58 protein-coding genes and 1 riboswitch (1 of these 59 running past the window's edge) are annotated in these 56,666 nt (G+C 54.3%); of the genes, 23 read left to right on the top strand and 35 right to left on the bottom strand.

The features are described from left to right. Both dgcN and dgcA read left to right on the top strand, forming a co-directional pair. A protein-coding gene (gene dgcN, locus V6575_RS12030; RefSeq protein WP_340274585.1) for an N-acetyltransferase DgcN crosses the window boundary here: on the top strand, positions 1-718 show its 3' portion. Its footprint begins 299 nt before the window's first position; the window shows 718 of its 1,017 coding nt (coding positions 300-1,017); its start codon lies off the left edge, out of view; the stop codon is at positions 716-718. Continuing rightward, positions 715-1,701 (top strand): N-acetyl-D-Glu racemase DgcA, encoded by a 987-nt coding sequence (gene dgcA, locus V6575_RS12025; protein WP_340274584.1) that lies wholly within the window; start codon positions 715-717, stop codon positions 1,699-1,701. Before dgcN ends, dgcA begins: the two co-directional genes overlap by 4 nt. 24 nt (positions 1,702-1,725) lie before the next feature. Here dgcA and V6575_RS12020 read toward each other — a convergent pair whose 3' ends face one another. Continuing rightward, positions 1,726-2,913, bottom strand: a complete 1,188-nt coding sequence (locus V6575_RS12020; RefSeq protein WP_340274583.1) for an MFS transporter — start codon at positions 2,911-2,913, stop codon at positions 1,726-1,728. 119 nt (positions 2,914-3,032) lie between these two features. Between V6575_RS12020 and V6575_RS12015 the strand changes: the two genes are divergently transcribed. After that, positions 3,033-4,268 (top strand): protein phosphatase CheZ, encoded by a 1,236-nt coding sequence (locus V6575_RS12015; protein WP_340274582.1) that lies wholly within the window; start codon positions 3,033-3,035, stop codon positions 4,266-4,268. Between the two features lie 93 nt (positions 4,269-4,361). Here the strand turns inward: V6575_RS12015 and V6575_RS12010 are convergent, their stop codons facing one another. The 3 genes from V6575_RS12010 to V6575_RS12000 form a co-directional block, all read right to left on the bottom strand. Continuing rightward, positions 4,362-5,339: a threonine ammonia-lyase gene (locus V6575_RS12010; RefSeq protein WP_340274581.1), complete on the bottom strand. Its 978-nt coding sequence runs from the start codon at positions 5,337-5,339 to the stop codon at positions 4,362-4,364. 109 nt (positions 5,340-5,448) lie between these two features. Next, positions 5,449-6,486 carry a glycosyltransferase family 4 protein gene (locus tag V6575_RS12005; protein WP_340274616.1) on the bottom strand — a complete coding sequence of 346 codons (1,038 nt, stop codon included), beginning with the start codon at positions 6,484-6,486 and terminating at the stop codon, positions 5,449-5,451. Further along, positions 6,483-7,283, bottom strand: coding sequence for a UDP-2,3-diacylglucosamine diphosphatase (locus V6575_RS12000; RefSeq protein ID WP_340274580.1), 801 nt, complete (start codon positions 7,281-7,283; stop codon positions 6,483-6,485). Before V6575_RS12000 ends, V6575_RS12005 begins: the two co-directional genes overlap by 4 nt. Before the next feature lie 203 nt (positions 7,284-7,486). Between V6575_RS12000 and V6575_RS11995 the strand changes: the two genes are divergently transcribed. Beyond that, positions 7,487-8,266, top strand: coding sequence for an SDR family oxidoreductase (locus V6575_RS11995; RefSeq protein WP_340274579.1), 780 nt, complete (start codon positions 7,487-7,489; stop codon positions 8,264-8,266). 81 nt (positions 8,267-8,347) lie between these two features. Here V6575_RS11995 and V6575_RS11990 read toward each other — a convergent pair whose 3' ends face one another. From V6575_RS11990 to V6575_RS11975, 4 genes are all read right to left on the bottom strand, one after another. Continuing rightward, complete coding sequence (locus tag V6575_RS11990; protein WP_340274578.1) at positions 8,348-9,640, bottom strand: OmpP1/FadL family transporter; 1,293 nt, start codon at positions 9,638-9,640, stop codon at positions 8,348-8,350. A 375-nt stretch (positions 9,641-10,015) separates the two neighbouring features. Further along, the gene (locus tag V6575_RS11985) at positions 10,016-11,125 is read right to left on the bottom strand and encodes a TRAP transporter substrate-binding protein (protein WP_340274577.1); all 1,110 of its coding nucleotides are present in this window, start codon (positions 11,123-11,125) and stop codon (positions 10,016-10,018) included. A gap of 1 nt (position 11,126) precedes the next feature. Then, the gene (gene thiD, locus V6575_RS11980) at positions 11,127-11,930 is read right to left on the bottom strand and encodes a bifunctional hydroxymethylpyrimidine kinase/phosphomethylpyrimidine kinase (protein ID WP_340274576.1); all 804 of its coding nucleotides are present in this window, start codon (positions 11,928-11,930) and stop codon (positions 11,127-11,129) included. After that, a complete protein-coding gene (locus V6575_RS11975; RefSeq protein ID WP_340274575.1) occupies positions 11,927-12,712 on the bottom strand; it encodes a hydroxyethylthiazole kinase in 786 nt (261 codons plus the stop codon). Before V6575_RS11975 ends, thiD begins: the two co-directional genes overlap by 4 nt. Before the next feature lie 72 nt (positions 12,713-12,784). Then, a riboswitch (TPP riboswitch) is annotated at positions 12,785-12,895 on the bottom strand. A gap of 161 nt (positions 12,896-13,056) precedes the next feature. Between V6575_RS11975 and V6575_RS11970 the strand changes: the two genes are divergently transcribed. Further along, positions 13,057-13,293 (top strand): Lrp/AsnC ligand binding domain-containing protein, encoded by a 237-nt coding sequence (locus V6575_RS11970; RefSeq protein WP_340274574.1) that lies wholly within the window; start codon positions 13,057-13,059, stop codon positions 13,291-13,293. 8 nt (positions 13,294-13,301) lie between these two features. On the opposite strand, the gene V6575_RS11965 is transcribed toward V6575_RS11970, so the two are convergent. The 3 genes from V6575_RS11965 to V6575_RS11955 all read right to left on the bottom strand — a co-directional run bounded on the left by V6575_RS11965 (position 13,302) and on the right by V6575_RS11955 (position 18,223). Beyond that, complete coding sequence (locus V6575_RS11965; RefSeq protein ID WP_340274573.1) at positions 13,302-14,327, bottom strand: DMT family transporter; 1,026 nt, start codon at positions 14,325-14,327, stop codon at positions 13,302-13,304. 168 nt (positions 14,328-14,495) lie between these two features. Beyond that, a complete protein-coding gene (gene sbmA / locus V6575_RS11960) occupies positions 14,496-15,725 on the bottom strand; it encodes a peptide antibiotic transporter SbmA (RefSeq protein WP_340274572.1) in 1,230 nt (409 codons plus the stop codon). A gap of 194 nt (positions 15,726-15,919) precedes the next feature. Continuing rightward, a complete protein-coding gene (locus V6575_RS11955; protein WP_340274571.1) occupies positions 15,920-18,223 on the bottom strand; it encodes a xanthine dehydrogenase family protein molybdopterin-binding subunit in 2,304 nt (767 codons plus the stop codon). A gap of 183 nt (positions 18,224-18,406) precedes the next feature. On the opposite strand from V6575_RS11955, the gene V6575_RS11950 reads away from it, so the two are divergent. Further along, complete coding sequence (locus V6575_RS11950; protein WP_340274570.1) at positions 18,407-18,649, top strand: DUF6868 family protein; 243 nt, start codon at positions 18,407-18,409, stop codon at positions 18,647-18,649. A gap of 20 nt (positions 18,650-18,669) precedes the next feature. Here the strand turns inward: V6575_RS11950 and V6575_RS11945 are convergent, their stop codons facing one another. The 7 genes from V6575_RS11945 to V6575_RS11915 all read right to left on the bottom strand — a co-directional run bounded on the left by V6575_RS11945 (position 18,670) and on the right by V6575_RS11915 (position 24,287). Continuing rightward, positions 18,670-19,269: a c-type cytochrome gene (locus tag V6575_RS11945; RefSeq protein ID WP_340274569.1), complete on the bottom strand. Its 600-nt coding sequence runs from the start codon at positions 19,267-19,269 to the stop codon at positions 18,670-18,672. After that, the gene (locus V6575_RS11940) at positions 19,269-20,534 is read right to left on the bottom strand and encodes a PQQ-dependent sugar dehydrogenase (protein WP_340274568.1); all 1,266 of its coding nucleotides are present in this window, start codon (positions 20,532-20,534) and stop codon (positions 19,269-19,271) included. Before V6575_RS11940 ends, V6575_RS11945 begins: the two co-directional genes overlap by 1 nt. A 110-nt stretch (positions 20,535-20,644) precedes the next feature. After that, positions 20,645-22,216, bottom strand: coding sequence for a GMC family oxidoreductase (locus V6575_RS11935; RefSeq protein WP_340274567.1), 1,572 nt, complete (start codon positions 22,214-22,216; stop codon positions 20,645-20,647). A gap of 11 nt (positions 22,217-22,227) precedes the next feature. Beyond that, positions 22,228-22,752: a Twin-arginine translocation pathway signal gene (locus V6575_RS11930; RefSeq protein WP_340274566.1), complete on the bottom strand. Its 525-nt coding sequence runs from the start codon at positions 22,750-22,752 to the stop codon at positions 22,228-22,230. Between the two features lie 29 nt (positions 22,753-22,781). Further along, positions 22,782-23,177 carry a VOC family protein gene (locus V6575_RS11925; protein ID WP_340274565.1) on the bottom strand — a complete coding sequence of 132 codons (396 nt, stop codon included), beginning with the start codon at positions 23,175-23,177 and terminating at the stop codon, positions 22,782-22,784. Between the two features lie 106 nt (positions 23,178-23,283). Next, positions 23,284-23,574: a ribbon-helix-helix domain-containing protein gene (locus V6575_RS11920; RefSeq protein WP_340274564.1), complete on the bottom strand. Its 291-nt coding sequence runs from the start codon at positions 23,572-23,574 to the stop codon at positions 23,284-23,286. 128 nt (positions 23,575-23,702) lie between these two features. Further along, entirely contained in the window at positions 23,703-24,287 is a 585-nt protein-coding gene (locus V6575_RS11915) for a VOC family protein (RefSeq protein ID WP_340274562.1), read from the bottom strand. A 285-nt stretch (positions 24,288-24,572) separates the two neighbouring features. Between V6575_RS11915 and V6575_RS11910 the strand changes: the two genes are divergently transcribed. Beyond that, entirely contained in the window at positions 24,573-25,577 is a 1,005-nt protein-coding gene (locus tag V6575_RS11910; RefSeq protein WP_340274561.1) for a DMT family transporter, read from the top strand. 38 nt (positions 25,578-25,615) lie between these two features. Here the strand turns inward: V6575_RS11910 and V6575_RS11905 are convergent, their stop codons facing one another. The 4 genes from V6575_RS11905 to ade all read right to left on the bottom strand — a co-directional run bounded on the left by V6575_RS11905 (position 25,616) and on the right by ade (position 31,372). After that, complete coding sequence (locus V6575_RS11905; RefSeq protein WP_340274560.1) at positions 25,616-26,500, bottom strand: substrate-binding domain-containing protein; 885 nt, start codon at positions 26,498-26,500, stop codon at positions 25,616-25,618. Positions 26,501-26,599: 99 nt separating this feature from the next. Then, positions 26,600-28,264, bottom strand: a complete 1,665-nt coding sequence (locus V6575_RS11900) for a long-chain-fatty-acid--CoA ligase (RefSeq protein WP_340274559.1) — start codon at positions 28,262-28,264, stop codon at positions 26,600-26,602. Positions 28,265-28,478: 214 nt separating this feature from the next. Then, a complete protein-coding gene (locus tag V6575_RS11895) occupies positions 28,479-29,636 on the bottom strand; it encodes an AAA family ATPase (protein ID WP_340274558.1) in 1,158 nt (385 codons plus the stop codon). Positions 29,637-29,644: 8 nt separating this feature from the next. Beyond that, complete coding sequence (gene ade / locus V6575_RS11890) at positions 29,645-31,372, bottom strand: adenine deaminase (RefSeq protein WP_340274557.1); 1,728 nt, start codon at positions 31,370-31,372, stop codon at positions 29,645-29,647. Positions 31,373-31,929: 557 nt separating this feature from the next. On the opposite strand from ade, the gene V6575_RS11885 reads away from it, so the two are divergent. From V6575_RS11885 to eda, 7 genes are all read left to right on the top strand, one after another. Further along, entirely contained in the window at positions 31,930-33,177 is a 1,248-nt protein-coding gene (locus tag V6575_RS11885; protein ID WP_340274556.1) for an ROK family protein, read from the top strand. Between the two features lie 96 nt (positions 33,178-33,273). Next, on the top strand, positions 33,274-34,284 hold the full coding sequence (locus V6575_RS11880) for a substrate-binding domain-containing protein (protein WP_479692203.1): 1,011 nt from the start codon (positions 33,274-33,276) through the stop codon (positions 34,282-34,284). Positions 34,285-34,380: 96 nt separating this feature from the next. Further along, positions 34,381-35,463, top strand: coding sequence for an ABC transporter permease (locus tag V6575_RS11875; protein WP_340274554.1), 1,083 nt, complete (start codon positions 34,381-34,383; stop codon positions 35,461-35,463). Next, positions 35,463-36,236 (top strand): ATP-binding cassette domain-containing protein, encoded by a 774-nt coding sequence (locus V6575_RS11870; RefSeq protein ID WP_340274553.1) that lies wholly within the window; start codon positions 35,463-35,465, stop codon positions 36,234-36,236. The genes V6575_RS11875 and V6575_RS11870 overlap by 1 nt, the downstream gene beginning before the upstream one ends. Positions 36,237-36,517: 281 nt before the next feature. Then, positions 36,518-37,990, top strand: coding sequence for a glucose-6-phosphate dehydrogenase (gene zwf, locus V6575_RS11865; protein WP_340274552.1), 1,473 nt, complete (start codon positions 36,518-36,520; stop codon positions 37,988-37,990). Positions 37,991-38,228: 238 nt separating this feature from the next. Beyond that, positions 38,229-40,049, top strand: a complete 1,821-nt coding sequence (edd, locus tag V6575_RS11860) for a phosphogluconate dehydratase (protein ID WP_340274550.1) — start codon at positions 38,229-38,231, stop codon at positions 40,047-40,049. Between the two features lie 81 nt (positions 40,050-40,130). Then, complete coding sequence (gene eda / locus V6575_RS11855; RefSeq protein ID WP_340274549.1) at positions 40,131-40,769, top strand: bifunctional 4-hydroxy-2-oxoglutarate aldolase/2-dehydro-3-deoxy-phosphogluconate aldolase; 639 nt, start codon at positions 40,131-40,133, stop codon at positions 40,767-40,769. Between the two features lie 99 nt (positions 40,770-40,868). Here eda and V6575_RS11850 read toward each other — a convergent pair whose 3' ends face one another. Both V6575_RS11850 and V6575_RS11845 read right to left on the bottom strand, forming a co-directional pair. Beyond that, positions 40,869-41,405, bottom strand: a complete 537-nt coding sequence (locus V6575_RS11850) for a PilZ domain-containing protein (protein ID WP_340274548.1) — start codon at positions 41,403-41,405, stop codon at positions 40,869-40,871. A 414-nt stretch (positions 41,406-41,819) separates the two neighbouring features. Continuing rightward, the gene (locus V6575_RS11845; RefSeq protein WP_340274547.1) at positions 41,820-41,993 is read right to left on the bottom strand and encodes a hypothetical protein; all 174 of its coding nucleotides are present in this window, start codon (positions 41,991-41,993) and stop codon (positions 41,820-41,822) included. Positions 41,994-42,037: 44 nt separating this feature from the next. Between V6575_RS11845 and pgi the strand changes: the two genes are divergently transcribed. From pgi to V6575_RS11825, 4 genes are all read left to right on the top strand, one after another. After that, positions 42,038-43,660: a glucose-6-phosphate isomerase gene (pgi, locus tag V6575_RS11840; RefSeq protein WP_340274546.1), complete on the top strand. Its 1,623-nt coding sequence runs from the start codon at positions 42,038-42,040 to the stop codon at positions 43,658-43,660. Positions 43,661-43,955: 295 nt separating this feature from the next. Further along, a complete protein-coding gene (locus tag V6575_RS11835) occupies positions 43,956-44,225 on the top strand; it encodes a glycine zipper domain-containing protein (RefSeq protein WP_340274545.1) in 270 nt (89 codons plus the stop codon). A gap of 63 nt (positions 44,226-44,288) precedes the next feature. Next, positions 44,289-44,558, top strand: a complete 270-nt coding sequence (locus V6575_RS11830; RefSeq protein ID WP_340274544.1) for a glycine zipper domain-containing protein — start codon at positions 44,289-44,291, stop codon at positions 44,556-44,558. A 75-nt stretch (positions 44,559-44,633) separates the two neighbouring features. Next, entirely contained in the window at positions 44,634-44,909 is a 276-nt protein-coding gene (locus tag V6575_RS11825; RefSeq protein ID WP_340274543.1) for a hypothetical protein, read from the top strand. Positions 44,910-44,998: 89 nt separating this feature from the next. On the opposite strand, the gene ald is transcribed toward V6575_RS11825, so the two are convergent. Then, a complete protein-coding gene (gene ald / locus V6575_RS11820; RefSeq protein ID WP_340274542.1) occupies positions 44,999-46,135 on the bottom strand; it encodes an alanine dehydrogenase in 1,137 nt (378 codons plus the stop codon). A 153-nt stretch (positions 46,136-46,288) separates the two neighbouring features. Between ald and V6575_RS11815 the strand changes: the two genes are divergently transcribed. Together V6575_RS11815 and V6575_RS11810 are read left to right on the top strand one after the other, a co-directional pair. Then, complete coding sequence (locus tag V6575_RS11815; RefSeq protein ID WP_340274541.1) at positions 46,289-46,750, top strand: Lrp/AsnC family transcriptional regulator; 462 nt, start codon at positions 46,289-46,291, stop codon at positions 46,748-46,750. A gap of 108 nt (positions 46,751-46,858) precedes the next feature. After that, complete coding sequence (locus V6575_RS11810) at positions 46,859-47,734, top strand: SMP-30/gluconolactonase/LRE family protein (RefSeq protein WP_340274540.1); 876 nt, start codon at positions 46,859-46,861, stop codon at positions 47,732-47,734. Between the two features lie 49 nt (positions 47,735-47,783). Here V6575_RS11810 and V6575_RS11805 read toward each other — a convergent pair whose 3' ends face one another. The 10 genes from V6575_RS11805 to V6575_RS11760 form a co-directional block, all read right to left on the bottom strand. Continuing rightward, complete coding sequence (locus tag V6575_RS11805) at positions 47,784-48,386, bottom strand: hypothetical protein (RefSeq protein ID WP_340274539.1); 603 nt, start codon at positions 48,384-48,386, stop codon at positions 47,784-47,786. A gap of 86 nt (positions 48,387-48,472) precedes the next feature. Continuing rightward, positions 48,473-49,285, bottom strand: coding sequence for an oxygen-dependent tRNA uridine(34) hydroxylase TrhO (trhO, locus tag V6575_RS11800; RefSeq protein WP_340274538.1), 813 nt, complete (start codon positions 49,283-49,285; stop codon positions 48,473-48,475). Positions 49,286-49,448: 163 nt separating this feature from the next. Beyond that, the gene (locus V6575_RS11795; RefSeq protein WP_340274537.1) at positions 49,449-49,751 is read right to left on the bottom strand and encodes a RebB family R body protein; all 303 of its coding nucleotides are present in this window, start codon (positions 49,749-49,751) and stop codon (positions 49,449-49,451) included. Positions 49,752-49,949: 198 nt separating this feature from the next. Then, complete coding sequence (locus tag V6575_RS11790; RefSeq protein WP_340274536.1) at positions 49,950-50,276, bottom strand: RebB family R body protein; 327 nt, start codon at positions 50,274-50,276, stop codon at positions 49,950-49,952. A 215-nt stretch (positions 50,277-50,491) separates the two neighbouring features. After that, on the bottom strand, positions 50,492-51,100 hold the full coding sequence (locus V6575_RS11785) for a hypothetical protein (protein WP_340274535.1): 609 nt from the start codon (positions 51,098-51,100) through the stop codon (positions 50,492-50,494). Continuing rightward, positions 51,060-51,560: a hypothetical protein gene (locus V6575_RS11780; protein WP_340274534.1), complete on the bottom strand. Its 501-nt coding sequence runs from the start codon at positions 51,558-51,560 to the stop codon at positions 51,060-51,062. Before V6575_RS11780 ends, V6575_RS11785 begins: the two co-directional genes overlap by 41 nt. A gap of 3 nt (positions 51,561-51,563) precedes the next feature. Next, positions 51,564-51,851 carry a hypothetical protein gene (locus V6575_RS11775; protein ID WP_340274533.1) on the bottom strand — a complete coding sequence of 96 codons (288 nt, stop codon included), beginning with the start codon at positions 51,849-51,851 and terminating at the stop codon, positions 51,564-51,566. A 50-nt stretch (positions 51,852-51,901) separates the two neighbouring features. Then, complete coding sequence (locus tag V6575_RS11770; RefSeq protein WP_340274532.1) at positions 51,902-52,486, bottom strand: hypothetical protein; 585 nt, start codon at positions 52,484-52,486, stop codon at positions 51,902-51,904. A 54-nt stretch (positions 52,487-52,540) separates the two neighbouring features. Further along, entirely contained in the window at positions 52,541-52,831 is a 291-nt protein-coding gene (locus V6575_RS11765) for a RebB family R body protein (protein ID WP_340274531.1), read from the bottom strand. Between the two features lie 51 nt (positions 52,832-52,882). Then, a complete protein-coding gene (locus tag V6575_RS11760) occupies positions 52,883-53,494 on the bottom strand; it encodes an RNA polymerase sigma factor (protein WP_340274530.1) in 612 nt (203 codons plus the stop codon). Between the two features lie 754 nt (positions 53,495-54,248). On the opposite strand from V6575_RS11760, the gene V6575_RS11755 reads away from it, so the two are divergent. From V6575_RS11755 to V6575_RS11745, 3 genes are all read left to right on the top strand, one after another. Beyond that, the gene (locus V6575_RS11755) at positions 54,249-55,655 is read left to right on the top strand and encodes a methyl-accepting chemotaxis protein (protein ID WP_340274529.1); all 1,407 of its coding nucleotides are present in this window, start codon (positions 54,249-54,251) and stop codon (positions 55,653-55,655) included. A gap of 196 nt (positions 55,656-55,851) precedes the next feature. Beyond that, positions 55,852-56,319, top strand: coding sequence for a helix-turn-helix domain-containing protein (locus V6575_RS11750; protein ID WP_340274528.1), 468 nt, complete (start codon positions 55,852-55,854; stop codon positions 56,317-56,319). Between the two features lie 2 nt (positions 56,320-56,321). Next, the gene (locus V6575_RS11745) at positions 56,322-56,564 is read left to right on the top strand and encodes a hypothetical protein (protein WP_340274527.1); all 243 of its coding nucleotides are present in this window, start codon (positions 56,322-56,324) and stop codon (positions 56,562-56,564) included. The last annotated feature ends 102 nt before the right edge of the window (positions 56,565-56,666 follow it).

Genomic DNA, 56,666 nt, shown 5'->3' with positions numbered 1-56,666 from the left:
TCGTCTTGGCAGTATCCCTGATATTCAGGCCGCAGCAGAGCGAAATGGCCGACAGCTGTTCGACGTGCGCCTCAACACCGAGGTTTTCCCGACAGGCAAGGGCACCAAGCGCAAGGGCAAACGTATTCTTGCCGTTGGCACTGATTGTTCGGTTGGCAAAAAATACACAGCCCTTGCCATGGACAAGGCCATGAATGAACGCGGGTACACCAGTTCATTCTGCGCAACGGGTCAGACAGGTGTCTTCATCTCCGGCCGCGGCGTCGCGCTGGATGCTGTGATCGCCGATTTCATTTCAGGTGCCGCCGAGTGGATCTCGCCCGAAACAGATGAAAACCATTGGCAAATTGTCGAGGGACAGGGTTCTCTCTTCCATCCGTCCTTTGCCGGTGTCACCCTCGGGCTTCTGCACGGGTCTCAGCCAGACGGCTTCATTGTCTGCCATGAGCCGACACGCACGACCATGCGCGGCGTTTCAACGCCACTGCCAACCATTCAACAGGTTATCGACCTGACGATACAATGCGGCCAGCTAACCAACCCGGACATCCAATGCATCGGTATTGCGGTGAACACTGCAGCACTGGATGAAGAACACGCCAAGGCATACCTAGCAAAGGTATCTGCTGACCACAATGGCTTGCCAGCCAGTGATCCGGTGCGCTTTGGTATGGACAACATCGTTGACCGGGTTTCTGCCGAGTACGGCGCACCATGACCCGCACACTGACCATAGAAACAGAAAGCTTCGAGATCGCGGGAGGCGGCTTTGCCATCTCCCGGGGGCGGCGCACCCACGCAAATGTTCTGCTGGTAAGCTTGACTGACGGGACAACAACTGGCCGGGGCGAATGCGTTCCCTACGCCCGATATGACGAGAGCCTGGACAGCGTAGCCGATCAGGTCCGCGCCATCCAGGCTGGCCTTGAGGCCGGAATGGACCGTCACGCCTTGCAGGCAGCAATGCCTGCGGGAGCCGCTCGCAACGCAGTCGATTGTGCGCTGTGGGATCTGGAGGCCAAACAAACCGGACGAACCGCTGCCGATCTTGCCGGTCTGCCTGCGATGAAGCCGGTGACAACCGCCTTCACATTGAGTGTCGACACACCTGAGAAGATGGCGATAGCCGCAGCAAATGCAGCCACTCGTCCTTTGCTCAAGGTCAAATTATCAGGCGCAGGTGATGACGAGCGCATCGCAGCTGTGCGGGCCAATGCACCCACGTCGGACTTGATCGTGGACGCCAATGAAGCCTGGGATGAAAGCTGCTTCGAAATCAACATGGCCGCTTGTCAGGCCGCTGGTGTGTCCTTGATCGAACAGCCCCTGCCTGCGGGTAAAGATCAGATGTTGGCCGAAATCGACCGGCCAGTGACCGTCTGTGCAGATGAAAGCCTTCATACCAGCAAGGATCTTGAAGCCCTGCGCAATCGCTATGACGCAGTCAACATCAAGCTCGACAAGGCTGGCGGTGTCACAGAAGCGCTCGAGATGGCCAGGATTGCCAAGGATATTGAATTCAAGATCATGATGGGATGCATGGTCGGAACGTCTCTCTCCATGGCCCCAGCCGTTCTCATTGCGCAGACAGCCGACTTTGTTGATCTGGATGGACCGCTGCTGCTTGCGCGTGATCGCAGCCCGGCAATCCGCTTTGAAGGCAGTCTGATGTATCCGGCCAATCCGGAGCTCTGGGGCTAGGATCTGGAACCCCAAACCGAAAGTCTATGCTGCGGATGGCACTCTGTCCGCAGCAGCCAATTTTGAGGCCATAAGCGGGCGCAGTATCAAAAGCCCCAGCATTGCAACAACGGACATTACCACCATTGCCCAAAACGGGTAAGCCGGATCAAGCGCATAAAGTGGTCCGCAAACAGCGAGCCCAAGAGCTGTCAAAATCCCATTTGACGTTGCCAAGAAACCCTGCCCTGTCGCCGCCCATTTTGGCGGAACCAGACGGGACACATAGGCCACCGCTCCAAGATGCGCTGCGCCGAAGCTGATGCCATGCATCAATTGCAGTATGCTCATGGTCGCAAAAGTGTCCGCGAAGGGAAACAGCATCCAGCGGACAGCAGCGCCAATGGCACCGATCATCAAAAAGTTCAAAGCGCCAAATCTGAGAACAAGCGGTCCTGCTGCATAGAACAGCGCAATTTCGGCAACCACCCCAACAGACCACAAGATGCCAATGGAAAACTCGGACAATCCGGCCTGCATCCAAAACAAAGTGCCAAAACCATAAAAGGCTGCATGACTTCCCTGTAAAAGCCCGATCACAGCCAGAATAACCCAGAATGATGGCGACCAAAACAGGGCCGGACGGCTGTCTCGTTCATCTGACTCTTCTGTTTGGCGGCGGACCTGCGGGGGTAAGCTGAGCGCCACGAAACCGGTAGACAGCACACCGAGTGCGATACCGCCAATGAGAAGATCGGAACTTTCGATCCCGGCAAGCCATCCACCGATAACGTTGGCAACAACAAAGCCCACCGAGCCCCAAAGCCTCATCCGTCCATAGTCAGCTCCATGATTGCGGACGACATCAAGAGCGTAAGCATCACTCAGCGGGACGATCGGAGACCAGAAAGCCATCAGCCCGGCCACTGTGACAAATGCGAAGAAAACACCACTCGTCGATGCAAACACTCCGAGGAAAATTGCGCTCAAAACAGAGTAAACAAAAATCGAAAGACGTCGCCTTCCGCTGTGATCTGACAGGCCAGTCATAATCGGATTGGCAATAATACGGACAATTGTACCCACACTTAGGATGTAGCCAATATCAGCAACGTTTAAGCCTCGGCCTTCCAAAACAAGCGGAAAAAACGGCAGAAACAAGCCGAATCCAAGAAAATGACTGGCAAACAGGCCACCGACGCGAGTCGACAAGCTAGCGACGGATTGAAACATTTATTGAATCCGGACTGGCGGCATAAAGGGATGTTAACGATTAGCCCTCTAGGCTTTTTACAAACATTGTCCGAGTTACGGCAATTCGTAATCAAATGGCAAGCCGAGATAGTCGACACATGCAAGCAGCAGTAGAACTTGACGAGCCAGCCCCAATCGGGGAAGCAGAATATCACACGCTAGAGCAGACCCTTCTGGAATCTGATCGCGGAAGACGGTTTCTTGCTGAGTTTCTCAAACGCAAGAAAACGCCCGAGACAACAGAGATCCTGACGGCGATCCAGCGTCTGGAAAAAGCAATGACTCGGGAACGCAAGGTTCCCAATCTCGACAGCATCCGTCTCGACATTGCCGAGATGCATGATGCCATTGAGCAGACCAAGAACGAAATTGCTAACATCAAGACTGAGGGCGATGCCTCAAACCGCTTTGTCGATGCATCCCACGAACTTGACTTGATCGTCTCACAGACAGAAGGTGCGACCCAGACCATTCTGGAGTCTGCCGAGCAGATCCAGGAACAAGCTTGGAAGTTGCGCGAAGCTGGTGCAAGCGACGAAGCCTGTGACGAAATTGACGCCAAGGCTACAGAAATTTTCATGGCCTGTTCCTTCCAGGATCTCACCGGACAGCGGACCACAAAGGTTGTCCAGGTCCTTCGCTATCTTGAAAGCCGCATCAACTCAATGATCTCCATCTGGGGCATTGAAGGCAAGGAAGCTGATCCTGATGCCGGCCCAGTCGATAGTCGCCCCGATTCCCATCTTCTGAACGGCCCACAAGACGAAGGTAAGGGCGTTTCCCAAACCAACGTCGATGACATGTTCTCCAACAATGACGATGGCTTCGACGCAATTGACACCAGTGAGGACGACGGCAACAGCGCTGACGTTATGGATTTCGACAAGATCGAAACCGAAGCTCCCGTTGACGCGAGTGCCAGCGAGCCGGCCGGTGAAGCCGACATCGACGCCATCATGGCAGACGGAGACGATGCTGCTGCCTCGAACGAACCAATGGATGCCTCTGACATTGATGCCATGTTCGATGCTCCGGCAGAGGCCGAAGATGTTGCTGAAGCAGTATCCGTTGCAGACGATGTGCCACCTGTCGCCGCAGACGACGTCATGGAATCGGACGATGACATCGAATTCGACGCAATCGAGTCAGAAGAAGCTGCAAACGTAGAAGAAGACGATGAAGCGGCCTTTGATGAAGATGCCATCGACAAGCTTTTCGATGCAGAGATGGCTGAAGCCGATGCAGACGAAACCTGGGAAAAGACAGAGATGGACGAAGAAAACGACCCTCTGCAAGAGTTGAGTGAAGCCGAACGTCAGGCCCTCTTCAACTAAGAATTTCATCTTGGTACTTGATCAAAAAAGGCGCCCGTTGGGGCGCCTTTTTTATGCATTGACAACAGGCCCAAGGGCAGCCCTTTAAAAAGCCTAAGCGGCGAGCGCCCGTTGAAGCATCGCAGGATCAATATTGCCGCCACTCAGAACAATGCCGACCGGCTGACCCTTGCTATCCAGTTTCCCGGAAAGAACGGCGGCAAGAGCAACAGCCCCACCCGGCTCGACAACAAGCTTCAATTCACGAAACGCAAAGGCAACAGCTGCGAGCGCTTCCTCATCAGTCACCACAAGCCCGCGTCCGGCATGGTCTTTCAAGATCGAAAAACTTACTTGTCCGGGCATATTGGTCAAAATGGCATCGCAGAGAGACCCGCTGAGCGACGGGTTTTCAACCCGTTCGCCAGCTGCAAGCGATCTTGCGTAATCGTCAAAACCGGCTGGTTCCACCGTATGAAAATGGCAGTCTGGAAGATCACTTTTTAGCGCGAGCGCAATTCCGCTCGCCAAGCCGCCACCGCCCGTACAAGCCAGTACCGCAGACGGCAAAATACCCATGGCATGAGCCTGCTCCGCTAGTTCAACCCCGACGGTCCCCTGCCCTGCGATTACACCTGCATCATTATACGGGTGAACGAAGGTCGCGCCTGTCTTTGCGCAAATTTCAGCCGCAATGGCGTCCCTGTCATCCAGTTCGCGGTCAAAAGTCACCACCTCTGCGCCAAGGTCACGAGTTCGTTGCAATTTTATGGCCGGAGCATCCGCTGGCATGACGATGGTTGCCTCCATGCCCAAAATGCCCGCGGCGGCAGCCACACCCTGTGCATGATTGCCGGATGAACAGGCAACAACACCATATCGTCGCACTTCATCAGGGATAAGACTAAGCCTGTTAAAAGCGCCTCGGAATTTAAACGATCCGGTTCTCTGCAAGCTCTCCGGCTTCACCAAAACGGAACAACCTGCTGCCTCATCAAGAACCGGAAACCAGAGCAGCGGTGTTTTCACAGCATAGCCATGCAGACGCTTGCGGGCAGCTTCAATGTCATTGCGGGAAACCTGATTGATCATGCTGCACAACTCCGCGCGGATCGGGTGGGAAAAGATACGACGGCTGAATGCCAAGTGAGTCTGTCAGTCAGTCTCCGATCATAGATCCAGGTGAGCAGGAGCGCAAAACCTAAGCTGCTTCCAAACCGTCAGGCTGCCCCCGATGCGCTTCCTCGGCATTATTGAGAAACTGCATCGCACTGGCAGCCCAGGTGTAATTGAGCGCGACCTGTCGGCAATGATCGCGAGGAATATCGAGCGCCGCCAGCGCTGCTTCCTGCAGATTCTCGGACAGAACACCAGCCCCTGTTTCGCCAATCACATCCAATGGCCCCATGACAGGAAAGGCTGCAACGGGCACCCCGCATGCCAAAGCCTCCAGCAACACATTGCCGAAAGTGTCCGTCAGCGAGGGAAACACGAAAACATCCGCAGACGCATAATGACGCGCCAGCTCTTCATCCACCTTTGACCCGGTGAAATGAACATCTGGATACTTGCGCTTCAAGCTCTCAAGCTGCGGGCCATCGCCCACAACAACCTTGCTGCCCGGCAAATCAAGTTCGAGAAACGCTTCAATGTTTTTCTCGACCGCGACACGGCCAACGTTCATGAAAATCGGGCGCGGCAGGTCAGCTGGTAGAACAGAGCCTTCAAACGGCTGGAACGCATGTTCATCAACCCCGCGCGACCAACGCTGCAGATGCTTGAACCCGCGTGCGCGAAGATCATCTTCCAATGACCGCGTTGCCACCATGCAGCCCTGCCCGGAGTTGTGAAACCGCCTCAGCCAGCCGTAGGACCACGCAAGGGGGATCGGCAGCCGCGCTGACACATACTCCGGAAACCGAGTATGATAGCTGGTGGTGAACGGCATATTCCAATTGCGGGCAATGGATGCCGACATCAGGCCAAGCGGGCCTTCTGTGGCAATATGCAGATGCTCACAGCCATGCGCTTTGATCCGGCGCCTGACCATACCTTTATGCGCCAGGGACAGACGGATCTCGGGATAAGTCGGACACGGAAGTGTGCGAAAATCTGCAGGCGTGAGAAATTCAACCCGAACGCCAATCTTCTCCAGTTCACTGGCTGTACGTTCCAGGGACCGAACGACACCGTTGATCTGGGGGCGCCACGCATCTGTGACAATCAGAATGGAACTCATGCAGCGACCGACTGTTCTTTCGTCGAGCTCAGTTCCTCTGCCAAACTCGGCTTTATCCATGTGATCACCTCAAATGTTCCATCATGGTGTTCGGCAACAGCCGTGCAACTTTCCACCCAGTCGCCCGTGTTGATGTAGTGAATACCATTCATGTCCTGATCCGCTGCATGATGGATGTGCCCACAGATGACACCATCAACACCCTGGCGCCGCGCTTCGTCTGAAAGCGTTTCTTCAAACCGGCCAATGAAACTGACAGCGTTTTTCACTTTCAGTTTCGCCCAGGCAGACAGGGACCAGTAAGTCAGACCAAGCCGACGCCGAACGACATTCATCCATGTGTTCAAGCTCAAGGCGGTGCCGTAAGCCTTGTCTCCCAAAAATGCCAACCACTTGGCATGGCGGATCACGACATCGAACTGATCTCCATGAATGACAAGGTACTTCTTGCCCGTCGCGCTCTCATGGACGATACTGTCCGCCACTTCCACACCGCCAAAATGCGTTCCAAGGAAGTCACGCAGAAATTCATCGTGGTTGCCTGGAATGTAAACAACCCGCGCTCCCTTACGACCCTTGCGCAGGATTTTCTGAACAACATCATTATGCGCTTGCGGCCAGTACCATGCTTTTCTCAAGCGCCAGCCATCAACGATATCGCCGACCAGATAAACGGTCTCGGCATCGTTTTGTTTCAAAAAATCCAGGAGCAGGTCAGCTTGGCACCCTCTGGTACCGAGATGAATGTCCGAGATAAACAGGGCCCTGTAGTGCCGCGACACCGACGGCTCACCCATTGGCTTCACTCCAATCGATCCAATGGAGCGCTATAGACGCGATTCAGGTTGCATTATTATGACAATGCAAATCGCCAACGAAGTCCTCAAGAAAAGCAAATGAAACCAAAACATGTATTTTCAGCCATTCGGCCTTGTCTGATTGCATATTCTCTTTCTAAAACAAGATCAAAGCTCGAACCCCATATTAAGGACACCCAAAAATGGATCTTGGTATTTCCGGTCGCAAGGCAATTGTTTGCGCCTCCAGCAGAGGACTTGGCAAAGGCTGCGCCATGGCCCTGGCAGAAGCTGGTTGCGATATCGTTCTGAATGGACGCAACACAGATACGCTCGCTGCAACCGAGGCAGAAATCCGTGGGCGCTACAATGTCGGGATTACAAGCGTGGCCGCTGATGTCTCCACCATCGAAGGGCAAAAGGCGCTCCTGGCAGCCTGTCCCAAGCCGGATATTCTGGTGAACAACAATGGTGGCCCCCCTCGCAAAGACTATAGCCAGCTCGACCGCGAGGCGATGATTGACGGCGTGATCCAGAACATGGTCACCCCCATTGAGTTGCTGCAAGCTGTCATCGACAATATGTGCGAGCAGGGGTTCGGTAGGATCGTCAACATCACGTCGATGTCTGTCCGCATGCCCATAGAAGGTCTGGACCTGTCCTCTGGAGCCCGCGCAGGGTTGACGGCATTTCTGGCTGGCGTCAGCAAACAGGTCGCTGGCAAAGGTGTGACCATCAACAACATCCTGCCCGGCAAAATGGATACGGACCGGTTGCGCGGCGGGTTCAAATTCGCAGCGGAGCAAAGTGGCAAGTCCATTGACGAAGTTGAGGCTGCAATCACGAGCGACATTCCGGCCCAAAGGCTGGGCAACGCTGCAGAGTTTGGCCAGACCTGCGCGTTCCTGTGCTCCACTCACGCCGGTTATATCACCGGCCAGAATGTCCTGCTTGATGGTGGACTGTATCCAGCTGCCTTCTGATCTCGATCTGCACCAAAACAAAAGCCCGGACGCATCACGCCCGGGCTTTTTCATTTTCAAATCTGTATTTTTAGGCTTCGCTTAGAATGTGTAGCGCATCGACGCGGTGAAAATGTCCACCGAGGAGTCAATCTCTCCGGTCAAGCTGCCTTTCGTAGAGGCGTAATCCTGATGACCCGGAACAATTTTGAGGTCTGTGTCCGTTCCGAAAATATGAGTGTAGCCAAGGTCAAACGACAAAGCGTCATTGAAGCGGTAAGAGCTGCCTGCACTGACCCAGATGCGATCATTGTCCGGCAACCGTGCGGACCGGGTTTGGGTGGTGACCGGAGACCACTCATAAGCTGCACCTGCACGAAGGGTGATCTTCTCATTGAAATCATATTCCCCGCCCACAGATAGAAAATATCCATCTTCGTAGTTGAAGGGAAGCGTGGTCAATTGCGCATCATTGGCTTCAAGAAGCACTTTCGGTTCGGTCAACCGGCTCCAGTTCGTCCACTCGAACGTCCCCAGAATGCGGAAGTTATCCGTGATACGTTGTTTAGCTGAAAGCGTCACCATTTCGGGGGTGATCAGCTTTGTCTTGATGCTGTAGGATCCAACAGGCAAGCTGCCGGCTACCGGCAAGAAGACGGTCCCGCTCACATCATGACCGACGGAAGAGCGAAACCCCAGACCGATTTCAGTGCCCTCAAATGGTGTAATCGTCACACCAGCAGTGAACCCGACGGCAGTGCTCGTGCCATCCAGTGATGTTGTTCCGGAAGACAGCACGGGAGCCGCTGCAGAATTCGTCAGACGAACATGGATATACTGAATTTGAGCTCCCACAGCGATGGAGACCATCTCATTCAGCTTAAAGCCGACAATCGGGTTGGCGTTGATCGAAAAGACTTTCGAGGACCGATTATAGCCAGCGCCCGGCCAATTCGGATCCTTTGGCTTGGTCGATAGCCCGTAGGGCGCATTCAAACCAAACCCGAGAAACACCTGATCGCTCACCTTGTAAGACGCATAGGTCGCACCGACCCAGGCGTCAGAGCCAATATCCCCGGTGTTAAAAGGCGTGGTGATTGTCGATGGCCCCGGAACAGTCACACTGTGATCGCCCTTGATTTCGGCCTGCGGCAAAATAAACGCATTGTGAGCTTCAAACGTAAAACCATCTCTGGCGCCAGTAATGGTCGCCGGATTCCAGAAAATAGATGAGATAGAGGGACCGGTTGTGCCATTCCCGGCAAAAGACATGCCTTGATAGTAAGCACTCTGCTCGCGCAAGGCGAAGCCACCGGCGAAAGCCGGACCGCACATAAGCCCCAGTGCAATGGCCGTCGAAGTCAGATTTACGGATTTAGTAGATGCCCACGACATTGTATCCTCCCCACCCCTCTGCCAAAGAGGAGCCTTGTTCCCATATATAATTTTGGGCTGTGAAAGTAGGGAGATCAACACTTATATTGGTCTCACGTAGAAGTAATTAAGAATTCGCGGCAGCGCAGCAGTGTCACAACAATTACGGTACATTGTAATTTTACGAAGGAAAATTATAACAACCCCAGACAATTCATTGGGTACTTTTCGCAGGAACCATAAAGACTGCAGGAAATCAGGTGATGAAACCCACACAGGGAAATCGCCTGGTTCCGAATAAAAAAAGTCCCGCGACCGAGAAAATATCGATTTGAAGGCACCCGACTGGCCTTGATCACATATTGATCCGCCAAATCGGGTGCATCTGCTCAAGCCTCAAATAGAACCGTCGCGTGCCCTCAGAAAGCGCCGCACGGATACATTGCTCCAAGGAGCCAAGCGCGCCTTTGCCGCTTCATAGCTGGCGTGAATTCGTCCGCTCAGATCATCACGCGCCGCAAATTCGTCCAGAACCTCGACCGAGATCCTTCGTAATTCACTCAGCACATCATCCGGATAGAATTTTACCACCACCCCGTCTTCTTCTTGCAGCGTGGCGAGACTGCCTGCATTTTCCCACTCGCTTTCAGCCAAGGAACGTCCATTCTCGGCTTGGCAAGCCTCAAGAACGATGGCACGCAGATCTTCAGGCAGTCCATCAAGGGCCGTTTTATTAAACAGCGCCTCACCGGTTCCGTTGGGTTCATGGAACCCTGGCGCATAATAGAAATTCGTCGCTTTGTGAAAGCCCATGGCACGGTCACTCCAGGGGCCGAGAAACTCAGTGGCATCAATCACACCGGTCTGCAGCGCCTGATACAACTCGCCAGGCGGCAATGTGACGGGCGTCGCTCCCAACCTGCGCAGAACTTCACCGCCCAACCCCGGCATCCGGATTTTTAAGCCCTTGAGGTCCTCAAGCCCATTAATCTCGCGATTGAACCAGCCGCCCATTTGGACACCTGTATTCCCCGCCATCACCGCCTTGATGTTGAACGGGGCGTAGAGTTCATCCCAAAGCGCTTGCCCGCCGCCTTGTTCAATCCATGCGACATGCTCCAGCGGAAGAAGCCCGAAGGGTATAGCGGTGTAAAAAACAGCCGCAGGGGCTTTGCCCTGCCAAAAGAACGAGGCCGTGTGGCCCATATGTGCCGTGGCCGACGACACTGCATCGAACACGCCCAGCGCTGGCACGAGCTCCCCAGCGGCATAAAGACTAACCCTCATGCGCCCTTGTGACATCACACCGATCTGATCGCAGATCCGCTGTGCCGTGACACCGGGGCCCGGAAGGTTTTTCGGCCAGGAAGTGACCATTTTCCATTCAATGGTGGCCTGGTCCTCTTGCGCAAGGGCTGGAGCTGCCAAAACGGACCCTGCAGCAGCTGCAGCCATACCAAGAGCAGATCGGCGAGACAGCCCCGGTTTCATTTCTGTGTCGCTCATATCAAGATCTCCAGTAGGCATAAAAATGATGAACCGGGCCATGCCCGGACCCGATCTCAAGACTGTCTGCAGCCGCGATTGCAGCGCTGATGTACTTTTTGCCATCAGCGATCGCGTCCTCAACCGAAAGCCCTTTGGCAAGTCCTGCAGCAATCGCGGAGGAAAGCGTGCAACCGGTGCCATGGGTGTTTTTCGTGTCATAACGCTTGCCTCTAAACCATCTGGTACCGCTCTGGCTCAACAACAGATCCGCGCTCTCAGGACCAACGCCGTGACCTCCCTTGAGCAAAACGGTGCGGGCTCCGATTTCCAGGAGGCTTTCGGCCTGCCGAAGCATTTCGTCCTCGGTTTCAGCAACGTCTGCCTTCAGCATCCGCGCGGCTTCATGAAGGTTGGGCGTGACAAGATCAGCAGCAGGCATAAGTTCGCTGACCAGAACTTCAACGGCGATGTCGGCAAGAAGCTGATCCCCGGACGCAGCAACCATGACCGGATCAAGAACCACCGGCCCGGTCTCATGCTCACTCAAGCCCTTTGCCACGGCCTGTATGACCTCAGGCTGAGACAACATGCCAATCTTCGTCGCATTCACGGCAAGGTCTGAATAGACCGCATCTATCTGCGCCCGAATGAACTCAACGGGCACGTCATGAATGGCGGTAACCCCCAATGTGTTCTGGGCCGTCAAAGCAGAGATCACGCTTGCGCCATAGACACCATTGGCGGAGAAGCTTTTCAAATCGGCCTGAATTCCGGCGCCTCCCCCTGAATCCGAGCCTGCGATGGTCACAGCAATCGCCGTCATGACCCTGTTCCTTCTTGTAAATCCGATAGTTTCAAACGCCCGTCCAGCTGATCAGCATCCAGCAGATAGAGAGCATCTAGCAGCTCCGGAACCAGCGACCCCGGCCCACGCGCACGCTCTGCGGCAATTTCACCGGCGATATTGAAGACAGATAATCCCATGGCTGCGGCCAGAACCGGATCCGGCTCGACAGTCAGGAATGCCGCCATGACAGCGCCTCCGGCACAACCGGTCGCCGTGACCTGTGCCAGCAGAGGGTGGCCGTTATCAAGGCGCAAGCATTTCTGCCCATCACCGATCAGATCCTGCCGTCCACTCATGGCCAATGTCCGATCCTTGTCGGCCATATCTCCGAACGTTGCCCCCCCTGGAAACAACGCTCCAAGCTCATCCTCATTTGCCCGCAGCAATGTTGGCTTTTCAGCCAGAAGCCCCACAGCAAATTCGCATCGAACTTTGGAGCGGTGCACTTTTACAGGGTCCAGAACCACAGGTCTCCCCGCGTCTCTTGCAGCCCGCATTGCCTTGGGAATGGCAACTCTTCGGGTATCGTCCAACGTCCCAAGGTTGACCAGTAAGGCGTCTGCATTGGTAGCAAAGCCCTCCACTTCATCAACGGCGATGGTCATTGACGGAACAGCGCCAATCGCAAGGACAACATTGGCTGTGAAATACTGGGCCACCGTATTCGTCACACAGTGAACTTTTGGCGCATTTTGCCTGAGCTGATGCAAGGCAGCAGCAATCATATCACTCGTAAGGGAGACAGGAACGGTCGTCATTCAACGCCTCCCCGACAATAAACAGGAAGCATGATTATAACACCAGATACACGTCATTAAGGCTATGGAAGCCGGGTCATTCATCTCAAATCCCTCCGCCGGTATGAGCCGGATCAGGTTCAAGGAGTTGGCCTTATTGCCTCTCAGCCCGGACAGACCCGCCGGGCACCCCCATGAGATGTTGAGACAGCTAGCAAGTCATTCGGTCGATTGCAAGAGCAAGTCACCAGCTTGGATCACTTCCGCCAAACGAGCGGCCAAAGACTTGACGCCAGGCACAACAGATTGACTGCGGTCTGCAAATGGGCCATTCCGATGGAAATCAATAAAGTCGGGAGCTCCCCATGACGCCGTTTTTTGTAATGATCAAATGCCAGCTTGGCGAAACCTACAAGGTCGCCAATTCCCTTGGCGATGCAGAGATCGCCTCGGAAATCTATTCAACAAGCGGCGATTATGATCTTCTGGTGAAATTCTATGTTGAGGACGGCGCTGATATTGGCCATTTCGTCAATCAGAAAGTCCACCCAATCGCTGGAATTCAGGACACAAAAACGATCATCACCTTCAAGGCGTTTTAGCGTCAAGATCAGGACTTGGAAGGCGACGATGCGCGCCGGTTCTTCGTCCGGTCAAGGCCAAGAATATGCTCGCGGTAAATCACGAAGACACCGGCAGCAATCACAATACCCGCCCCGATAAGAACCTCTGGCATGGGCACCTCTGCAAAGAGAAAATAGCCCAGCGCTACAGCCCAGATCATGTTGGCATAATCGAACGGTGCAATCGTCGAGGCATCGGCGAACCGATAGCTCTGCGTCAACAAAATCTGACCAACGCCGCCGGACAGGCCAACCAGCAACAACAGCCCCGCGGTCTCCATATCCGGCACAACCCACGCCTGAGATGGCACCATCCAGCCCAACGGGATGGTGAGCAGGGAAAACACAGTCGCGCAGCCTGAAAACCAGGTCACGATGGTCGAAGTACGTTCACTCTCACAAAGCTTGCGAACGAAAATCATCGCAAACGCAGCAAAAAAGGCAGCGCCTGCTCCGCACAAGGCACCGATTGTCTGGCTGCCGCCATACCCCTCTTCGCCGATATGGGGCGATAGAATGACGAGAATCCCCAGGAACCCAACACCAACGGCACTCCAGCGGTAGATCCTTACTGTCTCGCGCAGAACCGCCCACGCCAGCACCACCACGATAAGAGGTGTGGCAAAGCCAATGGCCGTAGCGTCAGGCAGCGGCAACAAAGAAAAGGCCGTGAAGGACAAAATCATTGACGTCATTCCGACGGCAGAGCGCCCCAAATGTCCAAGCGGACGGGAGGTGCGAAAAGCAATCATCAGCTCGCCGCGAAAAGCCACCATGGCCAACACCGGCCACATGCCGAAAAAATTGCGGGCAAATACGATTTCCCCAACTGGTATCCGCTCGGAAGCAATTTTAAGTGCCACCACCATGACGGAAAAAACCAGGGTTGAGCCGACCTTCAATGAAATGCCGAGCAGTGGCGCAGAACGCGTCATACCAACGGGTGCTGGTCTTTTGGGCCCAACAGGTGCCGGTCCATCGGGGGCTTTCGAGGCGTCGCCTGAGAGCGGCATGGTTCACGTCCAAAAGGGACCGATGCGAGATCAACAGACAGAGAGAGGCATCGGGCCCGAGGAGCCACCCTGTCTTTCAAAAGAAACTGAAAAGCATTATGCCATCAAGAGATGCTGGCACCAGTAACCCTTATAGACATATCCGAGTCTCAACGGAAAGACAGCCCCTTAGCGCACTTCCATTAAGGCGGCGTCCCTCTCGTCAATAACCGCTTCGAACCCTTTCAAACGCTTATAAATAGACAAAAGCTCGATGATGGTTGTCCAGGAGTTGACCAGATACTGGAACGAATTGGAGACTTGGCCAAAGGCCGTCAGGATTTGCTGCAGAATGCCGTAGGTTATCGTTGCTGCCACAATCGTCGGAACAAGGATGAAATAGGTGAACAGACTATCAGCCTGGATATAAAACCCGCGGGCCAGATTGAAGTAAAGATAATGAAAATACAGCCGGAAGTAATTCCGTCTTACATTGCCGAAAAGCTCTTCCAACGTGATCGGCTCTGCCCTGTCTTCGTGGTCCTCTCCATAGACAAGTTCCTTTCGGTAAGCCGCCTCAACACGCTGATTGTGAAACTCCAGCCCCGGCAGCTTGATCCCGACCACCGCCAGCAGCAGCGTTCCGAACACGGACCACACAATGGCGGCCGTAAACAATGGTGCAGCAATCACCCCGACAATCGGCAATTCAGTGACATAGCTGGACAGGCTGTACAAGACCGGCAGAAAAGCGATCAGGGTCATCACAGCATCGATCATGGAAACGCCAAGCCCCTCCATGATAGAGGCGAACCTCATTGTGTCTTCCTGAATACGTTGAGACGCACCTTCGATATGACGGACATTGGACCATTTGCCGACGTAGTATTCATTCATGGCCGTCCGCCAGCGGAAGACATAATGGCTGACAAAAAAGCGCGTCAGTATGAAAAGCCCCATGCTGATTGTCGCAATACTGACGAAGATCAGCATCAGCGAGTAAAAATCGCCCGCCGTGATGCCATCCTCACCCTGAAGAGCATTTTGCAGCATGTCACCAAAGGGACGGCGCCAATTGTTGATCGCAACAGAGATCTGAACGGAAAAATAGGTCAGAAAAATAATCAACGACGAGCCCCAGATCGACCAAAGCTGCCAACGGTGATTGCCGGAGTTAAACCACCAGAAGCCGCCGAACAAAGCCGTGCAAAGAGCGTAATAGACATAAAACCAGAGAAACTCAGGTGTGACGAAAAAGCCCAGGCCAATCGGCGGCTGCGCGCCCTCTGGTGAGGCCCCAAACCCCAGCTGCACATTCAGATCATCTGCAAAGCCGTACCAGACAAGAACGGCCATGAGCGAAAAGAGAACAGCAGAAGAGAAAAACAGCTTCGGCTTGGGAAAGAAGGAATGAAACACAGGGAAGTCCTGATTTTGGAACTTGAGGAAGGCGGGTAAGTGTCGGAGACCAGCTTGCGCAAAGCGCCAGAATTTTCAACTTAATATTTGGACACAAACGACGTTCATGCCAGCCATGGAACGGCCCAGAATCAAAAAACGCCGCGATGATCGCGGCGTTTTTGTTTTCATCAGTCTCGGCAGAGAAGCGTTCGTTAGCCCTTAGCTGCCTGAATGGCTTCCCAGATTTTCGCAGGCGTTGCCGGCATATCAATATGACCGACACCAGCTCCGTCTGTCAGCGCCTTCTGCACCGCATTCATGATCGAGGCACAGCCGCCGATGGTGCCAGCTTCACCAGCACCCTTGATGCCCATGGCATTGGTGGTGGAGGGCACATTGCGGGTCTGGAAGTTGAAGTCAGGCAGGTTCTCGGCCCGGATCAGTTGATAATCCAGCAATGACGCAGTCAGAAGCTGGCCTTCCTCATCATAGACCGTGCGTTCACACAAAGCCTGACTGATCGCCTGAGCGGTGCCGCCCTGCACCTGTCCCTGCAGGAGGATCGGGTTCACCGTCACGCCGAAATCATCGACGATGACATAGTTTTCAATAGATACGTCGCCGGTTTCAGGATCGATCTCGACTTCAGCGATATGGGTTCCATTCGGATAAGTCGCTTCGACCTGCTTGACCTCTTCCTGGCCAAACAGCTTCTGCGGTGCAGCCCCTGCCACATCAGCAAGACTAACCTGCCGATCCGTGCCAACCACCCGCACTTCGCCATCGACCAGTTCCAGATCTTCCGGGCCAACTTCAAGCTGCTCGGCTGCCTGGTCCTTGATCTTCTTGACCAGAGACTTGGACGCCTCATTCACCGATGGCAGGCCCAGCGGTATGGATCGTGAACCGCCCGTACCGCCGCCTTTGCGGACCCGGTCCGTATCCCCCTGAACCACCTCGATCTTCTCCAGCTCAAGGCCAAGTTGCTCGGCAATAATCTGACCATAGGCCGTCGCATGCCCCTGCCCGTTGGTCTGGGTGCCGATCAAGAGTGTCACCGTACCATTGCCATTCAACTCAATGGTGGCTTCCTCGCTGCCCGGAAAGGCGCAAGCCTCAATATAAGAACACATGCCAATGCCGCGGAACTTGCCCTCAGCAGCGCTATCCGCCTGGCGTGCAGCAAAGCCATCCCAATCAGCCTCAAGCATGGCCTTGTCCATGTGACCCGCGAAATCGCCCGTATCATAAAGGCGGCCCGTCTGGGTCGTATAGGGCAGGTTTTCCGATTTGACGAAATTCCGACGCCGGATTTCAACGGACCCAAGGCCCGTCTCATCGCCAGCTTTTTCGATCAGGCGCTCAATCAGATATGCCGCTTCTGGCCGTCCGGCACCACGATAAGCATCAGTGGGAACCGTATTCTCATAGACGCCCGTTGCCGTAACCCAAAGCGCTGGCACATCATAAAGCCCGGTCGACATGGACGTGCCAACAAAGGGAATGAACGGTCCGAACTGGTGCAGATAGGCGCCCATGGACGCCAGCGTTTCGATCCGCAGACCGATGATCTTGGCATCCTTGTCGAGGGCCAGTTCAGCCGTCGCCACATTGTCCCGGCCATGAGCATCCGTGACGAAGTGATCCATCCGGTCGCTCACCCACTTGACCGGCTTGCCAAGTGTTTTGGCAGCAACCAGGCTCAATGGATACTCGCGATAAACAAACACCTTAGTGCCAAAACCGCCGCCAACTTCAGGTGTCACAATCCGAAGCTTTGATGGATCAATGCCAAGGATATCGCCACATATGATATCGCGCATGCCATGACCACCCTGCGTGCCGGTGGTCAGTTTGAAATGGTCTTCGGCAGCATCATATTCGGCAACGCAACTGCGTGTTTCCATGTAATTGGCAACAAGCCGGTTGTTGATGACCTTGATCGACACGATGCGATCGGCCTTGGTGAAAGCGGCTGCGCATTTATCCTTGTCGCCATGCCCTAGAACGAAAGCCTTGTTGCTGCCGTACTCAGGCCAGACGAGCGGAGCATCGGCTTCCAGAGAAGCCTCGATCCCGACGGTGACATCGAGCGGCTCATAGTCGACCTCGATCAGCTCGGCGGCCGATTTTGCGGAATTGGCGCTATCGGCAACAATAAACGCAATTGCATCTCCTACGTAGCGAACCGTATCGGAGCACAGCACAGGATGAGGCGGACACGCATGGCTGGTACCATCGATCTGTTTCATCACCGCCTTGGTTGGCACTGACTTCAGATCTGTAATATCCGCAGCCGTCAGGATCAGGGATACGCCCGGAAAGGCCCGCGCCTCGTCGAGTCCGCCAAGAGAGATCTTCGCATGGGCCATGGAAGACCGCAGCATGAAGCTGTGCAGACAGTTTTCCGGTACATAATCATCGGTGTAGATGCCCTTGCCGGTAATCAGCGTTGCATCTTCCTTGCGGCGCACGGGAGCGCCGATACCGAATTTGGCGGGTGCCATCTGGTTCATATTGACGAAGTCCTGCTCTAATCACTGGAAACTGCCGTTTGTCTTGAGCAGAGGACCTGCACAGATCGGCTTTTGTTTGATTTAAAACATAGTCCTTGCGCCACTTACAGACCAGAGTGGGAAACATCTTTTTTAACAAAACGGAAGATCGCCAAACCAGTTCAAGCAAATAGGAGAACAGTCATGACAGTCGAACAACTCACCCAGTTCATCGGATGGTGCAGCATTCTCAATTTGACGCTGCTGTTGTTTTCAACCTTCATCGTCATCAGCTGTTCGACCTGGATCAGGAAAATACATGCCAGCCTGTTCGATCTGAAGGAGCAAGATCTGTCCAACTCCTACTTCCGTTATCTGGCCATCTACAAAATCCTGATCATCACATTCAACCTGGTGCCCTATATTTCGCTGCGCCTGATTGCATAAGATTCGGACCGATAAGCCACCTACTCCGGCGGCTTGATTTCCAGATTCACCGCTGCATACCACTCGGCAAGACTGCGGATCTGGTCACTGCTCAGTTCAGCTGAGATCTCCGACATGATCTCATGGCTGCGCTTGCCGTTTCTGAAGGCCTTCAGCTGAGTGTCGATATACATCGTTGTCTCACCTGCAAGATTGGGGACATCCTCCATTTGGGAAAGCCCCTCGGCACCATGACAGGCAGCACAGGCTTCAGGTGCAGCGTCCTCGGAAACACCCGCAGGAAGACTTGCAACGGCCTTTTGCGATGCATACCAGGCAGCAAGGTCTACAATTGCCTGATCGGTCAAGGACTTGGCCACCACGCTCATCATCTCATGGGTGCGGGTTCCGTTCCGAAACGCGATCAATTGATGAACAAGATAAGGCGCAGGCTCCCCGCCAATATGCGGTGCAATCGGGATCTTGGCGAAACCGTCAATGCCGTGACACGTCCGGCACATGCCAGCAGCTTTCCGACCAGCGGCCGGATCTCCCAAAGGAACTTCAGCCACGGCGGCTGATACGAAAACCGCCTGGGCGAGGAAAACCCCGCCCAGACCCAAAAACAAAGCACGCAGCATTAGTTGCCCTCGTACCAGATACGATAGATCGCGCCGGCAAGGTCGTCGGACACCAGGATCGAACCATCGCGCAAGGTCGCGACATCAACCGGACGTCCGAGATATTCATCATTCTCGTCAATCCAGCCTTCAGCAAACGGCTCGGTTTTGGCATTGCCTTCGTCATCGATGAACGTGACCATGACACGCGCACCAACAGGGGTTGTCCGGTTCCAGGATCCATGCTGTGCGGAGAAAATGGCGTTGTTGTACTTTTCCGGGAACATTTTGCCCGAATAAAACGACATTCCCAAATCGGCCGCATGTGCGACCTGTTCAGCAGCCGGCATCACAACATCCACCGGCACTTCCTCGCCTGCGTATTCGGTGGTCCTAACACTGCCGCCACCATACCAAGGATGACCGAAGTGCTGGCCCATGGCTGTCTGGTGGTTGATTTCTCCAGGAGGAATGTCATCGCCCATGCCATCGACCTGATTGTCAGTGAACCAGAGATCCCCGGTTTTTGGATCGAAATCATGCCCGACGGAATTCCGCACGCCGTAGGTAAACACCTCACGATCGGTACCATCGGTTTTCATCCGAATGATGCCGCCGATGCCCCACTTGGTGTTGGTTTCCAGGTTTTCTTTTGGCGCAACATTGAAAGGCTGGCCGAGCGAAATGTAAATCTTGCCGTCCGGACCAATCTTGCAAACACGGGCAGTATGATTGTAGCTCTCCTGATCAGCTGGGATCAGCTCACCTTGCTTGACCACGTTAAAGGCTGCAACATCCGGGCTTTCATAAAAGAACTCAGCAGCCGGATAGACCAGAACACGGTTCTGTTCCGCGATATACAGGAAGCCGTCCTTGGAGAAGCAAGGCCCGTTCGGGATCGCGAATTTCAGCGAGGGCGCAAAGTCCTTCACCTCATCAGCAACCCGGTCCTTGTTGCGGTCCGTGACCGACCAGACCTTGTCCTTGCGCGTGCCGACGAAGACCACCACGCCCTGAGGACCGACCGCCATGTGGCGTGCATCAGGCACCACCGCATAAAGCCCAATCTTGAAGCCAGGAGGCATCTTGACCCGTTCCAGGTTCTTCTTGATGCCGTCAGCGTAGTCGCCACTCTGTTCGACAAAGGTGAATTCAGTCGTTCCCGTCGACTGAAAATTCGAGAGTTTTTCCAGATTGTCAGGCACAGGTGCCTGAGCCACAGCCGCCGTTTGGGCAAGAGCTGCCCCAACGATCACGCTGGCAGTCGCCAATAGAAATTTTCTCATGCTGTTTCCTCCCATTAGATGCGCTTTCACGCATACAGCTGGGCGGCCTTCAATGAAGGTCGCCCAACTCTTGAACAAACGCAATTCAGTTCGCTGCCAGGGGAGATCCCCTACAGATTGCCCTTGCTCAATTCTCCCGCGATGTGGTCGGCCTGCCGAATGGCAAGGGCGACAATCGTCAATGTCGGATTTTCCGAAGCACCCGTGGTGAATTGGCTGCCATCAGAAATAAAGAGATTTGCAATATCGTGGGTCTGTCCCCAGCGGTTCACCACACCATCGCGCGCATGTTCCGACATGCGATTGGTGCCCAGATTGTGGGTCGATGGGTACGGCGGTGTCGGGAAGGTTCGTGTAGCTCCAACCGCATCATAGATCGCCATGCCTTGCTTGTAGGCATGCGCCCGCATCGCCTTGTCGTTGGGGTGATCATCGAAATGCACATTCGGAGTCGGAAGTCCGTGTTGGTCAAGTGCATCAAAGTTGAGCGTGATACGGTTGATCTCTTGTGGCATATCCTCACCAACGATCCACATCCCGGCCATGTTCTCATAAGAATCCAGCGCGGTGGTGAATTCACGACCCCATCCGCCCGGATCCAGGAATGCCGCCATGAACGGCAAGCCCAAAGCCAGCGTTTCAAGCTCGTACCCCCCGACAAACCCTCGCGAGGGATCATGCCGCGCTTCATCCTGAACAATCCCGGCCATGGTGGTGCCACGCCACATGCGCACCGGCTTGTCGAACACACCATAGACAGACCCGGTCATGTGCCGCATGTAATTGCGACCGACCTGGCCAGATGAATTCGCCAGACCGTCAGGATACATGCTGGACGCAGAGTTCAACAGAAGCCGCGGGCTTTCAATGGAATTGCCGGCAACGCAAACAACACGCGCTTTTTGCATCTGCTGATTGCCATCTTTATCCGCATAAAGAACACCCGCCACCTTGCCGGTCGCATCATGTTCAACTTTCAGAACATGTGCATGTTCGCGAACTTCCAGATTGCCGGTCGCCTCGCCGCGCGGGATGTCCGTATAAGCAGCGGACCACTTCGCCCCCCACTTACAGCCCTGGAAACAAAAGCCCGTTTGCTGACAGGCCATCCGGCCATCATAATCGGCACTGTTGATCGCCATTCGGCCTGTGTGCACTTCCTTGTAGCCCAGCGCCTTGGCCCCGGCTTCAAACACCTTGAAATTGTTGTTTCCAGGAAGCCCTGCGCGATCCCCTGTACGGGTCACGCCCAGTTTGGTTTCCGCCTTTTCATACCAAGGCTCCATTTCAGCAAGGTCAATCGGCCAATCGAGAAGGTTCGCCCCCAGGACCTCGCCATAAGTTGTTTTGCTCTTGAATTCATGGGGTTGAAACCGGAGTGAGGCACCGGCCCAATGAGTTGTCGTGCCGCCCACCGCCTTGACGATCCAGGCTGGAAGCCCGGAAAAGTCTTTTGCGACCCGCCAGTCACCAGATGTGGTTCTCTTGTCCAGCCAGGCAAGCTGACCGAAGCTCTCCCATTCATCGTTGATGTAATCATCGGGTAAATAGCGACCGCCCGCCTCCAGAGCGACAACCTTAACGCCTTTTTGCGCCAGTTCGTTGGACAGAACACCGCCACCGGCACCTGTTCCAATCACGACGACCACGCTGTCATCATTCAGATCAAATTGTGCTGCCATGGTTCCGCTCCTCAAATCCAGCTGATGTCGTCGAAACCACGATTGATGTAACCGCCCTCAGAGTAGCTTTCACCTTCGTAGCCAAAGACCGGCCAAACGGCTTTCTGGTTATAAAGACCGGTCACAAGGCCACCGCGGATCGTCTGGAAAAAGGGGCTTTCTTCCATGCCACGCAGGATATCGACCCGGTCACGCTCCCAGCCTGTGCCGAGATAACTGGCTTCTCCCTTCCCGCGGGCAGCAGCGTTGAGTGCAGCAATACCCTCTTCTATTTGAGGGGCGCTATCAGCCGTGTCGTATCCCTTCACAGCGGCTGCGTAATATTCATCAGCCAGCCGGTCATGCGGATAGATGTCTCGCGCCATCTGGATAAGCGTCGCCATGGTGTCTGGCTTCAAATGCGCCACATCCATGGCCCAGGCTGCGGTGGTTCCGGCAACAAAACCAGGACCAACAACAAGTGCGACCGTTACCGCCGCTCCACGAGACAGCAACTCCCGACGCGTCAAGGCGCGCCGTTCCAGCGTATTCGTCATTTTTCCTCCCTCGGTCCGAAGACCGCTCCTCAGGCGTAGCGTCCGTGCCTTTGCAAAACTTCGATCTGGTATCCATCCGGATCTTGAACAAAGAAAAACCGGGCCAGCAGAGCGCCACCCCTTTCAAACTCAACAATTTTTCTTGGAGAGAAACCGGCGGCCTCGAAACGAGCGTGCTCGCCGTCCAGATCATCGACGCAAAACGCCATATGCCCATAACCATCACCAAGGTCGTATGGCTCGACACGATCCTTGTTGATTGTCAGCTCCACCTCAAAATCAGCAGAGTCATTCGCAAGGTAAACGAGAGTAAAATCGTCAGATTCCAGACGATCAGCAACGCTCAGACCAAAAGCCTCTGTATAGAAAGATACAGAGCGCACTTCATCAAGCACGCGAAACATCGCATGAATTGCTTTAGCCATTTATTCCTCCAGAAAGGCCGTCTTTGCGACCTTACCCAGAGGATGCATCTTTTGTTGAATTTGCAGGTAGTATCTAATTACTACAGATTATTTTTATTCCGCCTCATTACTCAGCGGCAACAATTTCCATGTGCCCAAGCGTTCGTTCGGTTCTGATCAGACAAGCACATCGGAGTAAAGAAGTGAAATTCGGGGCTTCCCCGCGCAGCTGAAGAACTTCGGAATGAAGCCGAGAGACAAATGCCGGTGTCGTCGCGCCTTCGCTGGCGGCGATCTCGTCAATAATTCGCCAGAATGAACGCTCCAGACGAATGCTTGTGCTCTGACCGTTTAATCGAAGGCGACGGGTTTCCGGTTCATATTCAGCGGGGTCTTGTCCTGCGAAAATCTCACACATGGCTATCCTCCCAATTTTATACTCTGGACGGCAATGATGTCCTTACCGTTTCAAAATACAAGGCCGTTAAAGGAGAAATCACCTTCGCACCAAATGCAAGACCGCGAAAAGTCTGCCCTTGTCAAAGTCTAGGCATAGGGGTTTTTGGGCGTCCGATCTTCTGACAGGCTCCGTCGGTGGGTCTTGGTCAGAACCTCGATTGCATCAGCCAGATGGACTTCCTGAATGTTATAATCGCCTCTGCCAACCCTGATTTTATGAGCTTCCAACATCACTTCACCATGCGAAATGCCTGTAGGTGGTTCAAAACGGTAGGATGCCAACTCGATCAGGAACCCAAGCGGATCCCGGAAGTAAATTGAATCCATAAAACCCCGGTCTTTCGGGCCGCTGTGGGCGACACGCCTCTCATCAAGACGCTCGGCGATCTGGCGAAAGCTGGCTTGGGATACATTCAGCGCCAGATGATGAACACAGCCCTGTGTCTGCGGCGCACGCCCGGCATCCGGCGTGCGGCTTTCATCTGTGAAAATGGTGATCAGCCGTCCATCGCCCGGATCAAAATAAAGGTGGCTTTCAGCCGCATTATCAAGGTTCGGCTGTTCGAACACGAAAGGCATGCCCAGCACACCTTCCCAAAAATCGATGGATGTCTGGCGGTCAGCCCCAACCAACGTGATGTGATGCACACCCTGCGTCTGAATTTTGCGCATGTCGCCTGTCCCTTTGTCTTTCCAAGGCCCCTAATGGCTATAACGCTCACACACCTGCTGACAACCAGCGCCGGAGTAAACAGTCTGTCTTCAGGTGCACCGATCGAAAACTCAAATCACTGTAAGCCCTTCCCAAATGTGACAAAAGAGATATGCTTGTCAGCATCTTCAACTGATACGCGCGCACACTGACACCAAGCAAGTTCACCTCCTGAGCTCAATCGGGCCTCTCCAAAGGCCTGCTGTTGCCATTGCGCCTGCCGCCGCCACTGCCAAGGACCCAGCATGGACAAGTCCCCAAATTCGGGACCAGAAGACCCTTCATCGTCTTCTTCGCGCAAACCAGGGGGCTTCAGCCTCTTCAAAAGAAATCTGACAGCGCGTTTGTTGTTGCTCCCGTCCAACTCAATCGGTGCGCTCTGGATCCTGCAGGCAGCCTTCCTCTTCACCATCATGTCGACCTTCATCAAGCTGGTGGGCGAAGATGTCGGCGTGTTCCAAATCCTGATGGTACGTCAGTTCATCATGGTTCTCATCGTAGCACCGAAGATCATCAAGGGGCTGCCGAACTCCCTCGCGACAAAGCGCCCCGACTTGCAGGCTGCCCGTGTTTTCTTCGCGACGACGGCCATGCTCTGCGGATTTACCGCCATCATCCATCTACCCTTGGCAGACGTCACGGCCCTCAGTTTCTCCAAGACCTTTTTCCTGACAATCTTCGCGATCTTTTTTCTCGGCGAGACCGTTGGTCTTCATCGCTGGGGCGCAACAATTGTCGGCTTTCTCGGGGTTCTGGTGATGCTGCGCCCGGAAGGCAGCGGCATCATAGACCCTTACGCGGCCCTGGCCATTCTCGGGTCAGCCTCTGCTGGCATCGTCATGGTCATCCTGCGTATTCTGACAAGAACGGACAGCCCAACCACAATCCTGACCTATCAGGCTGTGTTTGTCGGCCTGATCATGATCGGTCCAGCGATTTACACTTGGCAGACCCCAAACCTTGAACAATGGGGTTATATGGTTCTCATCGGCGTGGTGTCCTGGGCCGCCCAAATGGCAAACATCAAGGCATTCAGAGCCGGTGAAGCCACCGCAATCGCATCTCTGGATTACACCAGACTGCTCTACGCAACGATCATCGGAGCACTGGTGTTCAATCAATGGCCAAGCGTTGACAACCTGATCGGGGCTGCAATTATCATTGGAGCCTCCATGTACACGATCCGGCGAGAAGCCGTGCGCGGTCGGGAGCTTGCACGGGCCGCCGACGGCAGAGGCTACAACAACTAAGACACTTCACTTGGGCCTGAAATTCAGATCGTCAACGCTCAGTACCCGTTGAAGCGGACATTGCCGAGACCGGTAATGTCATAGCCGCCCAACTGCTCTGCTCTTGCAGCGAACGCGTCGGAGCCTGCGAAGGCGAAGAGCTTCTGGAACGGCCCTTCGAAATAGTCGCGGCGACCGACAAGAACATCAAAGCGCTCTTCGCAAACCGGCAGGAACTCCAGTTTGCTTTGTCGTGCTGCTGTTTCCAGTCCGAAGGCAGCATCAACATCGCCAACGAAAACAGCTTGAGCGGCCTCTCGCTCATCGCGAACCAATGGGCCATCCTGAACCACCGTCGCCGGATCCATGTTGAATTCTGCAAATTTGCGTTGAAGCAGCACATGGCTGCCAGCGGCTTCCTGACGCCGTGCCAACCGCCGCCCTGCCATATCGGGAAGGCCGCGAATACGATGTGGATTTCCCGCTGGCAAGATCAGCCCGCGTCGCCGCTTCGCCCATTCGATCAGCACAACCGGTTTGAAGGTAAACTGAGCGGCGACCTGCTCGACATTCCAGTCGTCGCCCTCACTGTCGGGCACATGCATGCCAGCAGCGATGCCTTCCTTTGCAGCAAACCGCTCAATCCCATCCAGACTGCCGTCAAACAGGCTCGCCAAGCCACAGCCAGATTCGCGGAGTGCCCACTCCAGCAAGGGATCATGACTGCCGAGCACAACATGAGGCCGCTCTGCCGCATCGTCGGTCGCATCACCAGCCCTCTCGATCCAGGTCAGTACGGCATCACGCGGGAACAACAGTTTACCGGTCGCACGGCTATGAGGCACATCACCTGTGGCTGCCAGATCATAGACCTTGCGCTCCTTGACCCTGATCAAATCAGCCAATTCACGGGTGGTCAGATAGCGCGGCAGATCTTCATGCATTGCTTGGCTCGCTATGAAAAAGCATTTCAGGACACATTGTCGGTACTCCGAACGCTCCCGGCTGGCAAGCAACCAGGCGCCCGGTCAGATCAGCTCACGTCAGTGACAAGCCTTAATTTCAGCGCGTTTGGCCTCTTCTTCTTCCACAAGTTCCTTTTTCGACAATTTGCCAACCATCGTTTTCGGCAGCTCGCTGCGAAATTCGATCTCGCGCGGAAGCTCAATAGACGACAGGTGATCGCGCAAGAATAACTTGAGATCCTCAGCATTAACATCGCCGCCATCTCTCAGCTTGACAAAGGCCTTGGGCGATTGTCCACGATAAGGATCTGAAATGGCGATGACAATGCATTCCTCAACAGCCGGGTGCTGATAAATGGCTTCCTCAATCACACGCGGATAGACATTAAAGCCTGAGCACAGGATCAGATCCTTGATACGGTCCACCAGATAGATGAACCCGTCAGGATCCTGATACCCCACATCGCCTGTGTGCAGATATCCATCTTCAATGGTTTGCCCTGTCTCATCCGGCAGTTTCCAGTACCCCAGCATCACCTGAGGTCCTTGCAAACACACCTCGCCCTTTTCGCCTTCAGCCACAAACTTGGACGGATCTTCCAGATCACGGAACCTGACGCTGGTTCCAGGCACAAGACACCCGACGGACCCTGCGACAGACGTTTCATCCAGCGGATTCACCGCAGCCACCGGAGAGGTTTCTGTCAAACCATAGCCTTCAACGAGATTGCAGCCCGTCAGATCCTCAAAGTTGTTTTTGACCTCCACCGGCAGTGGCGCGCCACCCGAAAGGCAAAGTCGAATGGATGTCAGGTCATATTTTTTGGTCATGGGTGAGTTGTTGATTGCCGTGAACAACGTCGGCACACCCGGGAAAAGCGTAACTCCCTTCCGCTTGATCACATCAAGCAGGGCTTTCATTTCGAACCGTGGTTGAAGCACCATTTCTGCGCCCAGGATCACCGCAAGATTCTGCGCAACCGTCATCGCAAAAACATGGAAGAATGGCAGAACGCATAGCATTTTCTCCTTGCCGACTTCCGCCTTGGCAAACACGCAGCGCATCTGTTCAATGTTGGCCGCAAGATTGGCGTGGGTCAGCATCGCTCCCTTGGGCACGCCTGTGGTGCCGCCCGTATATTGCAGGACCGCCACATGAGTCAGCGGTTCAATCGCAACAGGCATGGCAGAGCCTTGAATGTTGATAAGATCCGTATAGCGCACATGGGTCTCATCATCAGGAATGACAGCCAGGTCCTTGCGTTTCAGCAAACAGAAGAGCGCCTTTTTCGGCTGTGGCAGGATCTTGGCCATCGGGCACACGATGATCGTGTCCAGCACCTTGTCCCGCCGGATCGCCTCGACCTTGTCGTAAATTAGCCGAAGATCCATCGTGACCATGATGCGCACGTCCGCATCACGCGCCTGAAACGCCAGTTCGCGCTCAACATAAAGCGGATTGAAGTTCACCACCGTTCCGCCAACCTTCAAGATGGCGAAATAAAACACAGTGTAATAAGGCGTGTTTGGCAGGCAAAGGCCGACCTGGACGCCGGGTCTAACCCCCATGGACTGAAGACCAGCTGCGATTTTCTCAACCATCGCGCCATAGTCTCGATACGTCCAGACCTTACCCATGAAGTCAGCAGCCGGACGGTCTCCAAACGCCTGGATAGTATCTTCAAGATAGCCATGAACCGGGCGCGGCTTAAAAGCCTCGCGCCACTCATCCACACTCACCATGGCGGCCTCCACTACAGTCTTAATTCTTGATGGCTGGCATTGCAGCTGCACCTGCCAGACATGGCCAATTCAAGGCCTTGTTTCAACTGATTTGGGCACATGGCTCCGTTTGCGTCAACTCACGGCGACTTGCCCCTAAGGAAGGTTTTTGAAGAACACCAGAAGCACGCGCATTCGAAAATAACAGCCCCGCGACATAGTCCGATTTTAAGTCCTAGCGTTTCGGCCATGCCCATCGGGGCGGTTCGACGCCATCAACCACCGTTTCGCCCAGCTCCTTGCGAAGCTCGAAGTGAAGACAACCTTCGCAGCCGGACAGTTGGCTTGCCAGTGTTTGCGCATGGGTCACCAGAATGATTTGAGTCCGCTCGGCAGTTTGCGTGACCAGACGGGCGAGCGGATCAAGAAGCCTTGGATGCAAACTGGTTTCCGGCTCGTTCAGAACGAGCAATGGCGGAGGCCGGGGCGTGAGAAGCACGGCGATCAAAAGCAGATACCGCAAGGTACCATCTGACAGTTCCGAGGCCCTGAGAGGCCGAAGCAACCCACTTTGATGCATCAGCACTTCGAAAAGGCCATCCGTGACGGTTATCTCGATCCGAGCCCCCGGAAAGGCGTCATCGATCGCCTCTTCCAGCTGCACCGGGTCTCCGATCTCCTGAATGGTCCGAAGAGCCGCAGCCAAATCAGCGCCGTCAGAACTGAGCACCGGGGTCCGTGTTCCGATCCGCGGCACGCGAGCGGGAGCCTCTCTATCCGTGCGCAAATGATCGTAAAACCGCCAGCTGCGCATTCGCTCCCGCATGACCAGCAGTTCGAGTGCATCCTTGGGATCAGCAGCGTGTGTCATCATGCTGTCGAAACTGGCAAGGGTCTGCAGTACCGGAACACGATGCCCATGGCTATCCAGCACCTTGACCGAAGGACCGCTTCGTCCGGCAATCTGATTGTGTCGCGACAGAGCCTCTCCCGCCCAAAGAGATTCCACCTTTATTTCAGGATCATAGTTGAAATAGGACGTACTATCGCTCTGCGGAAGTCCGAGATCGATGGCATAGCCATAATCCTCATCGGCAAACCCGAGCTTCAAACTGACCGAAGATCTGCGAGCCCCGCCCTGAACAGGCACCTCTCCCTGTTTCATTGCCCGCGAGATGATCTCCGGACCGGCCCAAAGGGTTGACGTCAGCCCACCTTCCCGCGCAAGAGATGAAATCGCTCGCCCCTGTGCGACATCGGCTAGCAGTCTGATAGACCGGTAGAGACTTGATTTCCCGCTTCCATTGGCACCCGTAACAACGGTCAACCGTCCCAACGGCAAAATCAGATTGCGCAGGGATCGGTAACCGGAAATTGCAAGACTGACGATCATATCTGGCCTTAAAGCAACTTAAAGGCATTCACATCGAACAGACCAAAGTCTGTAATCTTGAGATGCGGGATGACAGGCAGCGGCAGGAAGGCCACCTGCAGGAAAGGCTCCGGCAAGACACAGCCAAGCCCGACAGCCGCGGCACGAAGATCTTCCAGACTGGTCTTCACCACCTCGAAGGGCTCAAGGCTCATCAATCCAGCCAGCGGCAAGGCAAGTTCGGCCATGACGCCTGTGTCATCAGCGACGGCAAAGCCGCCCTTCATCTCGATCACCCGATTGACCGCGTTCGCCATCGCAGCTTCGCTTGCGCCCACAACACAAATGTTGTGGCTGTCATGGCCAACCGACGAAGCAATGGCCCCCGCCTTCATGCCAAAGCCGGAGACGAAGCCACAGCCGACGTTGCCGGTTCGCTTGTGCCTTTCAACAACAGCCACCTTGAGCGCATCCTGACCCAGATCAATCTGCGCCAGACCACCTGCGGACGGCAAGCTCATCTTCAAATGCTCGGTGATAATCCGACCTGGTACAACGCCAATGACATCGGTTTCCCCCTCTGCGGCCTTGACCGTAAAGACATCAGCAGACACCCCGTCCAGATTGACGCTGTCGAGACCGACTGGAGAGACCGGTTTGCGGCGCGCAAAAAGGTCATCCGCCACAAGACGCCCTCCACTGACGACCGATGCAATACGGCAATCGTCAAAGTCATCAAGCACCACCATATCGGCGCGCCAGCCCGGAGCCAGAAAACCGCGATCCTTCAATCCGAACGCATTGGCCGCTGACCAGCTGGCCGAACGGTAAGCGTCCAATGGCCTGATGCCTTTGGCAATCAATCTGCGGATCATACTGTCGATATGGCCTTCTTCGGCGATATCAAGTGGATTGCGATCATCGGTACACAGCGCCACAAAGGCTGACACATCAGGCTGAAGGATCGGCGCAAGCGCATCAAGGTCCTTCGACACAGATCCCTCACGGATCAGGATCGTCATGCCCTTGGAGAGCTTTTCCAACGCCTCTTCTGCTGTCGTTGCTTCGTGATCGGTGCGAATGCCTGCAGCGATATAGCCGTTCAGCGCAAGACCAGAAAGAAGCGGCGCATGTCCGTCAATATGCCCGCCCTGGAAAGCTGCCAGCTTCGCCAGCACCTTAGGATTCCGGGCCAAAACACCGGGGAAATTCATGAACTCGGCCAGACCAATCACCTTGGGATGGTCGCGCAGAGGCAAGAGGTCCTCAATTTCCAGACAGGCCCCTGCCGTCTCAAAGGACGTTGCCGGAACGCAGGATGACAGGTTCACCCGCAAATCCATGACCGTTTCAAGCGAACTGTCGAGGAAGTAACGAATTCCTTCAGCGCCGAGCACATTGGCAATCTCATGGGGATCACAGATCGCAGTCGTCACACCGTGCGGCAAAACACATCGATCGAACTCAAAGGGCGTAACCAGAGAGGATTCCACATGTAGATGCGTGTCGATAAACCCTGGAACGACGACACGCTCCTCCACATCGATCTCGCGCTCACCGTGATATTCGCCCTGAACACCGACAATGCGGTCTCCAACAACCGCAATGTCGGTTTCGATCATCGATCCGTCTATGACGCTGAACAGCCGCGCATTCTTCAGCACGAGATCAGCAGGCACCTCTCCTGCACCTGCGGCAATCGCCCGGGCAAGGAAGTCTGCATCATGATCCGTTTTTACTTCATAGCCCTCAGGCATCTTCAACTCCGATGATCTCATGCACACACGCAAAATACCTGGATGCTGAATCACACCGTCTCAGCAAAGAGAGGTAATTTTGCGCGCAGTTTTAAAAGCACTCTCAGTCGTGAACTCATAAATCACGTTCGGCCAAAGCGGAAATGGTAAGTTGGGCAGATTTTTATATAAAAGTCGATCATGATTGAATTGACAGAAGACAATTGCGCACATTGCGCTCATTCTCTCTTCTTCTGTGAACAGACAAAGTGTTGCAGCCCGCATCGATCATAATAATTCACGACTTGAATGATTACAGTCGCCCACTGCCCTTTTGGCGCAGAAAATGAAGAGACTGCAAATAAAAAAATAGTGTTTTATTTCAATTTGATATCGCGTTGCATTATAGAATATACGCAGTGCAGCAACGTCTATTTCTTGACATATGCGTCGAATTCAGCATTAATTAAATCAAGAATAATTAATAATAAAGCGCTGCATCACCCCATGGTTTTCAGCGAACTTTAGCTTCCGCCCCACTGGGGCGGAAGCGTTTTTCGAGCTGGGAGAGCAGGTTCTTGGAACAAAAACGCCCAACAGCGCGAGGGTCCAATTCTGTTCAGCTTCGCCGGTACAATGAACGCATCGTCCTTCAGATCCTCCGGAGAGTTCAGCAAGCTTCAAAAGCAGATCTGGCGCGTGCGGCCAAGCTGACCAATGCAGCCGTTGGCGGGATCATACAGTCTCTCAATCGGGAAGGCCTGATTGAAGAAATCGGCAAATTTCATGGCGGAGGACGCGGCCAGCCAGCAACTTTGTTAAAGTTGGCTTCCAGAGGCGCATTTGGCTTCGGTGTTCGAATTGACCGAACAAATCTGGAAACAGTCCTCGTCGATTTTCAAGGCAAGGTTATCGGTCGCCGGGCGCATGACCTTTTGCTGCCAGCACCGGACAAGGCTCTGGATATTATCCGTTGGGATATTGAAAACCTGATGGAATTGCTCACTGCGGATGAGAAAACCCGGCTCACCGGCATCGGCCTTGCCCAACCGTTCAACCTTGGTGCCTGGCTGCATGAACTTGGGCTGCCAGAAGGTAACTTCAAGCTCTGGGACCACTTCGACATGACGAAAGCACTGGAACAGGCCTGCGGCCTTCCGGTCTTTCACGAAAATGATGGCACTGCCGCGACGGTGGCCGAGTTGTTCTATGGCCACGGTCGCCAGCATGACGACTTCCTCTATCTTTTCCTCGGGCCTGCAATTGGCGGCGGGCTCTGCATCGATGGCGATGTTGTTCGCGGGAAAAGCGGAAACGCTGGCGATGTCGCCATGATTCCAGTTCCGCCCAGCACGCTTTCCACCGCACCGAAGCCTCGCAAGACAAGCGAAATTCTATTGACCAGAGCGTCTCTGGTTGCACTCGATCGCCATTTGGCACCGGAGGCTTTCCCAAGCCACAATCGCCTGGACCTTCAAGCCGCGATTGATCGGGACGACCCTCTGGCACAGGAATGGCTCGATGATTGTGTTGCCGCGCTCACTCCGGCACTGGGGGCCGCTTTCGCACTGCTCGACACGCCACTCATCATTATCGACAGCGATCTGAGCGGTGCCTTTGCCGAACGCCTGACGAGCCAACTGACCGAGGCTCTTGAAAAAGCAGCGCCAGAAGCACGCAGTACACCAGACATTCTATTTGGAAGTTTCGGCCAGGACGCCGGAGCAATCGGCGCAGCAAGCCTGCCCATGTTCTTTAATTTCTCACCGCGCGCATCAATTCTGACCGGCGGTGTGGCAAAAGGTTCAGCCGGAGCTGCGGCCTAAAAAAAGGCGCAGCGTCGAAAACAGAGCTACGAGCGGGGACCAATCTGGCCACCCCCACTCGGGGACATACACAACGGCCAGGGAGGAAATCATATGATCCGCAAGCTTCTTCTGACAGGCACGATTTTCGCAGCAATAGCCGCAACTCCAGCCGCTGCATCAGACATTGCGTGCCTGATTACCAAGACCGACACCAACCCTTTCTTCGTCAAGATGAAGGAGGGCGCGACAGCCAAGGCCAAAGAACTGGGCATCGAGCTCAAGTCTTTCGCTGGTAAGGTCGATGGCGACCATGAAACACAGGTTGCAGCGATTGAGACCTGCATTGCAGATGGCGCGAAGGGTATCCTTCTGACAGCGTCTGACACGTCTTCCATCGTTCCAGCTGTCCAGCAGGCCCGCGATGCTGGCCTTCTGGTCATCGCGCTCGACACGCCGCTTGATCCAATCAACTCAGCCGATGCGACCTTCGCAACAGACAACTTCCTGGCTGGCGAACTGATCGGAAAATGGGCCGCTGCCACGCTTGGCGATGAAGCTGCAAACGCAAAGATTGCCATGCTTGATCTGGGCATCAGCCAGCCAACAGTCGGCGTTCTGCGCGATCAGGGTTTCCTGCAGGGCTTTGGCATCGACCTTGTTGACCCGAAAAAATGGGGCGACGAAACAGATCCACGCATCGTTGGCAATGACGTCACATCAGGCAACGAAGAAGGTGGCCGCAAGGCAATGGAAAACCTTCTCGCAACGGATCCCATGATCAACGTTGTCTACACAATCAACGAGCCTGCAGCTGCTGGAGCCTACGAAGCGCTGAAGTCAATCGGACGTGAAAACGATGTTCTGATCGTTTCTGTCGATGGTGGTTGCCCGGGTGTTGCAAACGTCAAGGACGGCATCATTGGTGCAACATCGCAGCAGTACCCTCTGTTGATGGCTTCCAAGGGCATTGAAGCGATTGCTCAGTTCGCCAAAGACGGAAGCAAGCCACAGCCTACATCTGGCAAAGACTTCTTTGACACAGGCGTAGCCCTCGTCACAGACAAGCCAGTTGACGGCGTCGAGTCCATCAACACCACCGAAGGCACAAAGCTCTGCTGGGGCTAATCGCAACAACGCGATTTTTGCAAACAAACGAAGGGCGGCGGCATTGCCGCCCTTCAAATCATAAGGTTCCGGGGAGAACCAAGGGAGGACGGAGGCATGGCCTCAAGCAAAACGACCACCACTCCGATGCAAGATTTTGAAGCTGCAGCGGACGACAGTTCGCAAGACGTGGCAACTTTCGACGACAACCGCAACGGCCTGATGCACAAGGTCCAACATGCCTTGCATGTGACACCGTCAATCGTGCCGCTGATTGTTCTGCTTCTATCACTTGTCGTCTTTGGCATACTCCTGGGATCAAAATTCTTCTCGCCCTTTGCAATGACGCTGATCCTGCAGCAGGTTCAGATTGTCGGCATCGTCGCAGCAGCACAAAGCCTCGTGATCCTCACAGCTGGTATCGATCTGTCAGTCGGGGCCATCATGGTGCTGTCCTCCGTCGTGATGGGACAGTTTACCTTTAGATACGGCCTGCCAGTCGAAGTCGCTGTTGTCTGCGGTCTTCTGTGCGGCGCAATCTGCGGCTACATCAACGGCTGGCTCATTGCCGTTATGAAACTTCCGCCGTTCATCGTCACACTGGGTATGTGGCAGATCGTTCTGGCTTCGAATTTCCTCTATTCCTCAAATGAAACCATCCGGTCTCAGGACATCGCCCTCCACGCGCCCCTGCTCCAGTTCTTCGGCAATAAGGTCAACATCGGCGGTGCAATCCTTACCTATGGTGTGATCTTCATGGTCGCGCTGGTTCTATTCCTGGCTTACGCCTTGCGACAAACAGCCTGGGGCCGCCACGTCTACGCAGTTGGCGATGACCCGGAAGCTGCGAAACTGTCAGGCGTTCAGGTCAAACGCACATTGATCTCTGTTTATGTGCTCTCCGGACTGATCTGCGCCTTTGCCGGATGGGCCCTGATCGGCCGTATCGGGTCCGTCTCCCCAACCTCCGGTCAGCTCGCCAACATCGAATCCATCACCGCTGTGGTGATCGGCGGAATTTCGCTGTTTGGCGGACGAGGCTCCATTCTGGGAACACTCTTCGGGGCCCTCATCGTTGGCGTCTTCACCCTTGGCCTTCGCTTGCTCGGCGCAGATGCACAATGGACCTACCTGCTCATTGGCGCTCTCATCATTGCAGCCGTCGCCGTTGACCAGTGGATCAGAAAGGTATCAGTCTGATGGAACCCATTCTCAAAGGCCGTAATCTGGTCAAACGCTATGGCCGTGTCACCGCAATTGATCATTGCGACTTCGATCTGATGCCCGGTGAAATCCTGGCAGTGATCGGCGACAATGGCGCAGGCAAGACGTCTCTTATCAAGGCCGTCTCCGGGGCGATTGTTCCGGATGAAGGCGATATCTTTCTGGATGGCAAGAAAATCCAGTTCACCTCGCCCATTCAGGCCCGAGAAGCTGGCATTGAAACGGTCTACCAGACGCTTGCCATGTCGCCTGCCCTGTCCATAGCGGACAACATGTTCATGGGCCGCGAACTCCGCAAGCCAGGCTTTCGCGGCAAGTGGCTACGCCAGCTGGACCACAAAAAGATGGAAGACATCGCCCGCGAAAAGCTTTCAGAACTTGGGCTGCTGACAATCCAGAACATCAACCAGGCGGTCGAAACTCTTTCGGGTGGTCAGCGTCAGGGCGTCGCAGTGGCCAGAGCCGCAGCCTTTGGCTCACGGGTCATTATTCTGGATGAACCGACAGCCGCCCTTGGCGTTAAAGAATCTCGCCGGGTTCTGGAGCTGATCCTTGATGTCAGGTCGCGCGGCATTCCGATCATCCTGATCAGCCACAACATGCCCCATGTGTTCGAGGTCGCAGACAGGATCCACATCCACCGGCTGGGCAAACGCGCAGCCGTGATCAAGCCGAGTGATTTCTCAATGTCAGATGCGGTCGCCATCATGACCGGAGCCATGGAAGCACCCACAGAACAGGCCGCTTGAGGCAATCATCGTCAGCATGGAGTTTGAACCGCGCCGGGAATCGCCCAAACTGCGGTTCAAACACCCGAACTTCAAATGCTGCAGCGCGAAAATAACTTGACGAACTCCCGTGAATTGGCGATCACAAAGACTGGATCACCCACCTGCCCGGCAGACAATCTCGGATTTAATCAAGCCCGGAAAAAATCAGGGATCGAGCGCAAATATCTGCGACGAGCTACTGACAGCGCAGTTCAATCGATTTAAAAGCTGTTTTAAATAACGAAACAAGGACAGCCCACATGGCAGTACGCGTGATTGAAGTACAGGAGTTCGATCTGGTCGTCTTCGGAGCCTCCGGAGATCTGGCCCATCGCAAGCTGCTGCCAGCGTTATATCACCGCTATGCCGACGGTCAGATGCCAGAAAATGCCCGCGTCGTGTGTTCTTCACGCCGCAGCTATTCTGATGATGAATACCGCACCTGGGCACGCGACGCTCTGACAGAGCATGTGAAGGACCTTGAAGAGGAATGCCTCGAACGGTTTCTAAGCAAAATCTGTTATGTTTCGATCGACATCGGCTCTGGCAATGGCTGGGAAGACCTGAAGGCCATTCTGGATCAGCGCCCTGATGTGATCCGGGCCTTCTATCTGGCTGTTGGCCCTGATCTGTTCGGCACGATTTGCGAAAGCATCGGTAAAGCGGGTCTTGTGACGGAACAAAGCCGTGTTGTCATCGAAAAGCCAATCGGCAAGAACGGCAGCTCGGCCAAGGCCTTGAATGAAACGGTCGGCAAGGTGTTCAAGGAAGAGCAGATCTTCCGTATCGACCATTACCTGGGCAAGGAAACAGTTCAGAACCTGATGGCTCTGCGTTTTGCCAATGCCTTGTTCGAGCCCCTATGGAACGCTGCCCATATTGACCATGTGCAAATCACGGTCGCGGAGTCCTTGGGAACCGGAGGCCGCGCGGGCTACTACGATACCGCGGGCGCATTGCGCGACATGGTCCAAAACCACATCCTGCAGCTTCTGTGCCTGGTGGCCATGGAACCACCAGAATCCATGGACGCTGACAGCGTTCGCGATGAAAAGCTCAAGGTTCTGAAAGCCCTCTCCCCGATCTCGGAAGCCATGGCAGACAAATTGACCGTGCGCGGCCAATACAAGGCTGGTGCTTCGGCAGGCGGCGCTGTTCCAGGCTATCTTGACGAACTTGGCCGCGATGACAGCACGACAGAAACATTCGTTGCGGTAAAAGCTGAAATCGCCAACTGGCGTTGGGCAGGCGTTCCCTTCTATCTGCGCACAGGCAAGCGGTTGGCCCAGCGCGTTTCGGAAATCGTCGTCCAGTTCCGCCCGATCCCGCATTCGATCTTCGACGAAGAAGCCGGAACCATCTCGGCCAACCGTTTGATCATCCGCCTGCAGCCAGACGAAGGTGTGCAGATGACCGTCATGATCAAGGATCCAGGCCCCGGCGGGATGCGCCTGCGCCAGGTGCCGCTCGACATGAGCTTTGCCGAAGCGTTCAAGGTCCGCAATCCGGATGCCTACGAGCGTTTGATCATGGATGTGATACGCGGCAACCAGACACTCTTCATGCGCCGCGACGAAGTGGACGCTGCTTGGGCATGGATCGATCCGATCCTTCAGGCCTGGGCCAACTCCAAAGACACACCACGTGCCTACACAGCGGGAACCTGGGGGCCATCAGCCTCCATCGCCCTGGTTGAGCGCGATGGCCGTACCTGGGCCGAAGAAGACCTTTAAACCAAACGCCCGGAGGGGCTTGAACCTTCCGGGCAACGTGTCATGCAAGAAGGCTTGCAATCTGGTGAAATCAGTCACCAGTGACATGCTGCAGTAACATTGTGATACCAATTTAAATCGATTGAATTGATTTATATTGGCAGACACAAAGGCACCGATGGCAATTCACAATTGGCTGTCGACACCCTCAGCCTCGAGGTTCCAAAGAGCAACTATGGACAGATAAGGACCCATGGACATGACCATCCAAGCACGTATCGGCGACGTGACCGAACGTATTGCCAGGCGCAGTCATGACAGCCGTTCACTCTACCTGGATCGCATTCGCAGTGCCGCTGACAAGGGACCACAACGCTCTCGTCTGGCTTGCGGAAATCTCGCACACGGCTTTGCTGCCTGTGCACCCGGTGACAAGGCCGCCTTGTCCGGCGACGTTGTGCCAAACCTTGGCATCATCACCGCCTACAATGACATGCTGTCTGCCCATCAGCCCTATGAGCGCTATCCGGATCTGATCCGTCAGGCAGCACATGAGGTCGGCGCGGTCGCGCAGGTGGCAGGTGGCGTGCCAGCGATGTGCGATGGTGTCACCCAGGGGCAGGAGGGCATGGAACTGTCCCTCTTCTCACGCGACATCATTGCCATGTCGGCCGCAATTGGTCTGTCCCATCAAATGTTTGACGCCGCTGTTTTCATGGGCATCTGTGACAAGATCGTTCCCGGTCTGCTGATCGCGGCGCTCTCCTTTGGCCATCTGCCAGCGATTTTCATTCCGGCGGGCCCAATGACCACCGGCATCTCGAACGACGAAAAAGCCAAGACCCGCCAGCTGTTTGCAGAAGGCAAAGTCGGCCGTGATGAATTGCTGGAATCGGAATCCAAATCCTACCATGGCCCCGGCACCTGCACATTTTATGGCACCGCCAATTCCAATCAGATGCTGATGGAAATCATGGGGCTGCACATGCCCGGCGCTTCCTTCGTCAATCCGGGCACACCCTTGCGCGAAGCCCTGACACGCGAAGCCACCCAGCGCGCGCTGGCGATTACAGCCCTCGGCAATGAGTTCACACCAGTCGGTGAAATCATTGACGTCAAGGCCATCGTGAATGGCGTCATCGGACTACACACGACCGGCGGTTCGACCAACCACACCATGCACCTTGTTGCCATGGCCAATGCCGCAGGCATCAAGCTGACATGGAATGACATATCGGAACTGTCAGACGTCGTCCCTCTGCTTGCTCGCGTGTATCCAAATGGCAAGGCAGACGTGAACCACTTCCAGGCAGCTGGCGGCCTTGGCTTTGTTATTCGCGAGTTGCTGAACGAAGGCTACCTGCACCGGGATGTGAAGACGGTTTATGGCTCAGACCTGTCCGGCTACACCGTTGAGGCAAAACTGGATGCAGAAGGCAATGTTCACCGTGATCCTGTGCCGGAAATTTCCGGCGATGAAAACGTTGTCGCCCCCTTCTCCAAGGCCTTCTCGTCCAATGGCGGCCTGAAGGTCCTTTCAGGGAACCTTGGAAAGTCTGTCATCAAGATTTCTGCAGTGGCCAAGGAACGCCACATTATCGAAGCCCCTGCCCGGGTCTTCCATACGCAGGAAGAATTCCTTGCAGCCTTCTCCCGCAAGGAAATGACCGGTGACATCGCAGCCGTCGTGCGCTTCATGGGGCCGAAAGCCTGCGGCATGCCGGAACTGCACAAATTGACCCCTGCGCTCGGGATCTTGCAGGATCGTGGCCACAAGGTAGCCCTCATCACAGACGGACGCATGTCCGGTGCTTCCGGCAAGATACCAGCTGCGATCCACCTGACACCAGAAGCTGCAGAAGCTGGCCCGATTGCACGAATTCAAGACGGCGACATGATCAGGCTGAACGCCATTACCGGCGAATTGACTGTCATGGTCGATGAAGCTGAATTTGCAGCACGCACGCCTGCGGTACAGGACATGTCCGCACATCAGGTTGGTGTTGGCCGGGATCTCTTTGCCGCCTTCCGGGCCAATGTCAGCAGCGCCGACACCGGAGCGCATGTCTTTGGGGCCTAATCTTTGGCGTCTCCGCACTGACTATGCGACCATTGTAAAACTAGATATAACCGGCCAACGCCGGAAAATTGAGGACTAGATATGCCGCAAGATATTGCCAAAATTGAACGTGTCATGACAGCAGCCCCGGTCATCCCGGTGCTGGTGATCGAGGATCCGGCGAAGGCTGTTCCAATGGCAGAAGCTTTGGTACGCGGCGGCCTTCCGTCCATTGAAATCACCTTGCGCACACCGCGCGCTCTGGAGGCGATCAGGCTGGTGGCAGAGAACGTGGAAGGCGCAATCCCGGGCGCTGGCACTGTGCTGACACAGGCCCATTATGATGCTGCAGTTGAAGCTGGAAGCCAGTTCATTGTGTCCCCGGGCGCAACGACAAAGCTTCTGGACCTGGCAGAGCAAAGCGATATCCCGTTGTTGCCCGGCGCGGCCACAGCCTCTGAAGTGATGGAACTTCTGGAGCGCGGTTATGAGCGTTTGAAATTCTTCCCGGCAGAACAGGCAGGAGGCGCAGCCTACCTGAAGTCCCTGTCTTCGCCACTGGCCGCTGCCAAGTTCTGCCCGACAGGCGGTGTCAGCCTGGAAAAAGCACCAAGCTATCTGGCTCTGCCGAATGTTCTTTGCGTGGGTGGTTCCTGGATTGCGGACGCAAAAGCGATTGCCACAGAAGACTGGGTCGGAATCGAAGAACGTGCCAGGGCAGCAGCTGCCATAACGGCCTGAGCCGATCAAACGACTGGAACGTCAGGTGACGGGCGACCTCATTGGAAACCACACCTAGGGCTCAGCCCCACAAAAGCACGTGATTTTCAGAGCCCGGCGCTACCCAATAGAGTCGGGCTCGTCCCAAATAATACGAATACCTCCGGATGAACTATTTCGCCAAGCGAACTCAGCCAAGACTGGATTCTCAAGACTTGGCAGTTGCAGGAGGATTTCATCTGGTAAGCTTTCCAGGCCCTTTGCCTTGATGCGACACCCATTGCGGCCTGCATCCACAATCAAGCCGGAAATTTCGGTCACCTTTTTCCGATCCGACACAGTCGCTTTAATGGAGACTTCATTCCGCTGTTCACGACGTTTGTCCTGAACACGGGCCGTGTCCTGCTTTGGAAACACAATGGCTGCCACTCCGCCCTTGACAGCCGTCAACGTGGCTTTTGTCAGCTTGCGACCTTCGTCGACACGAATGGCAATATTCTTGCTCAACTCATTTATTTGTTCGCTGGCAAGACTGCATCCCCACTCATTGACGTTGGACACTGTGCCATTCACGCAAATGAGATTGTCAAAGTCGACCACAAGAACCTCCGCCGAAGTATCTCGCTGACCCTGTAAATGCTCCAAACCGTGACCCATCAACAACTCCAAACAGGCTAGATCAGGATTTTCACCTCAATCTGTTTCCAGTCAATTAAAGAGAAATAAAAATTCAGAACTACCGACGATTTAACTTGGATTTACTGAAATTCATTGTTATTTTTACAGTATCCGAAAAATTAAAAAATATAATTTCATATTCGAAAGCGGTTTCTTCTCTTTTTTCAAGAAAACTGACAACAGGTCAATCACACTTCTCGCGGCAAAGAACCGGGTCGCATTGGCCTCAAAATACCCACCATTTTGAATGCCGGGCTATGGCCTCGTCCCCTCCTGTGCTATGCCGTTGCCAACATGAATTTTATTTCCATGCGGTGAATTAGGGTTCGGACTCATAAAATTGGATCCACTGGCGTTGAACATGCAAAAGAGGGGTCGGAAAAGCTTGAAGAGCTATGCATTGCATGGGTCAAGAGCTTTGACGCTGACATTCGCAGCAGGTTCATCATCCTTCGGATCGATCTGGAACAAGCCGTCTGCAGTCTTGCCAAAACTCGAAAACCATCCAGGTTTCCATCCTTTTAGCGCCTCGCATCCGAGCTGCTCCAGATCGACCAGTGCATGCAATTTTATGAGTCCGACCCCTAAATCACTTTAAAAGGGACCACTCAATGGCTACGTCCGACATCGTCAAAAAACTGACAGCACACGCCAGTTCTTTCAAGGAACGTCCGCTGCGCGCCCATTTTGCCGAAGACGGCAAGCGGTTCTCCAAACTCTCTGCGCGCCACGGCGACATGATGATCGATTTCTCGAAGTGTCAGATCGACGAAACCGGCTTGAACCTGTTGGTCGAATTGGCACAGGGCGCAGGCGTAACAACGCGTCGTGACGCAATGTTCTCGGGCGAGAAGATCAACGAGACTGAAAACCGGGCCGTTCTGCATACAGCCTTGCGCAATCAGTCCGAGGAACCGGTTCTCGTCGACGGCAAGGACATCATGCCCGACATCAGGGCCGTGCTGGACGCTATGTCAGACTTTGCTGACGGCATTCGCTCTGGCGACATCGCAAACGCCGAAGGCCATCCTTTTACAGATGTGGTCAACATTGGCATTGGCGGCTCGGACCTTGGCCCGGCAATGACGACGCTGGCACTTGCGCCCTACCATGACGGACCTGCCCTTCACTATGTCTCCAATGTGGACGGCGCACATATCGCCGACACATTGGCAGAGCTGGACCCGGCCACAACCTTGATCATTGTGGCCTCCAAGACTTTCACCACCATTGAAACCATGACGAATGCGCAAACAGCGCGCAGATGGATCGCAGAAACACTCGGCGAAGAAGCTGTCATCCATCATTTCGCCGCCATCTCAACGGCCCTCGACAAGGTCGCAACCTTTGGAATAGACGAAAACCGCGTTTTCGGATTCTGGGACTGGGTCGGCGGACGCTATTCGATCTGGTCGGCCATTGGCCTGCCATTGATGATCGCTGTTGGAGCCGATGCCTTCAATGAATTCCTGGCCGGCGCTTACGATATGGACCGCCACTTCGCAGAGGCGCCCCTGAACGAGAATCTACCGGTCCTGATGGGGCTGATCGGCGTCTGGAACCGCGATATTCTGGGATATTCGGCACGCGCAATACTGCCCTATGATCAGCGCCTGTCGCGCTTGCCAGCCTACCTTCAGCAATTGGACATGGAATCAAACGGCAAGCAGGTCAAACTGTCTGGCGAGCCTGTCGGCATGGACACCGGGCCTCTTGTCTGGGGTGAGCCGGGCACGAACGGACAGCATGCCTTTTACCAGCTGCTGCACCAGGGAACGACCGTCATCCCTTGTGAGTTCATCATTGCAGCCAAGGGACATGAAGAAGATCTCGGCCACCATCATGAAATGCTGGTCGCAAATTGTCTGGCACAGTCCGAAGCCCTGATGCTTGGACGCACACTGGATGAAGCCAAGGCGCTGCTATCGGCTTCTGGAATGGCCTCTGCTGACATAGAGCGTTTGGCTCCTCACAAGGTCTTCCCGGGCGACCGCCCGTCAATCACCATTGTCCATGATCAACTCACCCCCTTCGCCCTTGGCCGTCTGATCGCGCTCTATGAGCACCGTGTGTTTGTTGAAGGTGTCATCTGGGGCATCAATTCATTCGACCAGTGGGGTGTTGAGCTTGGCAAGGAACTGGCAACCGCCCTTCTTCCAATGGTCAAGGGTGAGGCTGACCCAAGCAACAAGGACAGCTCCACTCAAGGTCTGCTTGCTGCCCTCAGCGCATGAGCTGATAAATAAACGACTTGCCCGCCGATCTGCAAACTCGCGACTCGGCGGGTATTTCGCATGCCAAACACGGCCTCTACCGGCCGTGAGAACAAGTTTGCCACATTTCCCACGTTTTTCATGACCATATACTTCATGAACTTTTAGCAATGTCGATGCTTTATTGCCCATTACGCCGAACCGCATTACCTTGAGGCAACGGCAAGATAGAAACCGATGGAACATGAATGTCACCATCGGTTGAAATGAAATTCGTACGTTTACATGTGAATGTTTTTCACTTGGGAGACCTAAAATGAAAAAACTGATCATCGTCGCGGCTTCTGCTCTCCTCTTGGCAGCTTGTCAGTCCGACAGCCAGCGTGACCGCGCCCTTGTAGGCGGTGGATTGGGTGCGGCGACCGGCGCTGCGATCGGCGCAGCGACCGGAAACGGTGTTGGTGGAGCTCTGGTTGGTGCAGCCATCGGCGGTGCTGGTGGCGCAATCGTTGGATCAGCAACAACCCCCAAGAATTGCGTGGCCTATGACAAAAACGGCCAGCCATACCGGGTCGCTTGCCCATAACACGTGATATCGCATTTGCTCTTATCGCTAAAGAATATCAAAGGTAAATTGATGAACAATGTCATGAGAAATATCCTGATGGCCGGCGCGGCTGCGCTTTTCCTTGCTGGTTGCCAATCCGATAGCCAAAAGGACCGTGCACTGGTTGGTGGCGGCCTTGGAGCTGCGACTGGCGCAGTCATCGGCGCGGCGACCGGAAACGGTGTTGGCGGGGCTCTTGTTGGGGCAGCCATCGGTGGTGCCGGTGGTGCGATCGTCGGTTCTGCGACAACTCCAAAGAACTGCGTTGCCTATGACAAGAACGGCCAGCCTTTCCGAGTGGTTTGCCCGTAAAATCAACAGGCCGACAAGATGACAGTTCCGCTGTAAACTCTTGGTGATTCGAACCCCATCTACGGGAGACCTTGGATGAAGAACACCTGGATCGCAGCGGCACTGGCTCTCTTGCTGGCTGGCTGCGCATCAAATACGGACAGCCAACGCGACCGCATGCTGATTGGCGGCGGTCTTGGGGCTGCAACAGGTGCTGTGATCGGCGGTGTTGCTGGCTCAACAGCAGGAGCCGCATTGGCTGGCGCTGCTTTGGGCGCTGTCGGCGGCGGGCTTGTTGGCATGGTCACCACACCGCGCAATTGCATTGCACGCGATCAAGACGGCACTCCTTACAAGGTGCGCTGCCCTTAAGTCGCATTTGCCTAGACATCAAAAATACAAAAAGGGCGAAGCCTTCGCGGCCTCGCCCTTTTTCTGTTTTCACAGCAGTTCGAAGTTGATCAGGCCGCAGCCGCGACTGTCTTGCTCAAGGCTGCTGCCGGTTCGACATAATCATACCCAAGCGCAACAGCGACCGCTTCACAAGTGATTTGCCCCTTGTGGACATTCAGTCCCGGAAGAAACAAAGGATCTTCGAGCAAGGCCTTCTCAGCCCCCTTGTCAGCCAAGGCAAGCGCGAATGGCAAGGTCGCATTGTTCAAGGCATAAGTTGATGTGCGCGGCACCGCGCCTGGCATGTTCGCAACACAGTAATGCACGATCTCATCGACAATATAAGTCGGATCAGAATGGGTCGTTGCCTTGGAGGTTTCAAAACACCCCCCCTGGTCAATAGCAACATCGACCAACACCGATCCGGGCTTCATGCGCTTGAGCATATCTGCCGTCACAAGCTTCGGCGCAGCAGCGCCAGCAACCAGAACCGCACCGATGACAATGTCGGCTTCCAGGACATGCTGCTCGAGAGAAGCCTTCGTGGAATAGACGGTTTTAAGTGAGGAGCCGAATGTCCGGGACAGGTCCGCCATCACGTCGACATTGCGATCCAGAACAGTGACATCTGCCCCAAGACCCAGAGCCATTGTGATGGCATGCGCGCCGACAACCCCGCCGCCAAGAACAACAACCTTGCCCGGTGCGACACCTGGAACGCCGCCGATCAGAACACCAGAACCGCCAGCTTCCTTTTCCAGAGCCTTGGCCCCGGCAATCACGGAAAGGCGGCCAGCGACCTGAGACATGGGAGCCAGCAACGGCAAACCGCCACGTTTGCCCAGAACAGTTTCATAGGCAATGCAAGTCGCGCCGGACTTGACCAGATCGGCGGTCTGAGCGGCATCGGGTGCCAAATGCAGGTAGGTGAAGAGGATATGATCCGGACGCAGCATGGCGCGTTCAACAGCCTGAGGCTCCTTCACCTTGACGATCATCTCCGCAACATCAAAAATCTCTGCTGCTGTTGCCAGAACCTTCGCGCCAACCGCCTCATAGGCAGCATCATCTGCGCCGATGCCGGAACCAGCCAGCGTCTCAACCCAGACGTCATGTCCATGCGCGATCATTTCACGCACACTGTCAGGCGTCAGACCGACCCGATATTCGTGGTTCTTGATTTCCTTTGGAACACCGATACGCATGATTTTCCCTCACTGGATTGAAGACTTGTTATGAGAAAAGCGTAATCGAAATTCGCGTGCATTTTGTTGCTTATTAAGCGCTCATAATTGTATTGAAGCACGTATATTGTGCGATATTGATCATATTTAGAATTATCTGCATTGGGACCAAAAATGAAACTGGACAGTCTAGATCGCAAGATCCTCGATGTGCTGCAAGACGACGGGCGGATCGCCAATGCCGATCTCGCGGACCGGGTCGGCCTGTCTCCATCTGCCTGTCTGCGCCGCATGCGCGCCCTGGAAGAAGCTGGTGTCATAGACAAATATGTTGCCCTTCTTGATCAAAGGAAGCTCGGCAGGCGCATGGATGTCTTTGTCGAAATCTCCCTGGTCGGGCAGTCAAACGAGGTTTTGGAAAATTTTGAACGCGCCGTCGCCAGGTCAAGCGAAATCATGGAATGCTATCTGATGGCAGGCGATGCAGATTATATCTTAAGGCTCACAGCCGCCGATCCCACAGACTTTGAACGCATTCACCGCGAGCATCTTGCCCGCCTCCCCGGTGTTTTACGCATGAAATCTTCCTTCGCCATTCGGCCTATTGTCCGCAAGACCGCCTTTCCCATGTCCTGATGAAAGACGCAGCGTCACGTTTCAGCAAACAGCCACAAGCCTGTCGACGCTGTCTGAACGGCGCGCTATAGTCGACCAAATGTCCCGAAATTGTCGCCGGAGTCCAAGGTGCCCTTCCAGATTAACCGCCTCATTGAGACGACCTACAAACTTGCCGAATGCCCCACATGGGATGAACAAATCGGCAGACTTTTCTGGACCGACATTCAGGGCTGCAGCATTCAGTCCATGGACTGGAACAGCCGCGAAATCACAACCTACTCCTTTGACAATGAGGTCGGATCCTTCGGTTTGACCGATGATGGCCGCCTGATTGTCTGTGTCTGGGATCAAGTCCTGCTGTTTGATCCGGAAACAGGCGCGAGTGAACTGCTTGCGACCATTGAAACCGACATGCCACAAACCCGGCTCAACGACGGCAAAGTCGGCCCGGATGGTGCCTTTTGGGTCGGAACAATGGACACATCCAGCCCACGCGAACCGATTGCTGGCCTCTACCGGATTGACGGCAAAGGCAAAGTCGACAAGATCCGCAACGAACTTCAGGTCTCAAATGGCCTGGCATGGTCACCAGACGGACTGTGGATGTATCATTCGGATTCAAGTCCGGGTTGGATCGAGGCCTATAACTTTGATCCGGCAACCGGAACGCTCGGCGCCAAGATGCTCTTCGCCCAGCAGACCAATGAAACCGGTCGCCCGGACGGAGCCACGGTTGATGCAATCGGCAATTACTGGAGCGCAGGTGTTTCTGCCGGACTTCTCAACTGCTTCGCGCCAGACGGCAAGCTGAAGCATGCCATCGCCCTGCCAGTGCCAAAACCAACCATGCCATGCTTCTGTGGCCCGGACCTGGATCAGTTGGTTCTGACCAGTCTTCAGCCTGGTGGTGAAGGCCCTGACAGCCTGTCCGGCAGTCTGTTCCTGATCGAGGGCCATGGCACAAAGGGCGTTCCAACCCACCGGTTCGCCGTAAACGCCTAGTAACATCTATGCTCAACAGATTCCTGCGGGCTTAGCGCCCGCAGTCACATCAATGCCGACAACGGTTGCCCGTTGACACCGGCTGCCAGACGACCTGTTCGTCGCGCACTTTAACCTGGCGAGAGACGGTCCGGTAAATGGCGGGCTCATGCACCTTGCGGCGGCTGGCCGGGCGAACGAGAACTTTCTCTTGCACAGTTCCGTAAATCGCAGGCTGACGGACGGCGACACGTCCGCCTGCTTTGACCATCACTCGCTCACGCATGGTTTGATAAACGGCTGGATGCTTGACCTTGCACAGGATCTTCCGGCCTTTTCTGACCTGATATTCCCAGCCAACGCTGGCGGGTTGCACTTGCACCCGGCGGCTGCGCACTTCATAGACCGGCGCAATCTTGCGATAGCTGACACGCTCGGGCTGAACAACCACACGGCGGGCCTGATAGGCATAAACAGCCGGTTCCTTGATGACACGGGTCCTCGCACGCTGCACAAGAACCTGCTCTCGCACCACCTGATAGGCTGCAGGAACAACAGCTTGCTGATAGCATTCACGCGCCTTACCACCCGCAAGCGCATCCACAGGCATTCCCACGACCACACAAGCAGCAAGTATAACCAAACCATATCCGGAAACGACAGTTCGCAACATAATACACTTCCCCCGTCCTTCAGATCCGCCAGAACCTGGCCAGACCGCAACGGCAGCTTAGGGAAAATTAACGATTTGTTAAAGAATTAAGTTGGGGCGTTATCGTCAGTCGGCTCACTGTCGTAATCAGTGTCTTCATTGATGATGTGGCGCGCCTCTTCAGGCACCCACTCCCCCCACTTGGGCTGCAACTGGTGATCGACCGAAACACGATCATCAAAGACGAAACATTCGCCCTTCCAGAGGCTTTTCTCCTCGGGCACGGTTTCCAGATAGTTCAGAATACCGCCCTCAAGATGATAGACCTCGTCGAAGCCTTGCTGAAGCATCAAAGATGACGCTTTCTCACAACGGATGCCGCCGGTGCAGAACATGGCAACCTTGGGCTTGTTTTCCAGCTCCACCGCCTTGCGGACCCATTCAGGGAACTCGCGAAAGGCTTGGGTTTCCGGGTTCAACGCGCGCTCAAATGTGCCAAAGGCGAATTCATAGTCATTGCGCGTGTCAATCACGACCACGTCCGGATCGGCAATAAGCTCGTTCCAATTTTCCGGCTTTACATAGGTGCCGACAATTTCAGTAGGGTCGATCCCATCAACAGCCAATCGGACGATTTCCTGCTTCAAGCGGACCTTCATGCGCTTGAACACGTGGCGCGGGCTCCAGGATTCCTTGCACTCAAGCTCTGCCAGCCTTGGATCGGAGCGCAAATGCGCGAGCAAAGCACGCACACCAATCTCGGGGCCGCACACCGTCCCGTTGATGCCCTCTTTCGCCAGAAGAATACTGCCACGCACATCACGTTCGACGCAGAATTGCTTCAACGCATCGCGAATGTCCTCAAAATCATCGAGGGGGGCAAACTTGTAGAGAGCGGCAATCAGAAAGGAATTCGACATGACCATCAGCTGAACGGTTGAGAGGTTGGCGCGTTTCGACAGCTTATACAGTCAGTGAGCGCGAAAAGAGAAGTACGGATTTCCACGGATCCCTTCCCGCACGCACGTTTGGTCTATGCGCAGCCTTTGTCCAGCGCGTCTGATCGACCTATGTGACCAACCCTCAGCTGGATTTATCGCCCTCAAGCGCCTTGAGCAGGGCTTTCAGTTTGGCCACCGGGTCCAATTTTTCGGCGTCCTCAACCACGGCTGCGCCGGTTTCAGACATTCCCAGAACAATGCCGTCCAAGGCTGCGATATCGGCCACCAGGTTTTGCCTGTTCGAAGTGGCCACGGCATTTTCAAACAGAATTCCCATCGATTGGGCAAGTGAAGTGTACACAGCGGCCATCGCCACCGATGGAGCAAGTCCAAGAACAAGAGCATCCGTCTCGATCACGTCATTCAGTGTATTTGTCACAGGCATCATTTCATCCTTCAGAGCACCAACGTGAAGTGTTGGTGCATTTCGGTTATGCCTGCCTGCAGATGGTTCTTCTGATGCGCTTCTCGCTTGAGAACCTTGAATAGATTTATTCTACCTAAAGTTGTTAATTAACAGTTCACATAAAAAGCCCCGCTCCAAAATTTGGAACGAGGCTGAGTGTAATTGGGGGGCGATAATTTAACGCTGAGGGTTGCTGAAAGCCTGCAACACCGCCAGCATGGAGCTCAGATTGTCCGAGGTTCCGGTCTGAGCCACCTTCTCGCTGGCCCCTGCCACAGCTGTCGTGTCGAGGCTGTAAATCTGCATGACGCCCTGATTCACGGCTGCCTGAGCAAGAATATTCTGCTGCTGCTGCGCCGACACTGCGTTCTCAAACAGCACGCCGGTCGAATGCGCCATCGACTGATACAAAGTGCCGAGAGCCATCGCCGGAGCTTCTCCCACAACCTTCACATTGGATTGTGTCACGGCATCCGTGACCATTGGGTTCACCAATTCAACCATTGTCCATACTCCTTTTGCTGAGCCAGATACGATGCCGGCTACGGACACCCTCTAGGACGCCATCCAAAGCGTCTTGTGACAAAACAAACTAAGAATTGTTGATATTTTTCAAAAAGATAGCCGGACATCAAAAGATGACCGGCACACAAGTTTCAAACGCACCACTTCGACACAGCAGCGCAATCTTTCATAGCAAGAACTGAAAAATCACAGGTCTATCGAGACCGGTTGTTCTGGGGGGGCTGGTTTTGGGGAGCCGCTGCCATCATCTGCGCACTGATCTGAGCCGTTTGCTTTTGAACTTCCTGAGAAATCATCGTCTGGATATTGCCCATCACCGTATTAAGCTGATTGACCAGTTGACCATCCGCCAAACCAGGCAGTCCGGGCCTGAACACCGATGGCTTGTCTGCAGCAGAATTACCCGCAGCTCCCGGTGCTATGCCAAGGCCTGCTCCGGAGACCTCTTTGCCCGCTTTAAGAATCTCAGACAAAAGGTCTGAGTCTGCTAATATGTTACTCAAGGTCGCATGTTGATCCGCGTAGGCCTTGGACAGTTTGTCTGCAGTTGAACTGGCATCAGCCAGCAATTTTTCGACAACATCTTGCCCCTGCGCAAAAGCGCTGTCACCCTCTTCTTTCTTCTTCAGGATCTCACCAGCCAACCCAAGAACACTGGGCAAAGTTTGGTGCAAGACCTGATAATCACTCTGAAGGTTCGAGGTCTTGATATAGCCCTCCAACAGAGACTTAAGCGCTTGAGTTGGAGTAACGGCAGGTGTCTCAACGGCGTCCGCCGCCCCCCGTTTCAAAGCCTCGTCCATCGTCTGTCTCCTCTATAATCGTTTCCTGAACGATGCGTCTTTCATGGTGAACGCTGTTTTGACCGCCGCACCCAAATTCGATATCGCTGCTCTGCGCCCTGTGCGAACCACCGCAACACGGACAGCATTCTGCCATCCCGCCAGTTCCTATGGACGAACTTGTGCACCCTGCATCAGCCCGTTTCATCTGCTTGCGTTGGTGGAACTGCTGCTGAAAATGCTGCGCGCCATGCAGTATCCCACGCGCTCTGGTCGCCGTTGAAACCAAATTCGGATAGACACAGTAGAGAAGCTGCACATCGCCTTGCTCGGCGTTTGCAAGATCCTCCTGCCAATCAGCCAAGATGCCTTGAAGCACATCATCCAACGCTTGGCAGATCTCGTCGAGTTCACTTCCCACGGCCTCACACCTCTTGCTATCTGGAACATCACGCCCGCGTCTGCGGCATCGACTGCTCATGTCTCAACCTTCCTTGTCGGTCAGATCAGATCGCGCAACGGGAACATCCGCCCCCAGTTCATCTGGCGCTGACGTCACATTGCCTGCCTCAACAGCCGCACCTGATACCTGCCCGCGCAGAATTTGCGACAAGGCCGACAAAAGCTGCTCTTGATCCCCCACAGGAAGTGATTTGAAAGTCTCCAGCAAACCCTTGCCGCTTGCAGTCATTGGGGTGGTTGCCGAACCGACTAACGAGCTGCCAGGATCAGCAGGGGTCGAACTTCCATTCCCGTTCTTGGAACCATTCATCGCAATGCCCTTTTTTTCCTTGGCTTATCCCAACACCCCAGTTTCGTAATCTAACCAGACTTCAGGTCAGAGATGACCGTAGCTGCAGATTGCCCGGCCGCAGTGCTCACGCTGCTGTATGCGGCGATAGACTGGGTGACCATGTTTTGAATTTCGAGCAAAAGAGGAATTTCCTTGATAGCCGACACCGGCTCTGGACCCTCCGCAGCCTTCTTGATCGCAACCGCCTGCGCTGCCACCGCAATCTGCATGATCGCATTCATGTAATTTTTCGCATCCTGAACCGCGAGGCCGGTCGTGGTGCTCACCATCATCTCAGGCGGTGTAACAACGAGCTCACCCGCGTAATTGCTGGTTTCCGTGTTGGTGAACTGAACGGCCTGGACGATCTGGCTGTTGAGCGCAGATACATTCGGCGTCGGAGCTTTTGTAAAGTGGACCTTTGGTGGCCCCGCTGGCTTGTCACCACCACCACCGACCATATCACTTGCCCCTAACCCAACCCCTGGATTTTGGGACGGCTCCGACACAGTGTCCTTGTGAGCCGCTAATTTATGCTCCTGCAGATCGGAATGGACATCCGCTGCCAAGTCAGATTCTGTTTTACCAAACCAGCCGCCGAGCCCCATAATCATACTCCCGTATCTTTAGAAGGCACCATTCTGATGAACAGCACTTTTTGAAATTCACTAAGAAGACTCGCCGATGTCCATAATCAGCTGACAAGCTTTTGAAACCACTGCAGTGGTGATCTGGTTCATCGCCTGCTGGCTATGAACCGCATTTTGGATCGACAGACCTGATGCATGACTTGCCACCTGATAAAGGCTGGCAAGAGCCTGTGCCGGAGACTCGGCAACCACCTTGACGTTGGTTTGTGTCACCGCGTCGGTGATTTGAGCATTCACACTGTCGACCATATTGACTTCCAATCCGGCTTGGGTTTGTCGTGCCTTCGGACTGCCGGACCCGGCACCCAATCACCACCCCGTTCCGGTCTGTCTCCACTTTTCCTTACTTTTTAAGACGCATCAGCCGATCGCTTGTGAAAACTTTTTTCCGGCAATCGATCCGCCCACCTCTAATTCGTCGCTCAGGACACTTTTTAACTTCTGACGTAAGTGCTGCACCCGCTTGCGCGCCAATGGCTCGGAAATGGACAAATCCCGAGCAATTTCCCGGTAACTCAGTTCTTCACAAAACCGCAGGCGGAACACCTCTCCAAATTCTGAGGGCAAGCCATTCACCACCTTGAAGACTTCGCGCAAGGCATCCTGATGCCTAAGCAGATTCTCCTGATCCGGTTTTTTGTCAGCCAATCCACCCGTGTGATCCTGATAGACATCAGCCTGAAAATCACGCACCTGACGCTCCGAGTTCAAACGACGCAAACGGCTGATGTACTCGTTCTTCATCGCGAACAGCAGAAAAGCACGCGGTTCTCGCACTTCCGTTTCATGACGCTCGACATGGCTTACAGCCTTTACAAGAGTCGAGGACAGCAAGTCCTCTGCATCCTCCCGGTTGCCCCGCGCCAACCGCAATGCCCTTCGCCTCAAAACCAGAGCATCTTCAATCCAGCTTAGCCAGATCCCGGACGAGGGCATTGAGCGTTCCCCATCGGACAGAGTATCATCAGACACAAGCATCCTCCATTCCGTCATCGTCGACATCTCCCCCTGAAGACGCAACCAAAAGGAGAATGTGAATAAATTCTCCCTCTGTGACAGCGCTTTTTCTCAAGCGGAAAAATAGCTAGAATTGGCGCAGTCAAGCCCTTCAGGCAAAGCTTGACACCACAAAAGCGCAACTCAAATACAATCTATAATTGATTAATTAAGAAATGCAATCAAAATACACTTGAGGGTTGCAAATTGACTTATGCGCTCATTCTACAACCGGCCCAAAGTCCAATTTTGGGTTCCAGCCTCAAAAAGAGACAACTCAAAAATGGATAAACAATCATTCCTGGTCGGAATTTAAGTGAAATTCCGCAAGGTAATAATAAATACTGATGTATTGGTTTCAAGCTGCAATATTCAAAGGTATCATCTTCAGACTTTACTAAGCAGCATAACATATATTTATTACTGATTGTGCAGATTAGGGCTTAAACCCGTAATATTGCATGCACTGGTCGATCTGAAACCGGTCGGATTCGAAGCGTAAAAAGGAAAGAAACCTGGATGTTTTTCGATTTTTGGCAACACTTCAGACGCCTTGTTCCAGATTGATCCAATTTTATGAGTCCGAACCCTAAAGTATGAACTCGAAGTGAAATTCAAGCAGCCAGCTGAAACTCCAAAACTCAAAATTGAAATGCACAAGTAAAAGCAACCTCTCCAGAGGACGAGAGAATAACCTCAACGCTCTCGACAAACCGCCGGACCAAACATCATGATGAAGCGTTTCGCCTCGAATGCCGCTCCCAAGGACCTACAGCTGCTCGACCCAATGTTTGATTTCCTTGATCGGATTTCCGACCTCAGCGCCAGAACCGCAACATTCGAGGACTGGCTCAGCGGCTATATGGCTGAAGTCTGCAATTACACCGACTGGAAGATCGGCCACGCATGGGCCCCCTGCCCGGACACCCCTGACGAACTGAAGTCCCTTGAGATCTGGCATATACTCCCGGGCATCAAGGCAGATTCATTCAAAGCCAAGACCGAGTCCTTGCGTTTCAAAAGCGGGGTGGGACTTCCAGGCCGTGTTCATCAGAAAGCCCGACTCGACTGGATCCAGGATGTCAATCTGGATGACAACTACCCTCGGAAGCCCTTTGCAAAGGAAGCCGGCTTGATGGGCGGTTACGGATGCCCTGTTATCGTTCAAGGCAAAGTCGCTGCGGTCATTGAGTTTTATGACAACAAGCCCGCCAACCCGGATCCTTCACTTGTACGATTGCTGGAATATCTTGGGTCTCAGGTTGCACCCGTTTTGGAGCGCTCAGAACGCGCCCATCAACGCAACGAGCTGGCCACAGATCTGGAAACAAAGGTCTCGAATTCTGTCAAGGCAATCTCACAGGCGGCCCTGAGCATGAAAGAAGCGGCTGAAACGGCCAGCAACCTGTCCAGCCAGGCTCAGACCAAGTCCGACACCAGCGCCCAGGCATCGACCCAGTCTTCCAATCAGATTCAGCTCGTAACAACAGCATCAGCTGATCTGCTCCAGGCCATTCGATCCATCGAAGTGGAACTGGGCGGCACCCGCGCAACCGTATCGACTGCATCCGACCGAATTCTGGCAGCCAACAGCACCTTTGAGAGCCTCAAGGAGGGCGCGAAGGAGATCGAGGATGTCGTCAACATCATCAATAAAATCGCAGACAAGACCAAGCTCCTGTCCCTGAACGCAACCATTGAAGCCTCTCGCGCCGGAGAGCGCGGTGCCGGCTTTGCCGTCGTCGCCTCGGAAGTCAAGGAGCTGGCAGCCCAGACTGAAAAATCAACCAATCACATTGCCCAGCGTGTCCGGGAAATTCAGAACTTTACATCAGAGGCAATTGGCGAATTTCAGGCGATCACGGATATTATCTCCAAGATCGATGAATTGACCAACACGATCTCCGACGCAATGGGAGAGCAACAGCGCACTGGCAATCTCATTTCGGAAAATGCCAGCACAGCGGAAAATCAATCCATGAGCGCCTGTCAGGCGGTTCAGGACGTGACCGAACAACTGGTAACCATTGACAGCAGCTCGCGCTACGTCTTCCAAACAGCGACGGAATTCGTCGAACGCATGCAGGATCTTCAGGTGGAGGTCGGCGGATTCGTCGATGAAATCCGAAAGGGCTGACTTCAACCCAGGCTTTCAGCAACGAACACCAAGCAACGGGCTAATGCGTTCAAACACGGCAGCCTCAAGCCACATTGGGGCCGCATCATCCTTTGACCGTAGAGCGCATTTCGGCCTCTGCGATGCAGACACGCCCCCTGCCCCAAAAGAGACGACCATACCTGTAATCGGGCGATGACCCGATCCGATATCGACGGTGAAATCGGGATTGGTTTTAATTGTCGATTTTAGGAAAAAATGTCCTACAATGGAAACGATCGAATCCATGATTGGCGGACCAATGCAAATGCCTGATAAATGGCCCAAGCAAACTGCAAGACCACTGGCCACTTGGTTTTGCGAAGCCATAGCAACATCCGGCAAAACTCAGAACGAGATAGCTGGATTGCTTGGCCTCCAGAACAATGCTGTTTCCAAAATCAAGGCCGGTAGGCGAGACATCCGCGCCGAAGAAATGCTTATTCTATCAGAGGAATTGGGCATTCCATTGCCATCGATGACGAAGAAAGCAAGTGTAGACTATGACCTTTTCGACAAAGCCTATACCGAGGTTGTTCGAGCAGATCAGAGCTCCACGGTTAAAATGCACCCCAAGGAATTACTCAATGAAGTGCACCATACCTACTTGCGACTTTTGGAAGAGTCGCCACGGATTGGAGCTTAACGATGAATGAAGTGATTTTAACCGATGAGCACGAAATGTTTTTCGGATTATTTAAAATTGCGGCGACGTGGGACTGTCTGTTCATTCTCGAATTTCACTGCCTGGATCTTTTTGGCCATAATCAGATAACCCGCCTGACGACAGCTCAACAGACAGATCTATCACTTGCTGCCCGAAGGGACATATTCATAGAGGCCGTTGAAAAAGGCTACGATCCCGACCTAAGGGAAACCACATTGCAATGACCGCCTTTGTTGAACGCCTTGATGCAAGCATGATCGAAATGGGTGCAGCCGATGAAGCATCCCGAACTCTCTTTACCATGTGGCGGCGCAATGAAGGACTAT

This window comes from Roseibium algae, from assembly GCF_037783265.1.
Lineage (GTDB): Bacteria > Pseudomonadota > Alphaproteobacteria > Rhizobiales > Stappiaceae > Roseibium > Roseibium algae.
This window is presented reverse-complemented; position numbering and strand designations above follow the sequence as displayed.

Excerpts from the sequence above, each read along its gene's own strand:
- V6575_RS11950 (WP_340274570.1), top strand. The coding sequence starts at position 18,407 with ATGACAGTCGAACAACTCACCCAGTTCATCGGATGGTGCAGCATTCTC.
- ald (WP_340274542.1), bottom strand. The coding sequence starts at position 46,135 with ATGCGTATCGGTGTTCCAAAGGAAATCAAGAACCACGAATATCGGGTC.
- V6575_RS11955 (WP_340274571.1), bottom strand. The coding sequence starts at position 18,223 with ATGAACCAGATGGCACCCGCCAAATTCGGTATCGGCGCTCCCGTGCGC.
- dgcA (WP_340274584.1), top strand. The coding sequence starts at position 715 with ATGACCCGCACACTGACCATAGAAACAGAAAGCTTCGAGATCGCGGGA.
- V6575_RS11995 (WP_340274579.1), top strand. The coding sequence starts at position 7,487 with ATGGATCTTGGTATTTCCGGTCGCAAGGCAATTGTTTGCGCCTCCAGC.
- V6575_RS11925 (WP_340274565.1), bottom strand. The coding sequence starts at position 23,177 with ATGGCTAAAGCAATTCATGCGATGTTTCGCGTGCTTGATGAAGTGCGC.
- V6575_RS11875 (WP_340274554.1), top strand. The coding sequence starts at position 34,381 with ATGGCCTCAAGCAAAACGACCACCACTCCGATGCAAGATTTTGAAGCT.
- V6575_RS11825 (WP_340274543.1), top strand. The coding sequence starts at position 44,634 with ATGAAGAACACCTGGATCGCAGCGGCACTGGCTCTCTTGCTGGCTGGC.
- pgi (WP_340274546.1), top strand. The coding sequence starts at position 42,038 with ATGGCTACGTCCGACATCGTCAAAAAACTGACAGCACACGCCAGTTCT.
- V6575_RS11755 (WP_340274529.1), top strand. The coding sequence starts at position 54,249 with ATGATGAAGCGTTTCGCCTCGAATGCCGCTCCCAAGGACCTACAGCTG.
- edd (WP_340274550.1), top strand. The coding sequence starts at position 38,229 with ATGACCATCCAAGCACGTATCGGCGACGTGACCGAACGTATTGCCAGG.
- V6575_RS11815 (WP_340274541.1), top strand. The coding sequence starts at position 46,289 with ATGAAACTGGACAGTCTAGATCGCAAGATCCTCGATGTGCTGCAAGAC.
- V6575_RS11910 (WP_340274561.1), top strand. The coding sequence starts at position 24,573 with ATGGACAAGTCCCCAAATTCGGGACCAGAAGACCCTTCATCGTCTTCT.
- V6575_RS11900 (WP_340274559.1), bottom strand. The coding sequence starts at position 28,264 with ATGGTGAGTGTGGATGAGTGGCGCGAGGCTTTTAAGCCGCGCCCGGTT.
- trhO (WP_340274538.1), bottom strand. The coding sequence starts at position 49,285 with ATGTCGAATTCCTTTCTGATTGCCGCTCTCTACAAGTTTGCCCCCCTC.
- V6575_RS11795 (WP_340274537.1), bottom strand. The coding sequence starts at position 49,751 with ATGCCTGTGACAAATACACTGAATGACGTGATCGAGACGGATGCTCTT.
- V6575_RS11970 (WP_340274574.1), top strand. The coding sequence starts at position 13,057 with ATGACGCCGTTTTTTGTAATGATCAAATGCCAGCTTGGCGAAACCTAC.
- V6575_RS11850 (WP_340274548.1), bottom strand. The coding sequence starts at position 41,405 with ATGGGTCACGGTTTGGAGCATTTACAGGGTCAGCGAGATACTTCGGCG.
- V6575_RS11870 (WP_340274553.1), top strand. The coding sequence starts at position 35,463 with ATGGAACCCATTCTCAAAGGCCGTAATCTGGTCAAACGCTATGGCCGT.
- eda (WP_340274549.1), top strand. The coding sequence starts at position 40,131 with ATGCCGCAAGATATTGCCAAAATTGAACGTGTCATGACAGCAGCCCCG.
- V6575_RS11790 (WP_340274536.1), bottom strand. The coding sequence starts at position 50,276 with ATGGTTGAATTGGTGAACCCAATGGTCACGGATGCCGTGACACAATCC.
- V6575_RS12010 (WP_340274581.1), bottom strand. The coding sequence starts at position 5,339 with ATGATCAATCAGGTTTCCCGCAATGACATTGAAGCTGCCCGCAAGCGT.
- V6575_RS11965 (WP_340274573.1), bottom strand. The coding sequence starts at position 14,327 with ATGCCGCTCTCAGGCGACGCCTCGAAAGCCCCCGATGGACCGGCACCT.
- V6575_RS12000 (WP_340274580.1), bottom strand. The coding sequence starts at position 7,283 with ATGGGTGAGCCGTCGGTGTCGCGGCACTACAGGGCCCTGTTTATCTCG.
- ade (WP_340274557.1), bottom strand. The coding sequence starts at position 31,372 with ATGCCTGAGGGCTATGAAGTAAAAACGGATCATGATGCAGACTTCCTT.
- V6575_RS11775 (WP_340274533.1), bottom strand. The coding sequence starts at position 51,851 with ATGAATGGTTCCAAGAACGGGAATGGAAGTTCGACCCCTGCTGATCCT.
- zwf (WP_340274552.1), top strand. The coding sequence starts at position 36,518 with ATGGCAGTACGCGTGATTGAAGTACAGGAGTTCGATCTGGTCGTCTTC.
- V6575_RS11935 (WP_340274567.1), bottom strand. The coding sequence starts at position 22,216 with ATGGCAGCACAATTTGATCTGAATGATGACAGCGTGGTCGTCGTGATT.
- V6575_RS11780 (WP_340274534.1), bottom strand. The coding sequence starts at position 51,560 with ATGAGCAGTCGATGCCGCAGACGCGGGCGTGATGTTCCAGATAGCAAG.
- V6575_RS11770 (WP_340274532.1), bottom strand. The coding sequence starts at position 52,486 with ATGATTATGGGGCTCGGCGGCTGGTTTGGTAAAACAGAATCTGACTTG.
- V6575_RS11830 (WP_340274544.1), top strand. The coding sequence starts at position 44,289 with ATGAGAAATATCCTGATGGCCGGCGCGGCTGCGCTTTTCCTTGCTGGT.
- V6575_RS11835 (WP_340274545.1), top strand. The coding sequence starts at position 43,956 with ATGAAAAAACTGATCATCGTCGCGGCTTCTGCTCTCCTCTTGGCAGCT.
- V6575_RS11945 (WP_340274569.1), bottom strand. The coding sequence starts at position 19,269 with ATGCTGCGTGCTTTGTTTTTGGGTCTGGGCGGGGTTTTCCTCGCCCAG.
- V6575_RS12015 (WP_340274582.1), top strand. The coding sequence starts at position 3,033 with ATGCAAGCAGCAGTAGAACTTGACGAGCCAGCCCCAATCGGGGAAGCA.
- V6575_RS11940 (WP_340274568.1), bottom strand. The coding sequence starts at position 20,534 with ATGAGAAAATTTCTATTGGCGACTGCCAGCGTGATCGTTGGGGCAGCT.
- V6575_RS11920 (WP_340274564.1), bottom strand. The coding sequence starts at position 23,574 with ATGTGTGAGATTTTCGCAGGACAAGACCCCGCTGAATATGAACCGGAA.
- V6575_RS11895 (WP_340274558.1), bottom strand. The coding sequence starts at position 29,636 with ATGATCGTCAGTCTTGCAATTTCCGGTTACCGATCCCTGCGCAATCTG.
- V6575_RS11785 (WP_340274535.1), bottom strand. The coding sequence starts at position 51,100 with ATGGACGAGGCTTTGAAACGGGGGGCGGCGGACGCCGTTGAGACACCT.
- V6575_RS11930 (WP_340274566.1), bottom strand. The coding sequence starts at position 22,752 with ATGACGAATACGCTGGAACGGCGCGCCTTGACGCGTCGGGAGTTGCTG.
- V6575_RS11985 (WP_340274577.1), bottom strand. The coding sequence starts at position 11,125 with ATGAGCGACACAGAAATGAAACCGGGGCTGTCTCGCCGATCTGCTCTT.
- V6575_RS11805 (WP_340274539.1), bottom strand. The coding sequence starts at position 48,386 with ATGTTGCGAACTGTCGTTTCCGGATATGGTTTGGTTATACTTGCTGCT.
- V6575_RS12020 (WP_340274583.1), bottom strand. The coding sequence starts at position 2,913 with ATGTTTCAATCCGTCGCTAGCTTGTCGACTCGCGTCGGTGGCCTGTTT.
- thiD (WP_340274576.1), bottom strand. The coding sequence starts at position 11,930 with ATGACGGCGATTGCTGTGACCATCGCAGGCTCGGATTCAGGGGGAGGC.
- V6575_RS12005 (WP_340274616.1), bottom strand. The coding sequence starts at position 6,486 with ATGAGTTCCATTCTGATTGTCACAGATGCGTGGCGCCCCCAGATCAAC.
- V6575_RS11905 (WP_340274560.1), bottom strand. The coding sequence starts at position 26,500 with ATGCATGAAGATCTGCCGCGCTATCTGACCACCCGTGAATTGGCTGAT.
- V6575_RS11745 (WP_340274527.1), top strand. The coding sequence starts at position 56,322 with ATGAATGAAGTGATTTTAACCGATGAGCACGAAATGTTTTTCGGATTA.
- V6575_RS11975 (WP_340274575.1), bottom strand. The coding sequence starts at position 12,712 with ATGACGACCGTTCCTGTCTCCCTTACGAGTGATATGATTGCTGCTGCC.
- V6575_RS11915 (WP_340274562.1), bottom strand. The coding sequence starts at position 24,287 with ATGCGCAAAATTCAGACGCAGGGTGTGCATCACATCACGTTGGTTGGG.
- V6575_RS11990 (WP_340274578.1), bottom strand. The coding sequence starts at position 9,640 with ATGTCGTGGGCATCTACTAAATCCGTAAATCTGACTTCGACGGCCATT.